The sequence below is a fragment of the Pseudomonas sp. LA5 genome (genome assembly GCF_028640825.1).
GTDB classification, from domain to species: Bacteria; Pseudomonadota; Gammaproteobacteria; order Pseudomonadales; family Pseudomonadaceae; genus Chryseomonas; species Chryseomonas aestiva.
In genome coordinates this window covers 223853-279026 of sequence record NZ_JAQYZY010000019.1, presented here as the reverse complement: position 1 = coordinate 279026, position 55174 = coordinate 223853, and the positions used below count along the sequence as shown (strand labels likewise).

Below are 55174 nucleotides of genomic sequence, written 5' to 3'. Positions count from 1 at the left end.
TGGTTTCGGACATGACCGACCCCGACTGGGAGCCGGTGATGAAGCGCGCCAGCGCCATCGTCACCAACCGGGGCGGTCGTACCTGCCACGCCGCCATCATCGCCCGCGAGCTGGGTATCCCGGCGGTGGTCGGCTGCGGCAATGCCACCAGCCTGCTCAAGGAAGGCCAGACCGTCACCGTCTCCTGCGCCGAGGGCGATACCGGCCTGATCTACGAAGGCGAGCTGGACTTCGACATCCGCAAGAGCTCGGTGGATGCCATGCCCGAGTTGCCGTTCAAGATCATGATGAACGTCGGCAACCCCGACCGTGCCTTCGATTTCGCCCAGCTGCCCAACGCCGGCGTGGGTCTGGCGCGCCTCGAATTCATCATCAATCGCATGATCGGCGTGCACCCCAAGGCGCTGCTGAACTACGACAGCCTGCCCTTCGAGGTGAAGGAAAGCGTCGACAAGCGTATCGCCGGCTATTCGGATCCGGTCGGCTTCTATGTCGAGAAGCTGGTGGAAGGGGTCGCCACCCTGGCAGCCGCCTTCTGGCCGAAAAAGGTCATCGTGCGCCTGTCGGACTTCAAGTCCAACGAGTACGCCAACCTGATCGGCGGCAAGCTCTACGAACCCGAGGAAGAGAACCCCATGCTGGGCTTCCGCGGTGCCTCCCGCTACATCAGCGAGAATTTCCGCGACTGCTTCGAGCTGGAATGTCGCGCCATGAAGAAGGTGCGCGAAGAGATGGGCCTGACCAACGTCGAGCTCATGGTGCCCTTCGTGCGCACCCTGGACGAGGCGGCACGGGTGGTCGAGTTGCTCGGCGAGAACGGCCTCAAGCGCGGCGAGAACGACCTGCGCGTGATCATGATGTGCGAGCTGCCCTCCAACGCCCTGCTGGCGGACGAGTTCCTCGAGCACTTCGACGGCTTCTCCATCGGCTCCAACGACCTGACCCAGCTCACCCTGGGCCTGGATCGCGACTCCGGCATCATCGCCCACCTGTTCGACGAGCGTAATCCGGCGGTCAAGAAGCTGCTGGCCAATGCCATCGCCGCCTGCAACCGGGCTGGTAAGTACATCGGCATCTGCGGTCAGGGTCCCTCGGATCACCCGGACCTGGCCAAGTGGCTGATGGAGCAGGGCATCGAGAGCGTCTCGCTCAACCCTGATTCCGTGCTCGACACCTGGTTCTTCCTGGCTGAAGGCAACGCCTGATCCCAGGACTCACCCCGCCTGGCAGGCGGGGTGAGCCTTTCCAGGATTAATTCCCTCATTCCCCACGAAGGTGGCGCCTGCGCCCTGTTCAGGGCCGCCTTTGCCGGAGCGCTTGACCGGAAGCGGTCGCGATCCCTGCAAGAGACGTCAGATGCAGCAGTACGACAGCGATGTGGAACAGGGTCTAATCTATGGCTATCTCCTCGATGGCCGTGGCGGCGGAAGACGCCTTAGCCGCCGGGAACTGGCCGAGGCCGAGCCGAGCCCCGGCGAGGTGCTCTGGCTGCACTGGGATCGCAGCGTTCCCGAAGCCCAGGCCTGGCTCCGGCAATCCAGCGGCCTGAGCGAATTCGCCTGTGACCTGCTGCTGGAGGAGGCGACCCGCCCGCGGCTGGTCAATCAGCCCGACGACAGCCTGCTGCTGTTCCTGCGCGGGGTGAACCTCAATCCTGGCGCCGTGCCCGAAGACATGGTGTCGCTGCGGGTATTCGTCGACAAACGCCGGGTGATCTCGCTGCGCATGAGACCCATGAAGGCTGCCGCCGAAGTCCAGGAAGACCTGGAAGCGGGCATCGGCGCCCAGAGCGCCGAGGAACTGGTGCTCTATCTCGCCAGCTACATGACCAGCCGGGTCGATGACCTGGTGCGCGGCCTGTCCGACCAGCTCGATGGTCTCGAAGAGCAGGTCGACCAGGACGAGAACAGCCTGCCCGACCATGCCCAGGTGCTCACCCTCAGGCGTCGCGCGACCGGGTTGCGCCGTTACCTGGCCCCGCAGCGCGACATCTATGGCGATCTGGCCCGCGGCAAGCCCGCCTGGTTCGTCGAGGCGGCCAGTCAGGGGTACTGGAGCGAATTGCACAACAGCCTGGTGCGCAACCTGGAAGAACTCGAGGTCATGCGCGAGCGGGTGGCGCTGCTGCAGGACGCCGAACAGCGGGCGACCACGGAAAAGACCAATCGCACCCTCTATCTGCTGGCCATCATCACCGGCTTCTTCCTGCCCATCAGCTTCATCACCGGTCTGCTGGGGATGAACATGGGCGGCCTGCCAGGTTCGTCGTCTCCCTTCGGCTTCGTGGCCGCCTGCCTGCTGATCGCGGCGGTGTCGATCTTCCAGGTCTGGCTGTTTCGCCGACTGCGCTGGCTGTGACCCGCCTCCACCTCGTTGCGTCAAGAGGAAACGACCAGCGAGGTGCCTATGCACGATCCTTTCGAAGCGTCCCTCAAGGCGCTCCTCAATACCCCGGCCAACGCTCAGGACGAGGAGGGCGATGACCAGGCGCGATTGCACCGCGTGCTCAAGACCGCCAACCGCCAGGTGGGCGCGGGTGCGCTGTTCGATCTGATCGGGCGGCACTGGGTATCGGTGCTGCTGCTGGCGCTGGGCAACGGTGCCCCTCATCTGAAGCCGCGCTCACGTCGCACCCGGCGTAGCGAATCTTCCCCGGAGATCCTGAAGTAGATGGAATTCGATATCTGGACCCAGAGTCTGCTGTCCGCCATGACCACCCTGTGGAGCAAGGTGGCCGGTTTCATCCCCAACGTCTTCGGCGCCCTGGTGGTGATCCTCGCCGGCTTCGCCGTCGCCAAGATTCTCGACACCGTGTTGTCGAAGGTCCTCGCCAAGCTCGGCCTGGATCGTATCCTTGCCGGTGCCGGTGTGACCAAGCAGCTGGCCAAGATCGGCATCCGCATCCCGGTCACCACCCTGATCGGCCGGATCGTCTACTGGTTTGTCCTGCTGGTGTTCCTGGTGTCGGCCGCCGAATCCCTGGGTCTGCAGCGCGTGTCCTCCACCCTGGACGTCATGGCGCTCTATGTACCCAAGATCTTTGGTGCCGCCCTGGTGCTCATCGTTGGCGTGCTGCTGGCGCAACTGGTCAGTGGCCTGGTCCACGGCGCCGCCGAGGGTGTCGGCCTGGATTACGCCGCGGGGCTGGGGCGCCTGGCCCAGGGCCTGGTCATCATCATTTCGATTTCGGTCGCGGTCGGTCAGCTGGAGATCAAGACCGAGCTGCTGAACCTGGTCATCGCCATCGTGCTGACCGCCTTCGCCCTGGCCGCCGCCCTGGCCCTGGGTCTGGGCAGTCGGGGGCTGGTGTCGCAGATTCTGGCCGGCATCTATGTGCGCGAACTCTACGAAGTCGGCCAGTGGGTGACCCTGGCGGACGTCGAAGGCGAGATCGAGGAAATCGGGACCGCCAAGACCCTCATCATGACCGAGGAGGGCGATATCGTTTCGGTTCCGAACCGTCTATTACTGGAGGCTCAGGTGCGCAGCCGCTGACAGGCGCCGCGGAGATGGCTATCATGCCCGCCACTTTTTGGTAGCCAACTCCGTCTTGAACAAGCCTGCCCCTCATGCCTACGACCCGACTACGCTCAGTGATGAAGAGCTGGTCCAGCGCGCGCATGGTGAACTCTTCCACGTGACGCGAGCCTACGAAGAACTGATGCGCCGTTATCAGCGCACCCTGTTCAACGTCTGCGCCCGCTACCTGGGGAACGACCGGGATGCAGACGATGTCTGCCAGGAGATCATGCTGAAGGTGCTTTACGGTTTGAAGAATTTCGAGGGGAAATCGAAATTCAAGACCTGGCTGTACAGCATCACCTACAACGAGTGCATCACTCAGTACCGCAAGGAACGTCGCAAGCGGCGGCTGGTAGAGGCATTAAGTCTGGATCCGATGGAGGAAGCCTCCGAGGAACGGGCGCCGAAGCTGGAAGAGAAGGGAGGGATGGATCGCTGGCTGGTCCATGTGGGTCAGGTCGATCGGGAGATTCTGGTGCTGCGCTTCGTCGCCGAGCTGGAGTTCCAGGAGATCGCCGACATCATGCACATGGGCCTCAGCGCCACCAAGATGCGGTACAAGCGGGCACTCGACAAACTGCGTGACAAGTTCGCAGCTGAAGTTGAGGGCTGACCGGATGTGTCGGTCGTAAGTTTTTGAACTTCACGAAAACTTGTTGTCGAAGCCTCCGGAGATTGCCGGAATTAGTACCACTAAAATGGGGATACAAAGGATGAAACTGAAGAGCACCTTGGGCGTCGTTATCGGCTCCCTGCTGGCAAGCGCCTCGCTGAGCGCCCTGGCACAAGGTCAAGGCGCCGTCGAGACCGAGCTGTTCGGCAGCCGTCTGTTCACCGACAGCCAGCGCAACATGACCAACGCTGACCTGTACGGCGGTTCCGTTGGCTACTTCCTGACCGATGACGTTGAGCTGGCGTTGTCCTACGGTGAGTACCACAACGCCCGTGGCGACCACGACCTGGGTCACAAGAACATCAAGGGCAGCCTGGCCGCTCTGGATGCCTACTACCACTTCGGTCAGCCCGGCGTCGGCCTGCGTCCGTACGTGTCCGGTGGCTTCGCTCACCAGTCCATCAGCAACCGTGACATCAACGAAGGTGGTCGTGATCGCTCCACCTACGCCAACCTGGGTGCCGGCCTGAAGTACTACTTCACCGAGAACCTGTATGCCCGTACCGGCGTGCAAGCTAACTACAACATCGACTACGGCGACACCGAGTGGAGCGCTGCTGTAGGTGTTGGTCTGAACTTCGGTGGTTCCACCAAGAAAGAAGTCGCTCCGGCTCCGGCTCCGGCCCCCGTTGCTGACGTCTGCACCGATTCCGACAACGACGGCGTCTGCGACAACGTCGACAAGTGCCCGAACACCCCGGCCAACGTCACCGTTGACGCTACCGGCTGCCCGGCTGCTGCCGAAACCGTTCGCGTCGAGCTGGACGTGAAATTCGATTTCGACAAGGCCGTGGTCAAGCCCAACAGCTATGCCGACATCAAGAACCTGGCTGATTTCATGCAGCAGTACCCGCAGACCTCGACCACCGTTGAAGGTCACACCGACTCCGTCGGCACCGACGCCTACAACCAGAAGCTGTCCGAGCGTCGTGCCAACGCCGTGCGTAACGTCCTGGTTAACCAGTACGGCGTGCAGGGCGGCCGCGTGAATGCTGTTGGTTACGGCGAATCCCGCCCGGTTGCTGACAACGCCACCGAAGCCGGTCGCGCTGTCAACCGTCGCGTAGAAGCCGAAGTCGAAGCTCAGGCCAAGTAAGCTGCCTGATCCAGACTCGAAAAAGCCCGCCTAGTGCGGGCTTTTTCATGCCTGACGTTTCTCGCGCCCGACTTCGATCAAGGTGCTACAGGCATAAAAAACCCCGCCGAAGCGGGGTTCTTACTGGCGGATCGATCAGCCGCGATCGTCCGAGATGTCGCGTTGGGCAACGCCGGTGTACAGCTGGCGCGGCCGGCCGATCTTGTAGGGACCGGACAGCATTTCCTGCCAGTGCGAGATCCAGCCGACGGTCCGCGCCATGGCGAAGATCACGGTGAACATGCTGGTCGGGATACCGATCGCCTTGAGGATGATGCCGGAGTAGAAGTCCACGTTCGGGTAGAGGTTGCGCTCGACGAAGTAGGGGTCCTTGCGAGCCAGTTCTTCGAGGCGCATGGCCAGTTCCAGCTGCGGATCGTTGATGCCGAGCTCGGCCAGGACCTCGTCGCAGGTCTGCTTCATCACCGTGGCGCGCGGATCGAAGTTCTTGTAGACGCGATGGCCGAAGCCCATCAGCTTGAACGGATCGTTCTTGTCCTTGGCCTTGGCCACGAACTTGTCGATGTTGGCCACATCGCCAATCTCGTCCAGCATCTTCAGTACCGCTTCGTTCGCGCCACCGTGCGCCGGGCCCCAAAGGGCGGCGATACCGGCAGCGATACAGGCGAAGGGGTTGGCGCCCGACGAACCGGCCAGGCGGACGGTAGAGGTGGAGGCGTTCTGCTCATGGTCGGCATGCAGGATGAAGATGCGATCCATGGCGCGGGCCAGCACCGGGCTGATCGGCTTTTCCTCGCACGGGGTGTTGAACATCATGTGCAGGAAGTTTTCCGCGTATCCCAGGTTGTTACGGGGATACATCATCGGCTGACCCATGGAGTACTTGTGCACCATGGCTGCCAGGGTCGGCATCTTGGCGATCAGGCGCATCGCCGAAATCTCGCGGTGCTGCGGATCGGTGATGTCCAGGGAGTCGTGGTAGAAGGCCGAGAGGGCGCCGACCACACCGCACATGATCGCCATGGGGTGCGCATCGCGGCGGAAGCCGTTGAAGAAGTTCTTCAGTTGCTCGTGAACCATGGTGTGGTTCTTGATGGTGTCAACGAACTGCGCCTTTTCTTGCGCGTTCGGCAATTCACCCTTGAGCAGCAGGTAACAGGTCTCGAGATAGTCGGATTTCTCCGCCAGTTGCTCGATCGGGTAGCCCCGGTGCAGCAGGATGCCCTTGTCACCATCGATATAGGTGATCTTGGACTCACACGAGGCAGTGGACATGAAGCCCGGGTCGAAGGTGAACACACCAGTGGAGGTGAGGTTGCGAACATCGATCACGTCCGGGCCAAGGGTGCCGGACATAACGGGCAGGTCAACCGGATCCGCTCCCGAGATGATCAACTGCGCTTTCTTGTCAGCCATTAGGCCTCCTTATTTTGCTTTGAAATCATCAATAAACCCTCCACTCAGGGCCTCGCCCACTATAGAGGGATAAATTTGAAAGTCAATTTACGAAAATATCACCCTAAAGGCTCTTTCTGGGCGGATTGTGCGGCGAAAAGACCTTAACACGCAGGCTTCTGAATATCAGCTGGCGACGTCGGAATCGGGCATCCGCGTTTGTCATGAGTAGGCTAACTGTCTATAATTCTCGCCCGACCGTACCGGGTCGGCGAGCTGATGCCGAGCGGTCGAGACGCTTCCAACAGGAAGCGTGTAGCAGATGTGGAATCTCCTATAACTAGCCCGACCGCAATTGGGCCCTCAGTGTGAAAGAAGCCGTGAATAGCAAACGACCTGTAAACCTAGATCTCAGGACCATCAAACTACCTATCACAGCTTATACCTCGATTCTTCACCGTATCTCCGGCGTCATCCTGTTCCTCGGCATTGCAGTCATGCTTTATGGCCTGCACCTGTCCCTGGGCAGTCCGGAAGGCTTCGGCCAAGTGAAAGCTTTTCTGGCCTATCCGCTGGTCAAGCTCGTGATCTGGGGTCTGCTGTCTGCATTGCTCTACCATCTGGTCGCCGGCATCCGGCACCTGATCATGGATGGTGGCGCCGGCGAAACCCTGCAGGGTGGCAAGCTGGGTGCGCAGCTTGTGCTGGTCATTTCCGCAGTTCTGATCATTCTGGCAGGGGTTTGGGTATGGTAACTAACGTCACCAATCTTTCGCGTTCCGGTCTCTACGACTGGATGGCTCAACGGGTCTCGGCAGTCGTCCTTGCGGTCTACTTCCTCTTTATCATCGGCTACCTGATCCTTCACCCAGGGCTCACCTTCGAGCAATGGCACGGCCTGTTCTCCCACACCCTGATGCGCATCTTCAGCCTGCTGGCGCTGGTGTCCGTCTGCGTTCATGCCTGGGTTGGTATGTGGACCATCTCCACCGACTACCTGACCACCATGGCTATCGGCAAGGGCGCTACCGCCGTGCGTTTCCTGTTCCAGGCGGTATGCGGGTTCGCGATGTTCGCGTTCTTCGTCTGGGGCGTGCAGATCTTCTGGGGTGTTTGATCTATGTCCACAATTCGTCATATCTCGTTTGATGCCATTATCGTAGGTGGCGGCGGCGCCGGTATGCGCGCAGCGCTGCAACTGGCCCAGTCCGGTCACAAGACCGCGGTGATCACCAAGGTCTTCCCGACCCGTTCCCATACCGTGTCCGCCCAGGGCGGCATCACCTGCGCCATCGCCTCGGCCGACCCGAACGATGACTGGCGCTGGCACATGTACGACACCGTCAAGGGGTCGGACTACATCGGTGACCAGGACGCCATCGAGTACATGTGCTCCGTAGGCCCGGAAGCGGTCTTCGAACTCGAGCACATGGGTCTGCCGTTCTCCCGCACCGAGCAGGGCCGCATCTATCAGCGTCCCTTCGGCGGCCAGTCCAAGGACTACGGCAAGGGCGGCCAGGCCGCGCGGACCTGCGCCGCGGCCGACCGTACCGGTCACGCCCTGCTGCACACCCTCTATCAGGGCAACCTGAAGAACAACACGGTATTCCTCAACGAGTGGTACGCCGTGGATCTGGTGAAGAACCAGGACGGCGTCATCGTCGGGGTCATCGCCATCTGCATCGAGACCGGCGAGACCGTCTACGTCAAGGCCAAGGCCACCGTGCTGGCCACCGGCGGTGCGGGCCGTATCTATGCCTCCACCACCAACGCCCTGATCAACACCGGTGACGGCGTCGGCATGGCGCTGCGCGCCGGTGTGCCGGTGCAGGACATCGAGATGTGGCAGTTCCACCCCACCGGCATCGCCGGCGCCGGGGTGCTGGTCACCGAGGGTTGCCGTGGTGAGGGTGGCTATCTGATCAACAAGCACGGCGAGCGCTTCATGGAGCGCTATGCGCCCAACGCCAAGGACCTGGCCGGTCGCGACGTGGTCGCCCGTTCCATGGTCAAGGAAGTGCTGGCCGGCAACGGTTGCGGTCCGGATGGCGACCACGTGCTGCTGAAGCTGGACCACCTGGGTGAAGACGTGCTGCACAGCCGTCTGCCCGGCATCTGCGAACTGTCCAAGACCTTCGCCCATGTCGACCCGGTCGTCGCGCCGGTGCCCGTGATCCCCACCTGCCACTATATGATGGGCGGCATCGCCACCAACATTCATGGTCAGGCCATCACTCAGGACGCCAACGGCAACGACAGAATCATCGAAGGCCTGTTCGCCGTGGGCGAAGTGGCTTGCGTGTCCGTGCACGGCGCCAACCGCCTGGGTGGCAACTCGCTGCTGGACCTGGTGGTCTTCGGTCGTGCGGCCGGTCTGCATCTGGAGAAGGCGCTCAAGGACGGCATCGAGCACCGCGGTGCTTCGGAAAGCGACCTGGAAGCCTCGCTGCAGCGTCTGTCCGGCGTCAATGAGCGGACCACTGGCGACGACGTCGCCACGCTGCGCAAGCAGCTGCAGACTTGCATGCAGAACTACTTCGGGGTGTTCCGCACCGGCGAGTACATGCAGAAGGGCATCGCCGAGCTGGCCGATCTGCGCGAGCGCATCGCCAAGGTCAAGATCAACGACAAGAGCCAGGGCTTCAACACCGCCCGTATCGAGGCGCTCGAGTTGCAGAACCTGCTGGAAGTGGCCGAAGCAACCGCCATCGCTGCCGAGAACCGCAAGGAGTCCCGTGGTGCTCACGCCCGTGAAGACTTCGAAGAGCGTGACGACGAGAACTGGCTGTGCCACACCCTCTATTTCCCCGGTGAAAAGCGGGTCAGTAAGCGTGGAGTCAACTTCGCGCCCAAGACCGTACCGATGTTCGAACCCAAGGTTCGGACTTACTAAAGGTGACCACCATGTTGAAAGTCAGCGTTTATCGTTACAACCCGGATCAGGACGGCCTGCCGTCCATGCAGGAGTTCCAGGTCGATACCGGTGGGAAGGACCTCATGGTGCTGGACGTCCTGGCTCTGATCAAAGAGCAGGATGAAGGCTTCTCCTACCGTCGTTCCTGCCGCGAAGGTGTGTGCGGCTCCGACGGCATGAACATCAACGGCAAGAACGGCCTGGCGTGCATCACGCCGCTGTCGGCCGTGGTCAAGAACGACAAGCTGGTCGTGCGCCCGCTGCCCGGCCTGCCGGTCATCCGTGACCTGGTCGTCGACATGAGCATCTTCTACAAGCAGTACGAGAAGGTGAAGCCGTTCCTGCAGAACGAGACTCCGGCCCCGGCCATCGAGCGCCTGCAGAGCCCGGAAGACCGCGAGAAGATCGATGGTCTGTACGAGTGCATCCTGTGTGCCTGCTGCTCGACGTCCTGCCCGTCCTTTTGGTGGAACCCCGACAAGTTCCTCGGCCCCGCCGCGCTGCTGCAGGCCTATCGCTTCCTGGCCGACAGTCGTGACACCAAGACCCAGGAACGTCTGGCGGCCATGGACGATCCGTTCAGCGTGTTCCGCTGCCGGTCGATCATGAACTGCGTGGCGGTCTGTCCCAAGGGGCTGAACCCGACCAAGGCCATTGGCCATGTGCGGGCGATGCTGCTGCAGAGCGGTACCTGATCCACGTCCCGCCCGGCCAGTTGTGCCGGGCGGGTTCGTTAGCGACCTCGATAGCTTGATTCAACCAATGTCCATTCAGGGATACCCGGAACAGCATCCGGGCATTGGCGCAGCCGTAGGGAGGCCAGGTCTCGCGTCGAGACTGGTTATCGGCTGATGCTATCTCTGCCGAAGGGGTGAACTAGATGCACGAAAGTCAGATGCAGCAACTGTGGGACAGCGCTCACCTGTCCGGCAGTAACGCTGCCTATGTGGAAGAGCTCTATGAGCTGTTTCTGCACGATGCCAACGCTGTGCCGGAAGAGTGGCGCACCTACTTCCAGAAGCTGCCTGCGGTCACTGGCAATTCGCCGGACGTCGCGCATTCCGCGATCCGTGACCATTTCGTGCTGTTGGGCAAGAACCAGCGGCGAGCTCAACCGGTTTCGGCCGGTACCGTCAGTTCCGAACACGAGAAGAAGCAGGTCGAAGTCCTGCGTCTGATCCAGGCGTATCGTCTGCAGGGCCATCAGGCTGCCCAGCTCGATCCCCTGGGTCTGTGGAAGCGTCAGCCGCCTGCCGATCTGCTGCTCAACCACTATGGGTTGACCGATGCCGATCTGGATACCACATTCCGCACCGGTGAATTGTTCATCGGCAAAGAGGAGGCAACTCTCCGTGAAATCAGGGATGCGCTGCAAGAGACATATTGCCGCACGGTCGGTGCGGAGTTCATGCACATCGTCGATTCCGAGGAGCGCCGCTGGTTCCTGCAGCGCCTGGAAAGCGTCCGTGGCCGCCCGCAGTATTCCCCTGAAGTCCGCACCCATCTGCTGGAGCGCCTGACCGCCGCCGAAGGCCTGGAAAAGTACCTGGGCACCAAGTACCCGGGCACCAAGCGTTTCGGCCTGGAAGGGGGCGAGAGCCTGATTCCGCTGATCGACGAGATCATCCAGCGTTCCGGTTCCTATGGCGTCAAGGAGCTGGTGATCGGCATGGCCCACCGTGGCCGCCTGAACGTGCTGGTCAACACCCTGGGCAAGAACCCGCGCGACCTGTTCGACGAATTCGAAGGCAAGAAGCTGGTCGAGCTGGGCTCCGGTGACGTCAAGTACCACCAGGGCTTCTCCTCCAACGTCATGACCCAGGGCGGCGAAGTCCACCTGGCGCTGGCGTTCAACCCTTCGCACCTGGAGATCGTCTCTCCGGTGGTGGAAGGTTCGGTACGTGCCCGCCAGGATCGCCGCGGCGATCGCTCCGGCGACAAGGTCGTACCCGTCGCCATCCACGGCGACGCGGCCTTCGCGGGCCAGGGCGTGGTCATGGAAACCTTCCAGATGTCGCAGACCCGCGCCTACAAGACCGGCGGCACCCTGCACCTCGTCATCAACAACCAGGTGGGCTTCACCACCAACCGCCAGGAAGACGCGCGCTCCACCGAGTACGCCACCGACGTCGCCAAGATGATCCAGGCGCCGATCTTCCACGTGAACGGCGACGATCCCGAAGCGGTGCTGTTCGTCACCCAGCTGGCGGTCGACTACCGCATGCAGTTCAAGCGTGACATCGTCATCGACCTGGTGTGCTACCGCCGTCGCGGCCACAACGAGGCCGACGAGCCGAGCGGCACCCAGCCGCTGATGTACCAGCAGATCGCCAAGCAGCGCACCACCCGCGATCTCTACGCCGATGCCCTGACCCAGGCCGGCGTGGTCACCGCCGAGCAGGTCCAGGCGCAGTTCGAAGCCTACCGCGGCGCCCTCGACGAGGGCCGTCACGTCGTGGCCAGCCTGGTCAAGGAACCCAATCGCGACCTGTTCGTCGACTGGAAACCCTACCTCGGCCACGCTTGGACCGCCCGGCACGACACCGGCTTCGACCTCAAGACCCTGCAGGACCTGGCCAACAAGCTGCTGCAGGTTCCGGAAGGCGTCGTGGTCCAGCGTCAGGTCGGCAAGATCCTCGAAGACCGCCAGAAGATGACTGCTGGCGGTCTGCCCCTGAACTGGGGCTTCGCCGAGACCATGGCCTACGCCACCCTGTTGCACGAAGGCCACCCGATCCGCATCACCGGTCAGGACGTCGGCCGTGGCACCTTCTCGCACCGTCACGCGGTGCTGCACAACCAGAAGGACGCCGTACCCTACGTGCCCCTGCAGCACCTGGCCGAAGACCAGCCGTCGTTCGAGATCTACGACTCCTTCCTCTCCGAGGAAGCGGTGCTGGGCTTCGAATACGGTTATGCCACCACCACGCCTAATGCGCTGGTGGTCTGGGAAGCCCAGTTCGGTGACTTCGCCAACGGTGCCCAGGTGGTCATCGACCAGTTCATCACCAGCGGCGAGATCAAGTGGGGTCGTCTCTGCGGCCTGACCATGCTGCTGCCCCATGGCTACGAAGGCCAGGGTCCGGAGCACTCGTCGGCTCGCTTGGAGCGTTACCTGCAACTGTGCGCCGAGCAGAACATCCAGGTCTGCGTACCGACTACGCCGGCGCAGATCTACCATCTGCTGCGTCGTCAGGTGATCCGCCCGCTGCGCAAGCCGCTGGTGGTGCTCACGCCCAAGTCGCTGCTGCGCCACAAGCTGGCCATCTCGACTCTGGAAGACCTGGCCCATGGTTCGTTCCAGACCGTGATCAACGAGCTGGATCAGATCGATGCCCAGCAGGTTAAGCGCCTGGTCCTGTGCAGCGGCAAGGTCTACTACGACCTGCTGGAAAAGCGCCGCAGCGAGAATCGCCAGGACATCGCCATCGTGCGTCTGGAGCAGCTCTATCCGTTCCCGGAAGACGATCTGGCCGAGGTACTGGCCGGTTATCCGAACCTTGAGCGCGTGGTCTGGTGCCAGGAAGAACCGATGAACCAGGGTGCCTGGTACTGCAGCCAGCATCACATGCGTCGCGCCGTGTCCGCCTACAAGCAGGGCCTGGGTCTGGAATACGCCGGTCGCGATGCGTCCGCCGCACCGGCCTGTGGCTATGCCTCCATGCACGCCGAGCAGCAGGAAAAACTGCTGAACGATGCTTTCTCCGTTTGATTCGCCACGCGACTACTAGAGATCACTAAGGAAATTCATAGAATGGCTATCGAGATCAAAGCCCCTACCTTCCCGGAATCGGTCGCTGACGGCACCGTCGCCACCTGGCACAAGAAGCCAGGCGAAGCGGTCAAGCGTGACGAATTGCTGGTTGACATCGAGACCGACAAGGTCGTGCTGGAAGTCGTGGCACCTGTCGATGGTGTCCTGGCCGAGGTCCTGAAGAACGAAGGCGACACCGTGCTGAGCGAAGAAGTCATCGCTCGCGTGGAAGAGGGTGCCACTGCCGCCGCCGCGCCGGCTGCCCAGCCGACCGCTGCCAGCGCTCCGGCTGCCGCGCCGGCCGCCGGTGGTGAAGAGGACCCGATCCTGGCTCCTGCCGCACGCAAGATCGCCGAAGAGAACGGCATCGATCCGGCTACCTTGGTCGGCACCGGCAAGGGCGGTCGCATCACCAAGGAAGACGCCGTCGCCGCCGTCGAGGCCAAGAAGTCCGGCGCCGCCGCTCCGGCTGCCAAGCCCGCTGCCGCCGCCGCTCCGGTGGTGACCGCCGCTGGCGACCGTACCGAGAAGCGCGTGCCCATGACCCGCCTGCGGGCCAAGGTCGCCGAGCGCCTGGTGGAAGCCCAGTCCAGCATGGCCATGCTGACGACCTTCAACGAGGTCAACATGAAGCCGATCATGGACCTGCGCTCCAAGTACAAGGACATGTTCGAGAAGAAGCACAATGGCGTGCGCCTGGGCTTCATGTCCTTCTTCGTCAAGGCCGCCACCGAGGCGCTCAAGCGTCAGCCGGGCGTCAACGCCTCCATCGACGGTAACGACATCGTCTATCACGGTTACCAGGACATCGGCGTGGCCGTGTCCAGCGACCGTGGCCTGGTGGTTCCGGTGCTGCGCAACGCCGAGTTCATGAGCCTGGCGGAAGTGGAAGGCACCATCGCCGACTTCGGCAAGAAGGCCAAGGCCGGCAAGCTGACCATGGACGACATGCAGGGCGGTACCTTCACCATCTCCAACGGTGGTGTCTTCGGTTCGCTGCTGTCCACGCCCATCGTCAACCCGCCGCAGACCGCGATCCTGGGCATGCACAAGATCCAGGAGCGCCCCATGGCGGTGAACGGCCAGGTCGTGATCCTGCCGATGATGTATCTTGCGCTGTCCTACGACCATCGCCTGATCGATGGCAAGGAAGCCGTGACCTTCCTGGTCACCATGAAGGACCTGCTGGAAGACCCGGCTCGTCTGCTGCTGGACATCTGATCCGGCTCTCGCGGTGCGGGGCAGGGGCCACGCACCGCTTCAAGTTTTCCTGCCTGAAGCTGCTCCAAGGGGATTAGTGTATGAGCGACAAATTCGACGTAGTGGTGATCGGCGCAGGCCCTGGTGGCTACGTGGCCGCCATCCGCGCCGCGCAGCTCGGTCTGAAGACGGCCTGTGTCGAGCGCTACAAGGGCAAGGAAGGCAAGGTCGCCCTGGGCGGCACCTGCCTGAACGTGGGTTGCATTCCCTCCAAGGCGCTGCTGGACAGCTCCTACAAGTACCACGAGGCCCACGAGGGCTTTAAGGTCCACGGCATCGACGCGCCGAACGTCACCATCGACGTGCCCACCATGATCGGTCGCAAGGACCAGATCGTGAAGAACCTCACCGGCGGCGTGGCCACCCTGTTCAAGGCGAACGGCGTGACCCTGCTGGAAGGCAACGGCAAGCTGCTGTCCGGCAAGAAGGTCGAAGTCACCGGTCTGGACGGCAACGTCCAGGTGGTCGAGGCCGAGAACGTCATCCTGGCGTCCGGCTCGCGTCCCATCGACATCCCGCCGGCTCCGGTGGACCAGAAGGTCATCGTCGATTCCACCGGCGCCCTGGAATTCCAGAGCGTGCCCAAGCGTCTGGGCGTGATCGGTGCCGGCGTCATCGGCCTGGAACTGGGTTCGGTCTGGGCCCGTCTGGGCGCCGAAGTCACCGTGCTGGAAGCCCTGGACAAGTTCCTGGTCGCCGCCGATGAGCAGGTGTCCAAGGAAGCCTACAAGATCCTCTCCAAGCAGGGTCTGAACATCCGCATGGGTGCTCGCGTGACCGGTTCCCAAGTGAACGGCGAAGAAGTCACCGTCAACTACACCGAAGCCGGTGAAGAAAAGCAGATCACCTTCGATCGTCTGATCGTCGCCGTGGGCCGTCGTCCGGTCACCACCGACCTGCTGGCATCCGACAGCGGCGTGGAAAGCGACGAGCGTGGCTACATCTACGTCGACGACCATTGCGCTACCAGCGTGCCGGGCGTGTTCGCCATCGGCGACTGCGTGCGCGGTCTGATGCTGGCCCACAAGGCCTCGGAAGAAGGCGTGATGGTCGCCGAGCGCATCGCCGGTCACAAGGCCCAGATGAACTATGATCTGGTCCCCTCGGTGATCTACACCCACCCGGAAATCGCATGGGTCGGCAAGACCGAGCAGGCCCTGAAGGCCGAAGGCGTCGAAGTCAACGTCGGCACCTTCCCCTTCGCGGTCAGCGGGCGTGCCCTGGCGGCCAACGACACCGCCGGCTTCGTCAAGGTCGTGGCGGATGCCAAGACCGATCGCGTCCTGGGCGTCCATGTGGTCGGCCCGAGCGCGGCGGAGCTGGTGCAGCAAGGCGCCATCGCCATGGAATTCGGCTCCAGCGCCGAAGACCTGGGCATGATGGTGTTCTCGCACCCGACGCTGTCCGAGGCGCTGCACGAAGCGGCCCTGGCGGTGAACGGTCATGCGATCCACGCGGTGAATCGCAAGAAGCGGTAAGAGATTTACAGAACCACGGGGTCGCCGACCGCCGTGGAGCCTCAGGGCTCCACCGCAGGAAGGCACCTCGGACTCTTGTTAGTGGGGTGTGAGACACCCCACTAGGGCAGGGGTCACAGGTGGCGCGGTGCCCGCGACCGTCCGGAGGACGGCTCGGATAACGCACAGCGTCGAATGCGCAATACCCAACGAAGACGGTAGACAAGCATGAATCTCCACGAGTATCAGGGTAAGCAGCTGTTCGCTGAATACGGCCTGCCCGTTTCCAAAGGCTACGCTGTCGACACCCCCCAGGAGGCCTACGAGGCTTGCGGCCGTATCGGCGGCGACGAGTGGGTCGTCAAGGCCCAGGTACATGCCGGTGGCCGTGGCAAGGCCGGTGGTGTGAAACTGGTCAAGAGCAAGGAAGAAGCCAAGGAATTCGCCGCCAAGTGGCTGGGCCAGCGTCTGGTGACCTACCAGACTGACGCCAACGGTCAGCCGGTCACCAAGATCCTGGTTGAATCCTGCACCGACATCGATCAGGAGCTCTATCTGGGCGCCGTGGTCGATCGTTCCAGCCGCCGTATCGTGTTCATGGCGTCCACCGAAGGTGGCGTGGACATCGAGAAAGTCGCTCACGACACTCCGGAAAAGATTCTCAAGGCCACCATCGATCCGCTGGTGGGCGCTCAGCCCTACCAGGGTCGCGACCTGGCTTTCCAGCTGGGCCTGAAAGGTGACCAGATCAAGCAGTTCACCCAGATCTTCGTCGGTCTGGCCAAGCTGTTCCAGGACTACGACCTGGCGCTGCTGGAAGTGAACCCGCTGGTGATCAAGAAGGACGGCAACCTGCACTGCCTGGATGCCAAGATCAACATCGACAGCAACGCCATCTACCGTCAGCCCAAGCTGCGCGCCTTCCACGACCCGTCGCAGGACGACGCCCGTGAAGCCCATGCGCAGAAGTGGGAACTGAACTACGTGGCCCTGGAAGGCAGCATCGGCTGCATGGTCAACGGTGCCGGTCTGGCCATGGGTACCATGGACATCGTCAACCTGCACGGCGGCAAGCCGGCCAACTTCCTCGACGTTGGCGGTGGTGCGACCAAAGAGCGCGTGACCGAGGCGTTCAAGATCATCCTGTCCGACAGCAACGTGAAGGCCGTTCTGGTCAACATCTTCGGCGGCATCGTGCGCTGCGACATGATCGCCGAAGGCATCATCGGCGCCGTGAAAGAAGTTGGCGTGAAGGTGCCGGTCGTGGTTCGCCTGGAAGGCAACAACGCCGAACTCGGTGCCAAGGTCCTGGCCGAAAGCGGCCTGAACATCATCGCGGCAACCAGCCTGACCGACGCTGCCCAGCAGGTCGTCAAGGCCGCGGAGGGTAAGTAATGAGCGTCCTGATCAACAAAGACACCAAGGTCATCTGCCAAGGCTTCACCGGTAGCCAGGGTACCTTCCACTCCGAACAGGCCATCGCCTATGGCACCCAGATGGTCGGCGGCGTGACCCCCGGCAAGGGCGGCTCCACCCACCTGGGTCTGCCGGTGTTCAACACCGTGCGTGAAGCCGTCGAAGCTACTGGCGCCGACGCTTCGGTGATCTACGTGCCGGCTCCCTTCTGCAAAGACTCCATCATGGAAGCGGCGCTGGGCGGCATCAAGCTGATCGTCTGCATCACCGAGGGTATCCCTACCCTCGACATGCTGGATGCCAAGGTGAAGTGTGACGAGCTGGGCGTACGCCTGATCGGCCCGAACTGCCCTGGCGTCATCACCCCCGGCGAGTGCAAGATCGGCATCATGCCCGGTCACATCCACCTGCCGGGCAAGGTCGGTATCGTGTCGCGTTCCGGCACCCTGACCTACGAAGCCGTGAAGCAGACCACCGATGCCGGCTTCGGCCAGTCCACCTGCGTGGGCATCGGCGGCGATCCCATTCCGGGTTCGAACTTCATCGATATCCTGAAGTTGTTCCAGGAAGATCCGCAGACCGAAGCCATCGTGATGATCGGCGAGATCGGCGGCAGCGCTGAAGAAGAAGCCGCGGCCTACATCAAGGCCAACGTGACCAAGCCGGTGGTGTCCTACATCGCCGGTGTCACCGCACCGCCCGGCAAGCGCATGGGCCACGCCGGCGCCATCATCTCCGGCGGCAAGGGTACTGCGGACGAGAAGTTCGCCGCCCTGCAGGACGCGGGTGTGAAGACCGTGCGTTCCCTGGCTGACATCGGCAAGGCCCTGGCCGAGCTGACCGGTTGGGAAGTCAAGAAGGCCTGAGCCTGATTGACGATAGAAAAGGCCGCCTTCGGGCGGCCTTTTTCATGGGCGCGACCATGACGCCTCATCAGCTGCCAGCTGCCTTTTCGCGGGTAATTCGTTAGGATGGCAACCTTCCGCTCCAACGGCCACCCCGTGGCCCCGCCAAGACCTGCTCCCATGAGGGCGGGCTGCCTCGTTTTCCTCATTGCTGGTACTGCCTTCCATGAAAGCTTTGCAAAGCCGGGATGTCCTGGCCCTTGGATTCATGACGTTCGCGTTGTTCGTCGGCGCGGGCAACATCATCTTTCCCCCGATCGTCGGTCTGCAGGCGGGCGAGCACGTCTGGAGCGCTGCCCTGGGCTTTCTGCTGACCGCTGTCGGCCTGCCGGTGCTGACGCTGATCGCCCTGGCACGGGTCGGAGGCGGCATGGACGCCCTGAGCAAGCCGCTCGGCCAGACCGCCGCCCGCACCCTGGCCATCGTCTGCTACCTGTCGGTGGGCCCGCTGTTCGCCACGCCGCGCACCGCCACGGTGTCCTTCGAGGTCGGCGTCGCGCCCCTGCTGGGCAACGGACCCATACCGCTGTTCCTCTACAGCCTGGCCTATTTCCTGGTGGTGCTGGTGGTCTCGCTCTATCCGGGACGCCTGCTCGATACCGTGGGGCGCTTTCTCGGTCCGCTGAAGATCCTGGCGCTGGCGGTACTGGGCGGCGCCGCGCTGTTCTGGCCGGCTGGCGGTCCTGCCACGGCGGCACCGGACTACGCCTCGCGGGCGCTGTCCCAGGGCTTCGTCAACGGCTACCTGACCATGGATACCCTGGGCGCCCTGGTATTCGGCATCGTCATCGTCAACGCCATTCGTGCCCGTGGCGTGACGGCGCCGCAGCTGCTGACGCGCTACACCATCATCGCCGGGCTGATTGCCGGGGCAGGGCTGGTGCTGGTCTACCTGAGTCTGTTCCAGCTCGGCGCCGGTAGCGGAGTGCTGGTGCCCCATGCCAGCAATGGCGCCGAGGTCCTGCATGCCTATGTGCAGCACACCTTCGGCAGTGTCGGCAGCGACTTCCTCGCGGTGCTGATCACCCTGGCCTGCCTGGTCACGGCGGTGGGCCTGACCTGCGCCTGCGCGGAGTTCTTCAGCGAATTCCTGCCGTTCAGCTATCGCAGTCTGGTGGTTCTGCTGGCGGCGTTCTCGCTGTTGGTGTCAAACCTAGGCCTGACCCAGCTGATCCAGATCTCGGTGCCGATCCTGACCGCCATCTATCCGCCCTGCATCGCCCTGGTGGTGATGAGCTTCTTCACCGCCCGCTGGGTGGCGCCTGGGCGCATCCTCGGGCCGGTGCTGCTGGTGGCCCTGGCCTTCGGCATCCTCGATGGCCTACAGGCGGCGCACCTGACGGTGCCCTATCTGAGCGGTGCCGTACAGTGGCTGCCGCTGGCCGACTCGGGGCTGGGCTGGCTGTTGCCGGCCGTGGTGGTGGGGCTGGTCGCCCTGACGCTGGAAAGCCTGCGGCCTGGCGAACGCGTCCAAGAGGACGAGGCCGAACCGGATCCCTCGCGTTCCTGAATCAGCCGCCCACAAAAAAGCCCGCATAAGCGGGCTTTTTTCATATCCAGACAGCTTACGGCTTGGGCTGGGTAGCCGGCGCGTTGCCGTTGGCGGTACCGGTGGCCGGGCTGACCGAGGTGGCTTCGCCTTTGGATTGCTCCTTGGCAGCCTCGTTGGCGGCTTCGTTGCGCTGCTCAGCAGCCTTGTTGCTCTGCTCAGCGGCTTTGTTCAGGTTTTCCTGGGCTTTCTGTTCGGTCTTGGCAGCATCCTGAGCCTTGTTTTCGGAAGGCTTGTCACAGGCGGCGAGGCCGAAGGCGGCAGTGAAGAGCAGGGCAATAGCGAAGGGCTTTTTCATGTGTTTTCTCCTTATGAACTACACGACAGCCGTTCGAGCGCCCCGTTAAAAGTTAAGTTCCGCGTCTAGCCCAGGCATCGCGCAAATTCCTACTTGCATCGCGAACCGAGCGCGCCAAGGTTGAAATGTCATCGGGCGCCCCCATCTCCGCGACATCGCCAGGCATCTGGTGCGTACCTATCGATAGCGGAGTTCGTAGCATGAGTGTGGAGACTCAAAAGGAAACCCTAGGCTTCCAGACCGAAGTGAAGCAGCTGCTTCACCTGATGATTCACTCGCTGTATTCCAACAAGGAAATCTTCCTGCGCGAATTGATTTCCAACGCCTCCGACGCGGCCGACAAGCTCAGATTCGAGGCCTTGTCCAAGCCCGAACTGCTCGAAGGCGGGGATACGCTGAAGATTCGCCTGAGCTTCGACAAGGAGGCCGGCACGGTCACCCTCGAAGACAACGGTATCGGCATGAGCCGCGAAGAGGTGATCGCTCACCTCGGCACCATCGCCAAGTCCGGTACCGCCGATTTCCTGAAGAATCTCAGCGGCGACCAGAAGAAGGATTCCAACCTCATCGGTCAGTTCGGCGTGGGCTTCTACTCGGCGTTCATCGTCGCCGATCAGGTCGACGTCTACACCCGCCGTGCCGGCCAGCCTGCCGCCGAAGGCGTGCACTGGTCGTCGAAGGGGGAAGGGGAGTTCGAGGTCGCGAACATCGACAAGCCCGAACGCGGTACCCGCATCGTGCTGCACCTCAAACCCGAGGAAACCGAGTTCGCCGATGGCTGGCGCCTGCGCAATGTGGTCAAGAAATACTCCGACCACATCGGCCTGCCCATCGAGCTGCCCAAGGAGCAGCAGGGTGGCGAGGACGAGCAGCCGACCGCCGCCGAGTGGGAAACCGTCAACCGTGCCAGCGCGCTCTGGACCCGTCCGCGTACCGAACTCAAGGACGAGGACTACCAGGAGTTCTACAAGCACGTCGGCCATGACTTCGAGAATCCGCTGACCTGGAGCCACAACAAGGTCGAGGGCAAGCTCGAATACACCTCGCTGCTGTACGTGCCGGCCCGTGCGCCCTTCGATCTCTACCAGCGTGAAGCGCCCAAGGGCCTGAAGCTCTATGTGCAGCGCGTCTTCATCATGGACCAGGCCGACCAGTTCCTGCCGCTGTACCTGAGATTCATCAAGGGTGTGGTGGATTCCAACGACCTGTCGCTGAACGTGTCCCGCGAGATCCTGCAGAAGGATCCGGTGATCGACTCCATGAAGTCGGCGCTGACCAAACGCGTGCTGGACATGCTCGAGAAGCTGGCCAAGAGCGAGCCGGAGAAGTACCAGTCGTTCTGGGGCCACTTCGGCCAGGTGCTCAAGGAAGGTCCGGCGGAAGACTTCGCCAACCGCGAGAAGATCGCCGGCCTGCTGCGTTTCGCCTCGACCCACAATGGCGACGATGCCCAGAACGTGTCCCTGGCCGACTACATCGGCCGGATGAAGGAAGGTCAGGACAAGATCTACTACCTGACCGGCGAGAGCCATGCCCAGATCAAGAACAGCCCGCACCTGGAAGTCTTCCGCAAGAAGGGTGTCGAGGTGCTGCTGCTGACCGATCGCATTGACGAGTGGCTGATGAGCTATCTCACCGAATTCGACGGCAAGCATTTCGTCGATGTCGCCCGTGGCGATCTGGATCTCGGCAAGCTCGACAGCGAAGAAGACAAGCAGGCCCAGGAAGAGGTCGCCAAGACCAAGGAAGGCCTGGTGGAGCGCCTCAAGCAGGCCCTGGATGCCCAGGTCAGCGAAGTTCGCGTGTCCCATCGCCTGACCGATTCGCCGGCGATCCTGGCCATCGGCGAGCAGGACCTCGGCTTGCAGATGCGCCGCATCCTGGAAGCCAGCGGTCAGAAGGCGCCGGATTCCAAGCCGATCTTCGAGATCAATCCGCAGCACCCGCTGATCGAGAAACTCGATGGCGAGCCCGACGAGGACCGCTTCGCCGACCTGTCGCACATCCTGTTCGATCAGGCTGCGCTGGCCGCCGGCGACAGCCTCAAGGATCCCGCCGCCTATGTCCGCCGGTTAAACAAACTGCTGGTGGAATTGTCCGCTTGAAGATGGAGAAGCCCGCCTCGGCGGGCTTTTTCTTATCTATCCTTTGGAGGACCCCATGGTCGAAGTCACTGTAAAACCCGTTGCCTACGAAATCGATGGTCAGCCGTTCGAGAGCCAGCTGGTGTACGCCACCAGCAGTCATCCGACCCGTCCGGGCGTGCTCTTCGCGCCCAACTGGATGGGGGTGTCCCATGGCGCCGTCGACCAGGCCAAGGCGCTGGCCGAGGCCGACGGCCTGGCTTACCTGGTCGTGGATTTCTACGGTCGCAATGTGCGCCCGCAGAATGCCGACGAGGCCCTGGCGGCCATGACGCCGATCCGCGGCGATCGCGCGCTGTTGCGCCAGCGCATGCAGGCGGCTCATGCGGCGCTGGTCGCCCAGGCCGAGACGGCGGCGGTGGATGTCCACCAGATCGCTGCCATCGGCTTCTGTTTTGGCGGCTGCGCGGCGCTGGAACTGGCGCGCGATGGGGCGCCGCTGAGCGCCGTGGTGACCTTCCACGCCAATCTGGATACGCCCAACCCGGCCGATGCGGCCCGTATCACCGGTCCGGTACTGGTGCTGCACGGCGCCGCCGATCCCATGGTGCCGGACGAGCAGCTCACCGGCTTCCGCCAGGAGATGGATGCCGCCCAGGTGGATTGGCAACTGCTGAGCTATGGCGGCGCGGTGCATTCCTTCACCGATCCCGAAGCCAACAATCCGGGCAAGCAGCAGTATCACCCGGTGGTGGCCAAGCGTGCCTTCCTGGCGATGCACAACCTGTTCGACGAAGTCTTCGCCCAGGGCTGATGATTTTCGTTGTCTGCCGGAGCCCGGGTCGGGCCCGGCAGGGTCAGCCGCGGATGACTTCCTGGGTGAAATCCAGGGGCCCGCGGCAGCGTCGGCACAGATAGCGCCGTCCCTTGCGCACCAGAGCGTGACGCTGGGCGGTGAATTCGAAGCGACCGTCCGGGCAGTTGCAGCGATACAGGTATAGGGTGCGGGCCCGTTGCGGCAATTCGTAGGTATGGCAGCGATCCGGCGGCAGGCCATAGACGCCACGCATGATCAGCTGCCACTCCTCGCCATGGGGCCTGATGCCGCCACCAAACAACTGGTGCGCCACCAGATGCGCCACCTCATGGGCCACGGTCTGTTCGAGGAAGTGAGCGCGATTTTGCTGATAGAGCTGCCCGTTGAATCTCAACCGGTTCTCGGTGAGATGGGCGACGCCGGCGCGCTGGCCACGCAGGGCCAGGCCGACGTCAGGGCGCGGGAAGCGACGTTTGAAGAAGGCCTCGGCCTGCCGATAGCAGTCTTCGACCCGGGCGTGGAGTTGTTCAGGCATGGGCAACCTCTGGCGAGGCGGGTGATTATGCCGAAGCTGGTGCCTGCGCCCTAGCGTCCGCGGTCGGCTGGTGGCCATAGTGCCGCCTCAGCGTATCCATGGCCGCGTTGATGGTCTGCAGTCGACCGGTGCTGCCGCCACGATCCGGATGGTGCCGACTGGCGAGCTGGCGATAGCGGCGGCGGATCTGGCCGTAGTCCGCCGAACGATCCAGGCCTAGCAGGCGCAGGGCTTCCAGTAGTTCGGACTCGCCATTGACCAGCGCCCAGAAGTGATTGAGCAGGTTGGCCACGTCTTCCGGCGTGGTGGTCTCCAGCTGGGTGAGATCCAGGTAATAGGCGCGCAGCGGATCGGCCACGATCAGCCCGGGCCGGGCGCGCAGATAGGGTCGCAGTTCGATGCGCAGGGCGCTGATGATCAGTTCGGCGCGCTGTTCGGCACGCAGCTGGTCGCGCAGCTGGTAGAGGGCATTGAAGACGCGAAAATGCAGGCGGAAGAGTTCGTAGTTGTCGGTCACCGGGCGCGGCGGGACCAGGTGCGAACCCGCCCGGCGCAAGGCCTGCAGCAACTCGTACTCCGACAGGCTGGTCTGGGCTCCGAGCAGTTCCTGATGGAGCGCCGTCATGAGCGCCTGGGTTTCGCTCATGGCTGCCGGTCGCCACGGACTGACGTTCGGGGTAGGGCGGCGGAAGCTTTGCGCGTAAAATGCCGGCCTTTCGTTTTTTCCTTTCGCGGATTCATCCATGGGCACCCTTTCGGTCAACCAGAACAAGCTGCAAAAACGCCTGCGCCGTCTTACCGGCGAAGCCATCGCCGACTACAACATGATCGAGGACGGCGACAAGGTCATGGTCTGCCTGTCCGGTGGCAAGGACAGCTACACCCTGCTCGACATGCTGCTCTATCTGCAGAAGGTCGCGCCGATTCGCTTCGAGATCGTGGCGGTCAACCTCGACCAGAAGCAGCCGGGCTTTCCTGAACACGTTTTACCCCAGTATCTGCAGGAACTGGGGGTCGAGTACCACGTTCTGGAACGTGATACCTATTCCGTGGTGAAGGAAAAGATCCCCGAGGGCAAGACCACCTGTTCGCTGTGCTCGCGCCTGCGCCGGGGCATCCTCTATACCTTCGCCGACGAGATCGGTGCGACGAAGATGGCGCTCGGCCATCATCGCGATGACATGGTAGAAACCTTCTTCCTCAATTTGTTCCATGGCGGCACCCTCAAGGCCATGCCGCCCAAGTTGCGCGCCGATGACGGCCGCAATGTGGTGATCCGCCCGCTCGCCTACTGCAACGAGAAGGACATCGAGGCCTACGCCGTCCTGCGCGAATTCCCCATCATTCCCTGCAACCTTTGCGGCTCCCAGGAAAACCTGCAGCGCAAGGTGGTCAAGGAGATGCTGCTGGAGTGGGAGCGCAAGACGCCGGGGCGCACCGAGATCATGTTCCGCGCCCTGCAGAACGTGGTGCCCTCGCAGCTGGCCGATCGCGAGCTGTTCGACTTCGCCGGTCTCAAGATCGATGACAGCGCGACCCCGCGCTTCGTCCAGGTGATGAATCTCTGATGCGGGACTACGCCTGGCTGCTCGAATACGCCCTCAACCGCTGTGGCTCGCGTGCGGCCCTGGAAGCGCGACTGCCGCAACCGGTGGACGCCGCGACCCTGAGGTCCGTGGGCGATGACCGCTATCTGTCGCTGCTGACCCGCCGCATCTTTCGCGCCGGCCTCAAGCACAGCCTGGTGGATGCCAAGTGGCCGGCCTTCGAGGAGGTCTTCTTCGGCTTCGATCCGGAGAAGGTGGTGCTCATGGGCGGCGAACGCCTGGAGCGGCTGATGCAGGATGCGCGGCTGATCCGCCACCTGGGCAAGTTGCGCAGCGTGCCGATCAACGCCCAGATGGTGCTCGATTTCCAGCGCAGCCGCGGCAGCTTCGGCCAGTTGCTGGCCGAATGGCCCACAGAGGACATCGTTGGCCTGTGGGAGCTGCTGACCAAGCGTGGCAACCAGCTGGGTGGCCTGTCGGCGCAGCGCTTCCTGCGCATGGCCGGCAAGGACACCTTCCTGGCGACCGACGATGTGGTGACGGCGCTCAAGGCGCAGAACATCCTCGACAAGGCGCCCACCGCCAAGCGCGATCGGCAGCAGATGCAGGAGGCCTTCAACCTCTGGCAGGAACAGAGCGGGCGTCCGCTCTGCCAGCTGTCGGTGATGCTGGCCCTGACGGTGAATCATTGACTGACGCCCGGGGTCTGCTCGCGCGGGCCGGGCGGGTGCTGTTCATCACCGGGGCAGGGCTCTCCGCCGACTCCGGACTGCCGACCTATCGCGGCCTCGGCGGACTGTACAACGGCCTCACCGAGGAAGGCATCTCCATCGAGGCGGCTCTTTCGGGCAGCATGCTCCGGCAGCGCCCGGAGCTCTGCTGGCGCTACCTGGCGCAACTCGGCCGCGCCTGCGCCGCGGCCGTGCCCAATGCGGCGCACCAGGCGATCACCGATTTCGGCATTCGGCGTCCCGGCAGCTGGGTACTGACACAGAACATCGACGGCTTTCATCGGCAGTCGGGTTTTCCATCGGAGCGGCTGATCGAGATCCACGGACAACTGGAGCCGCTCGCCTGCATGAGTTGCGCGCAGGCCGTCGAGGAGGCTCAGGATTACCTGGCCGGCCCGTTGCCGCCGCGGTGTCCCTCCTGTGGCGGCATGCTGCGGCCACCCGTGGTGCTGTTCGAGGAAGCCTTGCCGGTCACCGAGCTGCAGCGTCTGCAGGAGGCGGTGGAGGAGGGCTTCGACCTGGTGATCGCCGTCGGCACCACGGCTGCCTTCGGCTATATCCAGGCGCCGATCGGGCAGACCCTGGCGCAGGGGGGTGACCTCATCGAGATCAACCCGGACCGTTCGTCGCTGAGTGGCCTGGCGACCGTTCAGATCAAAAAAAGGGCCGTAGACGTCCTTCCTCGGCTTTTGAGTCACATCGAGGGCTAAAAAAACTTGCCATCTGTGATCCAGGTCGGCAAGGTGTCGAAACTTTGAAAAAACGACACGGTCGTGCCCATGCCAAGGAACCGCTTCGCACCCCTCGTGCCCCTGTCTTTTGTCTGTCTGCTCGCCGCCTGTGCGAGTGCGCCGCAAAGTCCCGATGCCGTCGTTAGCCAGGATTCTTCCAGTACTTCCCGGACGTTCCAGACCGCTTCGCTGCATGGGCTGGGTGGCGCTGGGAACGGCTCCGTGCCCATGGAGACCGAGGGTGCTCAGCAACGTCCGGTCTTCCCTCATACCCAGTCGCCGCATCAGTTCGACTGGGAGCGCGAGGTCGGCCCGCGCCAGGCGCTGCCGAATCTGGCGGACCAGATCCTCAATCGTGCCACCCAGCTGGTAGGGACGCCCTATCGCCGTGGCGGCAGCACCCTGGCCGGTTTCGACTGCAGCGGTTTCGTCAATTACGTCTTTCGCGAGCGCGCCGGCATGACCCTGCCGCGTTCCACCCGCGAGATCATCGATCTCGAAGTACCGGTAGTCAGCAAGAACGACCTGGAACCTGGCGACCTGTTGCTGTTCAATAGCAACGGCCGTGGCCGGGTCAGTCACACCGGTATCTACATGGGCGAAGGCAAGTTCATTCATTCCTCCAGTCGTCGTAGCGGCGGGGTGCGGGTGGACAGCCTGAACGACCAGTACTGGAAGGTGAGTTTCCTGGAAGGCAAGCGCGTATTGCGCTGAGGCGTATCGCCGCGATCTTCGCCGGTGCGCTTCGAGGACCCGTCGAGGCTGCGTGGCAGGCCGACGGTGATCGATGGATAACTAAGGATGTCTCCAATGCCGCATGCGGCTCGCCTCGGATTGTATTGCGCCTTCGTACTGCTGGCCGCCTGTGCCGGCAGGCCGCCCCAGGCCCCCGCACCGGTCGCCCCGGTCGTCTCCCGTCCCCTGCTGGAAAGCCAGGCCCAGGCGGCCAACGATGTACTCTTTCGGGCCATCGGCCTGGTCGGCACCCCCTATCGCTACGGCGGCAACACCCCGGCCGGTGGGTTCGACTGCAGCGGTCTGATCGGCTACGTCTATCGCGATGCGGCTGGCGTGACCCTGCCGCGCTCGACCCGCGAGATGATCACCCTCGGCTCGCCCAATGTGGCGCGCAACGCCCTGCAGCCCGGTGATCTGATCTTCTTCGCCACCGCCGGTGGCCGTCAGGTCAGCCATGCCGGTATCTATGTGGGGGAGGGGCGCTTCGTCCATGCGCCGCGGACCGGCGGTACCGTGCGCCTGGACAGCCTGGCCAAGCCCTACTGGCAGAACAGCTACCTGCAGGCCAAGCGGGTGCTGGTCACGCCGAGTCTCGCCGGCGGCTATTGAACCCCGTTTCGCCCGGGTCGCTCGAATGGGTATCCAGCCCGTGCGGAGCCCATCATGCCCCAGGCGATACGTCTGCCGCCCCAGCCGGCTCGCTGCGAGCTGTGCGGTCGGGCGGCGCCGCTCACCCGCCATCATCTGATCCCTCGCTCGCTGCACGACAAGGCCTACGTGCGCAAGAGATTCGACCGCATCAGCCGGATCACCGCCACCCTCTGGGTCTGCCGACCCTGCCACAACCATATCCACCAGACCTTCGACGAAAAGACCCTGGCGCTGGAATACAACAGCCGCGAATTGCTGCTCAGCGATCCGCGCATTCGCCAGTTCGTTGACTGGCTGGCGGCCAAGCCCGATGGCTTCGTGCCCAAGCGTTGAGTAATACCACCCCTATAGAATTTTACGTATGGGTGGTTTCCTTCCTGTTCGGAGTGCAGGTAATCAGGATCCGAGGCAGGCAGCGTTCCAGGGGCACGCATCAGGACGAAGCCGGACCAGGGTGGGAATGTAAAGGCCGTCGTCAAGGTGCGGGTCGAAACTGTCGTCTGCATCTCACCTCCGGGGGCGAACGTCACGGCGGCTTGCCGCTGCGATTAGGATGAAGGCAAAGCCACGGCGTAATCGGCCAGTCCGATTCGACCTCACGAGGAGAGCTGATGAGATCCCTGGCCCTGCCCCTGCTGGCGGGGATGCTGCTCCTGTCCAGGACCGCGCTGGTCCACGCCGACGAGACGCCCCTAGCGCGTGGCGAATATCTGACCCGCCTGGGCAACTGCCAGGGCTGCCATACCCGTCCCGATGGCGCGCCCTTCGCCGGTGGCGTCGCCTTCGAGACGCCTTTTGGCCGTCTCTATTCGAGCAACATCACCCCGGATCGCGAACACGGACTGGGGGACTGGACGGCAGACGAGTTTCGCCGGGCCTTGCACGAAGGCCTCGGGCGCGAGGGTGAGCAGCTCTATCCGGCCTTTCCCTATACGGCCTTTGCCCGCTTGAGCGACGAGGATGTCGCGGCCATCTTCGCCTACCTGCAGGTCCAGCGCCCCGTGCCCTATGCACCGCCGGCCAACGCGCTGCGCTTTCCCTTCGATCAGCGCGCGCTGATCCGTGGCTGGAAATGGCTGAACTTCCGTCAGGGCCCACTGCCCGCCGTGACGGACGCTCAGGTGGCGCGGGGCGCCTACCTGGCGGAGGCGGTGGGACACTGCCAGGAGTGCCATACGCCGCGCACCTGGAGCCAGGGTCTCGACAGCGGCCGGGCCTATGCCGGCGCGACCCAGCAGGGCTGGACCGCCTGGAATCTCACCGCGGATCCCCGCGGCCTTGGCGGCTGGAGCGATGCCAAGCTGGCCAGCTATCTGCGCGAAGGGCACCAGCGTGGCGAAGCCGTGGCGGCGGGACCCATGGCCGAGGTGGTGAGTGGCGGTACCCGTCATCTGAACGATGCGGACCTCGGCGCCCTGATCGCCTATCTGCGGACCCTGCCGGCGCAGCCCGGAGCGGTGCCGGCACGGGCCGAGGTGCAGCCGCCCGGGGAAACCGGGCCGCTCACCGCCGCCGAGGCGGAAAGCGCGGCCTTGCTGCAATCCGCCTGCGCCAGCTGTCATGCCCCGGACGACCGGGGGCCGGCTGGTCCCTATCCACGATCCTTCAGCAACTATTCGGCGGTGCGCGATCCCGCGGGGACCAACCTGGTGCGTGTCCTGCTCGACGGCCTCGATCGCCAGGGGCGGACCGAACATGCCTTCATGCCAGCCTATCGGGACTTGCTCAGCGATCAGCAACTGGCCGACCTGGCCACCTACATCGGCCGCCGCTTTGGCGGTCACGCCGCCGACATCCGTGCTGCGGACGTGGCGGCCGCGCGCAAAGGAGAGAAATAGCGGTGGCGGCCATCGAATTGAAGGTCAATGGCGAGCAGCGACAACTCGACGTCGATCCGCGCATGCCCTTGCTGGAGGCCTTGCGTGACGAACTGGGTCTCAAGGGGCCGAAGTTCGGCTGCGGCCTGGGCGAGTGTGGCGCCTGTACGGTGCTGGCGGATGGCAAGCCGGTGCGTGCCTGCCTGTTGCCGGCAGTCTCCTTTGCCGGTCGTGAGCTGCTGACCCTGGAAGGTCTGGGTACGCCTGAGGCGCCGCACGCGCTGCAGCAGGCCTTTATCGAGGAACAGGCGGCGCAGTGCGGCTATTGCATCCCCGGCATGGTGATGACCGCCCGGGCGCTGCTCGAACGCGTGCCCGATCCCAGCGATGCGCAGATCCGCCAGGCGCTGGCGGCCAACTTCTGTGGCTGCGGTACCCACTATCGCATCCTGCGGGCGGTCAAGCGGGCGGCGGTGCTCCTGCGCGACGGGCAGGCTCCGGCATGACGCTGTCGCGACGTGCCTTTCTCGGCGGCAGCGCAGTGCTGCTGCTGGGCTTCAGCCTGCAGCGACCGGTCGCCGCCCAGGTGCTGCCTGCGCCGGCTGACCCGGCGGACCTGGCCAAGACCCTCGATCAGCGCCAGCTGGACGCCTGGCTGGCGGTGGATGCCCAGGGCCAGGTCACCGTCTACAGCGGCAAGGTGGAACTGGGTACCGGGGTCAGCACGGCGTTGCGGCAGATCGTGGCCGAGGAGCTTTGCGTGGCCTTTGCCGCCACCCGGCTGATCCAAGGCGATACCCGGCTGACCCCGGACCAGGGCATCACCGCCGGCAGCAAAAGTCTGCAGGTGGGCGGCGCCCAGTTGCGCAAGGCCGCCGCCAGCGCGCGGCAATTCCTGTTTCTGGAGGGATCGCGGCGCCTGGGGCTGGATCTGGCGGTGGTGGATACGGTGGATGGCCGCGTGGTCTATCGCGGCGATCCCACCGGGCGCTTTGTCAGCTATGGCGAACTGGTGGGCGGACGACCCCTGGGGCGGCTGGTCAATCAGGCCGTGCGTACCCGCGCCGTCAAGGATTACCGCCTGGTCGGCACCTCGGTGCCGCGCGAGGACATCCCCGCCAAGCTGTTTGGCAGCTTCGATTACGTCCACGACCGGCGCCTGCCCGGCATGCTGCACGGCTGCGTGATACGGCCACCCTGCACCGGTTCGGCGCGGCTGGCGGGGGTGAGCCTGCGCGGTATCGATGCCAGCGCGCTGCCGGCTGGCGCTCAGCTGGTGTACGAAGGCGCCTTCGTCGCGGTGGTGGCCGAGCAGCCCTGGCTGGCGCGGCAGGGCGCGGCGGCGCTGCGGGTGGACTGGAGCCTGGTGCCGGATCTGCCGCTGCCGGGCGAACTCTACGCCCAGCTGGAAGCCAAGGCCGGACCGGCCGACATCCAGCAGGAGGCCGGCGATGTCGCGGGCGAATTGGCGAATGCCGCGCAGCGGCTGGACGCCGAGTATCGCTGGCCCTATCAGAACCATGACTCCATCGGTCCCTCCTGCGCGGTGGCGGACGTGCGTGCCGACGGCGCCACGGTCTGGAGCGGTACCCAGGGCGTCTACCAGCTCCGGGCGGCACTGGCGGATCTGCTGGCGCTGCCGGAAGACAGTATCCATGTCATCTATCAGCAGGCTTCGGGTTGCTATGGCCATAACGGCGCCGATGACGCGGCGGCCGATGCGGCGCTGCTGTCCAAGCTGTGCGGCCGTCCGGTGCGGGTGCAGTGGAGTCGGGCCGACGAGCACGGCTGGAATCCCAAGGGCCCGGCCATGCTGCTGCGTCTGGCGGGTGGCCTGAGCGCGGCTGGTGATCTGCTCGCCTGGCGCTTCGCCAACTGGACGCCTACCCACCTGACCCGACCCAATGGCCAGACCGGCAAGGCGGCGCTGCTCGCCGGGCAGCTGGCCTACAACCTGCCGCTCAAGGGTGGGCGGGGCGGTGGCAATCGCAATGCGCCGCTGGACTACGACCTGCTCAACGTCCAGGTGGCGACCCATTGGCTGGAAGCCGGGGATTCGCCGCTGCGACCCTCGGCCCTGCGCGCCCTGGGAGCGGTCGGCAATACCTTTGCCAACGAATCCTTCATGGACGAGCTGGCCCTGGCGGCCGGGGTCGATCCGCTGGAATTCCGCCTGCGCTATCTGCAGGACCCTCGCGCACGGGCGGTGCTGCAGGCCGCCACCGCCAAGGCCGGTTGGCAACCACCCATCCGGCAGGAAAAGGTCTGGGACGGCGCCCTGGCGAAAGGGCAGGGGCTGGCCTTCCTGCACTACGAAAACGAGAACGCCTATGTGGCCGCGGTGGTCGAGGTGGCGGTGAGCGAGGCGACGGGGATCCGGGTCACCCGCGTGGTGGTGGCCCATGACTGCGGTCTGATCGTCAATCCGGATGGCCTGCGCAATCAGCTGGAAGGCTGCGTGATCCAGGGCATCGCCCGGACCCTCAAGCAGGCGGTGCGTTTCGATCACCAGGGAGTGACCAGCCTGGAGTGGGGTACCTATCCGCCGCTGACCTTCAACGAATTGCCCGAGCTGGAACTGGAGTTGATCTATCGGCCGGAAGAACCGGCAGTGGGGGCCGGGGAGGCCACCACCGCGGCCATCCCCGCGGCCATCGCCAATGCCGTGGCGGCAGCGACCGGTCTGCGCCTGCGCGAGGTACCGCTGAATCGCCAGCGTCTGCGCGAGGCGCTAGCCGCTAGACGCGTTTCAGCCGCTGCTTGAAGAACAGTGCGGCGCCGGCGCCCAGCACGGCGATGATCGCCGCGCCGATCCACAGCGACTCGTTGCCGGCGAAGCTGAAGTGGTTGGCGCCCTTGGCCGCCAGATAACCCGGGCCCATCATCAGCGGCGCCCAGACGATGGCCGAAAGCACGTTGGCCGACTGGAAGCGCAGCTGGTTCATCGCCATCATCCCGGCCACCAGGGGCACGGTATTGCGGATCATGGTCAGGAAGCGCCCGCCGAATACCGCGAAGAAGCCATAGCGGCGAAAGAACAGCCGGGTCCTGGCCACCTGCTTGCGATAGCGGCGAAAGGGCGGGCGGTGGACGATACTGGGCCCGAGCCAGCGGCCGATGATGTAGGAGCAGATGTCGCCGAGGATGGCGCCGACGATGGCGGCCAGCACTAGCGGCACCGGCGAGAGCACTCCGGAGCCGGCCAGGCCGCCGACCACCAGCAGCAGCGCCGTGGCCGGAATGAAGACGCCCAGCAGCACCAGGGATTCGCCAAAGGCGAGCAGGCCGACGAGCAGCGGCGCCCAGGCCTGGTGGGTTTCGATAAAGCCAAGCAGCGATTGCGTCAGGGATTCCATGGAGGCCACTCTTGCCGAAAGTCCTAAGACTACGCGGCGCCCGTGGCCTGCCAGCCGTTTCAACAGCTTGAATCAATTTCCATTGCTGGAAGTGCGCGGGAGCGCGCATCGGCACCCCGGGTAGACGCCTCAGCTTTTCGCCAGGGCGTCCTGCGCGGCCTGCCAGCGCAGTGCATGACGCTCGCCGACGACGAAACGATTGCCCTGGAAGTCCCAGCGTTCCACGTCCACGGTCTTCTCCGCCCCTTCGCCGACCAGCAGGCGATTGAAGGAGTTGGGCGAGGTGCCGCGCACGCGAGAGGAGAGGGCGGTGCCGGCCTGGACGATCCAGACCTCGCGGGGCAGGGTGGGGTACTGGCGACTCAGCGGCAGCACATAGGGCAGGTGGATATGCCCACCCATCACCAGATCCAGTCCGGCGTCGGCCCAGGTGGCCAGGGCGTGATCGGCGTTGTGCTGCAGATTGCTCAGGTCACTGAGTTCGAGGGCGCCGAAGGGTTGGTGGGCGATGACGATGCGCAGCTTGCCCGGACCGGCGCGGCGCAGGCGCTCAGCCACCCGCTCGATCTGCTCGGTGCTTACCGCGCCATCCTTGTGGCGTTGCGGAGCGGTGGTGTTGAGCCCGACCAGCAACAGCTCGTCGTTTTCGAAACTGGGCTCCAGATCCTGACCGAAATGGCGGCGATAGTTGCCATAGGGCGTCAGGAAACGCGCGAAGACGTTGTACAGCGGCAGGTCGTGATTGCCCGGGATCACCAGGGTTTGCGGAATGCCGTGGCTTTCCAGGCGTTCGACGAAGGTCTTGGCTGCGGCGAATTGTTCGCGCCGGGCGCGCTGGGTGATGTCCCCGGAGAGAATGAGAACATCGGCGCCGTGTTCGCGGACATGGGCTTCCAGAGCCGCGACCACGGCGGGTTGCTCGGTGCCGAAGTGGGTATCGGAGATTTGCAGGAGGGTCGTCATGAGGACCTGGTTTCCAACGGATTCCCCTTTACGACCGCAACGGGCGCCAAGCGATCCGGCGAAGGCTAGTTAGACTTCGCCGTCGTGGTGCCAGGCGTCATGCAGCTCGGAAGCGTTGGCTTCGCCGACTTCGGTGCGGGCCTTGAGCCAGTCCAGCAGGGCGGTACGGTCTTCCGCGGTGGGCGAGGTGTAGCGCTTGTTGGCCATGATGGTGCCTTCGACCCAGGCGTTGTCGAAGCCGCCGATGTAGTCCAGCGTGCGCTCTTCGACGTAGTCGATGAAGTCGCCCAGGAAGGTGTCCAGATCGTCTTCGCTGAGTTCGTTCTTGAAGCTCACCTTGATTTCAAAGGCCAGTTCCTGGAATTCGCCCAGGTACTGCTTCTTGCGCAGGCGACGCTTCATGCGGCTCAAACGGGGATCTTGGTTGGTATCGGTCATGGCGAAGGCCTGGATATCGATTAAAGGGCGGGCATTATCCCTGGCGTCGACGGGTAATGCCAATGCCGACCGCTCCAGCGGTGGGTCGGCCGGACCTTTTTGTCTGCGACCGGAGGGCGCAGTAGCGGAAGGACCTGCTCAGGCCGCCATGGTCGCGCAGGCATCGGCGCAGGCTTCGCAGGCCCGGGCGCAGGCCTGGCAGTGATCGGCCTTGTGCTTGCCGCATTCGGCGGCGCAGGCGCGGCAGGTGGCCAGGCACAGGGCACAGACTTCGGCGATGCGGTCGCTATTGCGCTGCATGAAGGTGGCGGCCAGGCGGCAGGCATCGGCGCAGTCCCGGTCCAGGCGGACGCAGTCGCGCATCATGTCCAGATTGGCTTCGCCCAGGCAGGCGCTGGCACAGGTTTCACAGGCGGCGGCGCAGTCGAGACAGGCCTTGATACAGGCGGCGAGAGTGGCATCGTTCATCCGGTAGCTCCTGGTGTGGGGTGCCTAGGGTGGACCCGGTCGGCTGGCGCCGAGTTCGGCCGGTGCGATCGATTGACGCTCTCCCGGGTAGTCCGTACCCTGCGCCCTTGCACGTGGTGCCCCGCCTCGCCGGGGTGAAACAGGGAAGCCGGTCGAGCCGGCGCTGCCCCCGCAACGGTAGTTGAGCAGTAGCTGCGCGACACCCACTGGCCCTGGCCGGGAAGGGGCGCAGCGGATGCCCCCAGGGCATCGGCTCACCAGCCCGGAGACCGGCCACGCTTGCGTTCATCTCGGCGATGCGGAGGGCGTCGCGCGGCGTCGCCACCTGCCTTGCGCGGGCGGCGTCTCTGCCCGTTTCTCCGCCGCGCCCGCACCCGGAGAACCACCCATGACCGATAGCCCCGATTCGACCAGCCCCGAGCGCGATGAGCGCCACCGCGCGCGCATGGTGCGCAAGAAGGCGGTGATCGACGCCCGCATCGCCGAAGCCCAGGACGAGCGCGGCCTGCTGCTGGTCCACACCGGCATCGGCAAGGGCAAGAGCAGCTCGGCCTTCGGCATGGCGGCGCGTGCCCTCGGCCACGGCATGAAGGTGGGCGTGGTGCAATTCATCAAGGGCCGCCGCGACACCGGCGAGCAACTCTTCTTCAGGCGCTTCCCGGACGAGGTGCGCTACCACGTCATGGGCGAGGGCTTCACCTGGGATACCCAGGACCGGGCCCGCGATCTGCAGTCGGCTGCCGCGGCCTGGGCGGTGGCGGTCGAGCTGCTGCGCGATCCGGCCATCGGCCTGGTGCTGCTGGACGAACTCAACATCGCCTTCAAGCACGGCTATCTGGACGTCGACCAGGTGCTGGCCGATCTGGCCGGGCGCCCGGCGCACCAGCACGTGGTGGTGACCGGGCGCGGTGCGCCGCCGGCGCTGGTCGAGGCGGCCGATACCGTGACCGACATGAGTCTGGTCAAGCATGCCTTCCAGGCCGGCGTCCGCGCCCAGCAGGGTATCGAATGGTAGGCGAGACGCGGCATTGCCCGGCGCTGCTGATCGCCGCTCCGGCCTCCGGTCAGGGCAAGACCAGCGTCACCGCTGCCCTGGCCCGGTTGCACGCCCGCCAGGGGCGGCGGGTACGGGTGTTCAAGTGCGGTCCGGACTTTCTCGATCCGATGATTCTCGCCCGCGCCAGCGGCGCACCCGTCTACCAGCTCGATCTGTGGATGATCGGCGAGGCCGAGAGCCGGCGCCTGCTGTGGGAAGCGGCGGGGGAGGCCGATCTCATCCTCATCGAAGGCGTCATGGGCCTGTTCGACGGCCAGCCCTCGGCGGCCGACCTGGCCGAGCGCTTTGGCGTACCGGTGCTGGGAGTGATCGACGCCGCCGGCCTGGCGCAGACCTTTGGCGCCCTGGCCTATGGCCTGGCCCACTACCGGCCGGGCCTGCCCTTCGCCGGGGTGCTGGCCAATCGCAGTGGCAGTCCGCGGCAGACGCAACTGATCCGCGGCAGCCTGCCAGCGGGCATGACCTTCTTTGGCAGCCTGCCGCGCGATGCCGGCATCGAGTTGCCCAGTCGTCACCTGGGGCTGATCCAGGCCGACGAGGTCACCGACCTGGATCGTCGTCTCGACCTGGCGGCCGATGCCCTGGGCGCCAGTTCCACCCTTGAAGTGCCGCCGCCAGTGGCCTTTGCCGCACCGCCGCCGACCGTGGTCGAGCCGTTGCTGGCGGGGGTGCGGATCGGCGTGGCCCGGGATGCGGCGCTGGCCTTCATCTACCAGGCCAATCTCGATCTGCTGCGCGCCCTGGGCGCCGAGCTGCAGTTCTTTTCCGTGCTCACCGACACGGCGCTGCCAGCGGTGGACAGCCTCTATCTGCCCGGCGGCTATCCCGAGCTGCACCTGCAGACGCTGTCCAACAACCTGGGCATGCGCGCGGCCATTCGCGCCCACCATGCGGCCGGCAAACCGATCCTCGCCGAGTGCGGCGGCATGCTCTATCTGCTCGACGAACTGACCGACAAGGCCGGCGAATCCGCCAGCCTGCTCGGACTGCTGCCGGGCAGCGCGCGGATGCAGGCGCGCCTCACCGCCCTGGCCTTGCAGTCGGTGGAGTTCGAGCAGGGCACCCTGCGTGGCCACACCTATCATCACTCGGCCCTCGAGTCATCCGAGGTGCCCTGGGCGCGCGGGCTGTGCCCCAACGGCAAGGCGGTCGCCGAGGCGGTCTACCGCGACGGTCGCCTCACCGCCAGCTATATTCACTTCTACATGCCGTCGGCACCCGCCGCGGCCGCCGCGATGCTCAAGCCGTGACCACGACCCCCTATACCCCCGCCGAACAAGCCGCCGTCTACCGAGCCATCGCCGAGCGCCGCGACATGCGCCACTTCTGCGGTGGCGAGGTGCCCCCCGAGCAACTGGCCCGCCTGCTCGGTGCCGCCCACCAGGCGCCCAGCGTCGGGCTGATGCAGCCCTGGCGCTTCCTGCGCATCAGCGATCCGGCCCTGCGCCAGCGCCTGCACGAGCTGGTGGAAGAAGAGCGCTGCGCCACCGCCGACGCCCTCGGCGAGCGCAGCGACGACTTCATGAAACTCAAGGTGCAGGGCATCCTCGATTGCGCCGAGGTGCTGGTGGCCGCGCTCATGGACGGCCGCGAAGCCCACGTCTTCGGCCGCCGTACCCTGCCGGAGATGGACCTGGCCTCGCTGTCCTGCGCCATCCAGAATCTCTGGCTGGCGGCGCGCTGCGAAGGCCTGGGCATGGGCTGGGTGTCGCTGTTCGAGCCGGAAGCCGTGCGCAGCCTGCTGGAGATGCCGGAAGGCGCGCAGCCGGCGGCCATCCTCTGCCTGGGACCGGTGGAAGCCTTCTATCCGCGCCCGATGCTGGAAGAGGAGGGCTGGCGCCAGGGGCGGCCGCTGGAGGAGCTGGTCTTCGAGAATCGCTGGGGCCAGAAACCATGATGCTGGCCTTCGCGGTCGTCAGCGGCATGCTGCTCGACCTGCTGTTCGGCGAACCCCGCCGCGCCCACCCCCTGGTGCTGTTCGGGCGCCTGGCCGACAGCCTCGAAGCCCGCTTCAATCCCGGTGGCCGTGGCTGGCGCAGCCATGGCGTGGTGGCCTGGAGCCTGGCCGTGCTGCCCTGGGTGCTGCTCACCGCCTTGCTCTGCCAGCTCGACTGGCTGGCCTGGATCATCCAGCCCCTGGCGCTGTATCTGGCCGTGGGACTGCGCAGCCTCGGCGAGCACGCCGAGCCGGTGGCCCGCGCCCTGCAGCGCAACAATCTGCCCGAGGCACGGCGTCGGGTCGGCTACCTGGTCAGTCGTGAGACCAGCGAACTGGACGAGACCGCCGTGGCCCGCGCCGCCACCGAATCGGTGCTGGAGAATGGCAGCGATGCCGTCTTCGCCGCGCTGTTCTGGTTCGCCCTGCTGGGTGCCCCGGGCGTGGTGCTCTATCGCCTGGCCAATACCCTGGACGCCATGTGGGGCTATCGCACGCCGCGCCTGGAGCGTTTCGGCTGGGCCGCGGCGCGGCTGGACGATGTCCTCAATTACATCCCTGCGCGCCTGGTAGCCCTGACCTATGCCGGCCTTGGCCGCTTCTGGAGCGCCATCGAAAGCTGGCGCACCCAGGCACCGCTGTGGGACAGCCCCAACGCCGGTCCGGTGATGGCGGCCGGTGCCGGCACCCTGGGCGTGAGCCTGGGCGGCCCGGCTCGCTACCACGGCGAATGGCACGAGCGTCCGGTGCTGGGCCGTGGACCGGCGCCGACCTTCCTGGCCATCACCCGCGCCCTGAAACTGGTGCGCCGTGGCGCCTGGTTGTGGACCGCGCTGATCGCCCTGGGAGGACTGCTGCTTGCTTGAGCATGGCGGTCGACTGCGGCGTGCCGCCCGCAGCTACGACATTCCCCTGGGCGATTGGCTGGACCTGTCCACCGGCCTGGCCCCCTGGCCCTGGCCGCTGCCGGAGATTCCGGCCAGCGCCTGGGCCCGGCTGCCGGAGCCCGATGACGGCCTGGTGGAGGCTGCCGGTGCCTGTTACCGGGCCGGCGCGCTGCTGCCGGTGGCCGGTTCCCAGGCCGCCATCCAGGCACTGCCGACCCTGCGCGCACCCGCGCGGGTCGCGGTACTGGCGCCCTGTTACGCCGAACACGCCCTGGCCTGGCGTCGCGCCGGGCACGAGGTGCTGGAGTGGAGCGAAGCCCGGATCGCGGCCGACCTCGACCAGCTGGACGTGGTGGTGGTGGTCAATCCCAACAATCCCACGGGCGAACGCCTGTCGCCGGCCCGGCTGCTGGACTGGCACGCCCGCCTCGAACGCCGCGGTGGCTGGCTGGTGGTGGACGAGGCCTTCATGGATCCCACCCCTGCAGCGAGTCTTGCACCCTTCAGCGATCTGCCCGGGCTGATCGTGCTGCGCTCCTTTGGCAAGTTCTTCGGACTGGCCGGGATGCGCCTGGGCTTCGTGCTGGCGGCGCGAAGCCTGCTGGCGCAGCTGGACGAGCAACTGGGTCCCTGGACGGTGAACGGCCCCAGTCGTCATCTCGCCCGGCAACTGCTGGCCGATCAGCCGGGCCAGCAGCGTCAGCGCGAGGCGCTGCTCAAGGCCGGTGAGCGCCTGGCGGCGTTGCTGGCCCGGCACGCCCTCGCGCCCAGCGGTGGCTGCGCCCTCTTTCAATTGCTGCAGCGCGCGGACGTCGCGGAGCTGCACGAACACCTGGCCCGCCAGGCCATCCTCACCCGCCTGTTTCCCGCGCTTGGCGCCCTGAGATTCGGGCTGCCCGGCGACGAGTCCGGCTGGCAGCGCCTGGACCAGGGCCTCGCCAGCTACCGGAGTCCCCTATGAGTACGCTGATGGTGCAGGGCACCACCTCCGACGCCGGCAAGAGCACCCTGGTGGCCGCCCTGTGCCGCTGGCTCTATCGCCAGGGCGTAGCGGTGGTGCCCTTCAAGCCGCAGAACATGGCGCTCAACAGCGCCGTGACCGCCGATGGCGGCGAGATCGGCCGGGCCCAGGCGGTCCAGGCCCAGGCCTGCGGCCTGGCGCCCCATACCGACATGAATCCGGTGCTGCTCAAGCCCAACACCGATGTCGGCGCCCAGGTGATCATTCACGGTCGCGCCGTCACCAGCATGGATGCCAAGGCCTATCACGCCTACAAGCCGATAGCCCGGGAGGCGGTGCTGGCCTCCCATGCCCGCCTCTCGGCGGGCTATCAGGTGGTGCTGGTGGAGGGCGCCGGTTCGCCGGCCGAGATCAACCTGCGCCAGGGCGATATCGCCAACATGGGCTTCGCCGAGGCGGTGGACTGCCCGGTGCTGCTGGTGGCCGACATCGACCGGGGCGGCGTCTTCGCCCATCTGGTCGGCACCCTCGACCTGCTCGAACCCAGCGAGCAGGCGCGCGTCGCCGGCTTCATCATCAACCGCTTCCGCGGTGACCTGGCGCTGCTGCAACCCGGGCTGGACTGGCTCGAAGCCCGTACCGGCAAGCCGGTGCTCGGCGTGCTGCCCTATCTGCACGACCTGCACCTGGAAGCCGAGGATCGCCTGGCCACCGGCCAGGTCGCCAAGCAGGGACCGCGTCTGCGGGTGGCGGTGCCGGTGATGCCGCGATTGAGCAACCACACCGATTTCGATCCCCTGCGCCTGCATCCCCAGGTGGAGTTGCTGTTCGTCCGTCAGGGCGAGGCGCTGCCCGCCGCCGACCTGATCATCCTCGGCGGCTCCAAGAGCGTGCGCAGCGACCTGGCCTTCCTGCGCGCCCAGGGCTGGGACGCGGCCATCACCCGCCACCTGAGATACGGCGGGCGGGTGATGGGGATCTGTGGGGGCTTCCAGATGCTCGGCGAGCGGATCGCCGATCCTCTCGGGCTGGAAGGCGCGCCGGGTGACAGCGCCGGTCTGGGCCTCCTGGCCATGAGCACCGAATTAGCGGCGGAAAAGCAGCTGCGCAACGTGCACGGCTGGCTGAGCGACGGCGACGCCGAGGTGGCCGGCTACGAGATCCATGCCGGTGTCAGCCAGGGCCCGGCCCTGGAGCGGCCGGTGCTGCGCTTGGCCGATGGCCGCGTGGATGGCAGCCTCAGCGACGACGGCCAGGTGCTGGGCACCTACCTGCACGGCCTGTTCGAGTCGCCCGCTGCCAGTGTCGCGCTGTTGCGCTGGGCGGGTCTGGCCGAGCCGCAGCAGCTGGACTACCACGCCCTGCGCGAGCGCGATCTGGAGCGCCTGGCCGATCTGGTCGAACACCATTTGGACACCGGGCGCCTGCGCGCCCTCTGCGAGCTCTAGATGCGCGAATTCATCCTCGGTGGCGCTCGCTCCGGCAAGAGCGCCCTGGCCGAGCGCCTGGCCGCCGAGTCCGGCCTTGCCGTCACCTATATCGCCACCGCCGGCGGCAGCGACGCCGAACTGGCCCGGCGCATCGAACGCCATGCCGCCCGCCGACCGGCGCACTGGGCGCTGGTGGAAGAACCCCTGGCGCTGGCCGAACGTCTGGAGGCTTTGGCGGCGCCGGATGCCTGCCTGCTGGTGGACTGCCTGACCCTCTGGCTGACCAATCTGCTCTTGCTCGACGATCCCCGGCGCCTCGACAGTGCCTGCGCGGAGCTGCTCGAGGTCGTGCCGCAGTTGCCCGGCCACCTTATCTTCGTCAGCAACGAAACCGGTCTGGGCGTCGTCCCGCTGGGCGAGCTGACGCGCCGCTATGTCGATGCCGCCGGCGAATTGCACCAGGCCCTGGCCGCGCGCTGCGAGCGCGTGGTGCTGACCGTCGCCGGTCTCCCCCTGACCCTCAAAGGAACCCCGCTATGAGCATGCCCTGGTGGCAAGGACCCTGCCGCCAACCCGATACCGCCGCCGCCGAAGCCGCGCGCCAGCGGCAGGCGGTATTGACCAAGCCGAGCGGTTCGCTCGGCGATCTGGAAGTGCTGGCCATCCAGCTGGCGGCCCTGCAGGGCACGCCGCGGCCACTGCTGCAGCGGACCGCCATCGCCGTCTTCGCCGGTGATCATGGGGTGGTGGAAGAGGGCGTCTCGGCCTATCCGCAGTCCGTGACCGCCGAGATGGTGCGCAACTTCGTGCGTGGCGGGGCCGCCATCAGCGTGCTCGCCCGGCAACTGGACGCCGCCCTGGAAGTCATCAACCTGGGTACCGTCACGCCGCTGGAAGCCCTGCCCGGGATCATCGACCTGCCCCTGGGCCGCGGTACCGCCAACTTCACCCTGACCCCGGCCATGACCCATGACCAGTGCCAGGCCGCGCTGCAGGCCGGGCGCGACGCCGTCCTGCGCGCCTGCGCCGGGGGTGCCGATCTGTTCATCGGCGGCGAGATGGGCATCGGCAACACCACCGCCGCCAGCGCCATTGCCAGTGTGCTGCTGGATACCTCGCCGCTGGCCCTGGCCGGGCCCGGTACCGGCCTGGACGCCGATGGGGTGGCGCGCAAGGTGGCGGTCATCCAGCGCGCGCTGCTGCGCCATGGCGACGCCCTGGACGATCCCTACGAGCTGCTGCGCCGCCTGGGCGGCTTCGAGCTGGCGGCCCTGACCGGTGCCTATCTGGCCTGCGCCCAGCAGGGCCTGCCGACCCTGATCGACGGCTTCATCTGCTCGGTGGCAGCGCTCTGCGCCCAGCGCCTGCAACCCGCTACCCGCGACTGGCTGCTGTTCGCCCACTGCGGCGCCGAGCCCGGCCATGCCGCGGTGCTGCTGGCGCTGGGCGGCGAGCCGCTGCTGGACCTCGGCCTGCGTCTGGGCGAAGGCAGCGGTGCGGCGCTGGCCGTGCCGCTGCTGCAACTGTCCTGCCGCCTGCACAGCGAGATGGCGACCTTTGCCGAAGCCAGTGTCTCCAGCCGCGCCCATGACTGACTGCTGGCTGCTGCGCCATGGCGTCACCGAAGGCCCCGAAGGCTTTCGCGGACGCCTCGATCCGCCGCTGGCGGAGCAGGGCTGGGCGCAGTTGCATGCCGCCGTCGCCACGCAGCCGCCTTTCGAGCTGATCCTGACGTCGCCGCAACAGCGCTGCGCGCGCTTCGCCGAGTGGCTGGCGGCGGAGCAGGGCGCCGAGCTGGTGCTGGAAGCGGATCTGCGCGAACTGGATTTCGGCGCCTGGGAAGGCCGTAGCGCCGCGGAGCTCATGCAGGACCAGGCGGAGGCCCTGGGGCGGTTCTGGGCCGATCCCTATGCCTATACCCCGCCCGAGGGCGAGCCCGTGGCGGCCTTCGCCGAACGGGTCCTGGGGGCGGTGACGCGCTGGCGGCCCCGGCTGCAGGGCCACCGCAGCCTGATCGTCACCCATGGCGGCGTCATCCGCCTGCTGCTGGCCCGCCAGCGGGGTCTGGCACCCAGGGACCTGCTGCAGGTCGAGGCGCCCTACGCGACCCTGCAGCCACTGACGCTGGAGGAGGGCTGATGCCGCTACCCCTGCTGATCGCCGTGCAGTTTCTGACCCGTCTGCCGGTCCGGCTGCCCGGCCTGCCGCCCGCCGAGGCCGTCGGCCGCTCGGTGCTCTGGTATCCGGCGGTTGGCCTGCTGCTGGGTGCGCTCCTCAGTCTGATCGCCTGGCTGGGCGCCGCGGGCGGCGTCTTCCTGCAGGCGGCCCTGGTGCTGGCCGGCTGGGTGATCCTCACCGGCGGCCTGCATCTGGATGGCCTGGCTGACACCGTGGATGCCTGGATCGGCGGCTATGGCGATCGCGAGCGGACCCTCGCCATCATGAAGGATCCGGCCTGCGGACCCATGGGCGTGCTGGCGCTGCTGCTGACCCTGCTGCTCAAGTGGAGCGCTCTGGTGGTGCTCCTGCCGCACGCGCCGGGCTGTCTGTGGCTGGCGCCCCTGGCCGGTCGCCTGGCGCTGCCCTGGCTGTTGCTGACCACCCCCTATGTACGCCCTAGCGGTCTGGGCGATCTGCTCAGTCGCCACCTGCCGCGGACAACCTTGACTCGGGTGCTGCTGCTGGGCGCGCTAGCCATCCTCCTGCTGCCCCAGGGCTGGACCGCACTGCTGGTCACCGCCGGAGTCGCGCTGCTGGTGCGACGCGCCCTGCGCCAGCGTCTCGGCGGTACCACCGGGGATACCGCCGGAGCCCTGCTGGAATTCACCGAGACCGGGGTATTGGTCGCGCTGGCCCTGACGCTGGGCTGAAAAATCGGCCCAAGCGTGAGGCACCCGGGATTTTGCGACCGTGGTCCTTGAACGACGTCGGTTAAACCGTTAAGAAGGCGCCTGGTTGCGCGTCCAGCGAAACCGCCTCGGCACGAGCGGGTCCAGGGGGAGTCGTCGTCAGTTGGACAAGGAGCCCCAATGCTCGATGCGCCTCACAGCGTCGCCTCGCCCCGGGAAGTCGCCCCCGCGTCGCGGCTCCGCTTCAAGCCACGCAGCCTGTTCGCCAAGTTCTTTCTGGCGTTCATCCTGGTGGATGCCCTGGGCACCCTGCTGTTCACTCTGCACAGCTACCACCAGGCGCGCGAAGCCAGCAGCCAGAGCATCGACTATCGCTTGATGAGCGCGGCCCTGGCGCTGCCGGAAATTCTCGGCGAGGACTATCTCGCCCAATTGCAGGATCCGGCCCAGGCCGATCCCGAACGCTACCAGCGAACCCTGATCACCCTGGATCGCTATGCCCGCAAGGCCGGGCTGGCCTCGCTCTATGCCTTCGTCAAGGAAGGCTCGAGCTTTCGCTTCATCATGGATTCGGCCAACGAGGAGGAAATCCGCGTTGGCTATTTCGGCGACTATCGCCAGCTCTACGAGCAGGCACCCCCGGAACTCGCAGCGGTGTTTGCCGATCATCAACCGCGTTTCGCGGAATACCAGGATAACTTTGGCAGTTTCCGTTCCCTGTTCCTGGCCATTCCAGGGCAGAACGGGCAAACAGTCGTCATAGGGGCGGACATGTTCATGGAAGGAATAGCAGCGGCGGAGCAGTCGGCTCTGCTGGATTCGCTGCTCATAGGGGCGATCATCTTCGCGATGGGCGCTCTGGTCAGCCGGATCTTGGCAGGCGCACTCAATCGCTATCTGCTCCGTCTGGGTCAGGCCACCGAACGCATCGCCGATGGCGACTATCAGCTGGGCCTCAAGGAAGGCCGCGATCCGGTCGGCCGGCTCGGTCGCGCCATGAATCAGATGGGCGCCGCCCTGGCCGCGCGCGAGCGGCGCATCAGCCAGCTGGCGTTTCGCGACATGCTCACCCGGCTGCCCAACCAGGTGCGACTGGTCCTGGAGATTCGCCAGCGCATCGAGCATGCCGCGGCCGGGCGCTTCGCCGTGCTGCTGCTGGATGTGGCCAACTTCCGCAACATCAACGAACTGCTCGGCCAGGAAGGTGGCGACAAGATCCTGCGCCACCTGGCGCGTCGGCTGAGGGTCGCGGCGCCGGAAGAGAATGGCGTGGCGCGGATCGGCGCCGACACCTTTGTCCTGCTGCTACCCTGGTTCGACGACGCCTCGGCGGAGGCGGCGCTGCTGTCGCTGCGCAACCTGGTGGAAAAACCCTTCGTCAGCGGCAACCAGCGGGTGTCGCTGCGCATCACCTTCGGTATCGCCTGCTACCCCGAACATGGCGCCAGCGCCGAGGCCCTGCTGGCCAACGCCGAGACCGCGCTGCAGGATGCGCGCCGGCGCCAGCTGCCCTTCGCCTTCCACGATCCGGACCAGGAACGTCAGCGGCAGCTGGGCATCGCCATGCTCGACGCCCTCGACCTGGCCGTGGACCACGATCAGCTGCGCCTCTATCTGCAACCCAAGATCGCGCTACCCGACGGCCGCGTGGAAGGCGCCGAGGTCCTGATCCGCTGGCAGCATCCGGAACTGGGGCTGCTCAAGCCGGACGCCTTCGTCGGCATCGCCGAACAGAGTCGCAAGATCTGCGACATCACCCTCTGGGTGCTGGAGCGCTGCATGCGCCTGCAGCGCGAGCGGCAGCTGGGCGCCCTCAAGCTCAACGTCAATCTGTCACTGCTGGACCTAGAGCACCCGGCCTTCATCGCCCGCATTGGCCGGCTGCTGGACGAGACCGGCGCCGTCGCCGCCGGCTTCTGCCTGGAGATCACCGAGTCCCGGGCCATGAGCAATCCGGTACAGGTGCTCGACTGCCTGCGCCAGCTCAAGGCCATGGGCTTCGAGCTGTCGCTGGACGACTTCGGCGCCGGACATTCCTCGCTGGCCTGCCTGAGCAGCTTTCCCATCGACGAGCTGAAGATCGATCGGCAATTCATCGAGCACTGCCAGCTGCCCGGCGATCAGGAGGTGATCAGGCTGCTGGTCCAGCTCGGCCAGTTGCGCGGGCTACGGGTGGTGGCCGAAGGCGTGGAGACCCGCCAGGCCCTGCAGGTCCTCACCGAGCTGGGCTGCGACCAGATCCAGGGCCAGCTGGTGGCCGGCGCCCTGTCGCTGGACGACTTCCAGCGCTGGTACGCGGAGCAGGAGCAGGGCTACTGGGGGCTCAGGGCGTAGGCGAGCACCGCGGCTATTCGTCGACGCGGAGGGTGCTGCGCGATCCCGGTCCCGGAAAGCACGAAGCCGCCTGGCGGCGGCTTCGGTAGCGGACCCTGACGCTTAGAAACGGTAGGTCAGCTGGGCACCCAGACCGTGGGCGCTGTTGTCGTACTTGGCGCTGTAGCCGGCCTTGGTGGAGGTGGCGGGGCGATTGATCGACACATCGTCTTCCCAGAGGTAGGCATAGGCCACATCGATGGTCATGTCCTTGGTCGGCGACCAGCCTGCGCCCACCGAGAAGGTCTTGCGATCGCCCACCGGGATGCGCACGTTGCGGTTGCCGTTGTCGGCCGGCGAGGGGTCGATGGCCATGCCCGCGCGCAGCACCCACTGGGGATTCAGCTGATAGGCCGCGCCGATGGCGTAGGACCAGGTGTCCTTCCAGTTGAGTTCTTCCGTCACGGTCGCCAGGGGCGAACCCAGCACCGGCAGGGTGGGGGTGCCCTCGTTCTCCACGTCGATCGACTTCAGGCGACTCCAGCGGGTCCAGGTGGCACCGGCGTACATCGTCCAGTCGTTATTCAGACGGTAGGTGAAGGAGGCATCGCTGCTTTCCGGCAGGGTGATGTTGAGGCTGGCGTCATACTTGCCATTGAGCCGGCTGACCAGGGCGTTGGTGATCGGACTGGCCTGGCTGTTGGCACCCGTGACCTCGGTGTTGCCCTTGAGCTTGTAGGTGACCTTGGAGTGGTAGGTCAGGCCGAAGGTCAGGTCATCGGTCAGGTCCGCGAGCAGGCCGACGTTGAAACCATAGGCGGTGTCGTCGCCATCGATCTTGACCTGGCCATCCTGGGTGCTGCCGAAGTTGACGTTGCTGTTGAGCTTGCCTTCGATGCGGTTGATGGTCGGACCGAAGCCGATGGAAACCTTGTCGGTGATCTTGTAGCTGACGGTGGGCTGGATGGTGATGACTTCCACCTTGCTCGCCTGACCCTGGTAGCGACCCTGGAAGGCGTGCTCGTAGTTGCTGATCAGCGCATAGGGGACATATACACCCAGGCCGAAGTGCAAACGGTCATCCACCGGGGTCACGAAGTAGCCGAAGGGCACCACCGAGTTGGGCACCATGTCGCCGTCGTTGCTGCCCTGCACGGCCTGGCCGTTGGCGTAGCGACCACTGGCGTCCTTGATGTCGATCTTGGCGTGGATGTAGGCGCCACCCAGGGACACCTCGCGGCCCAGGCGCGACATGCCGGCCGGGTTGCCATAGATGGTGGAAGCGTCCTGCGCGGAGGAAGAGCGTCCGGCGAAGGAGGTACCCATCCCGCTGACACTCTGTTCGTTGATAGCCAGACCGTTCGCCAGGGCATAGCCGGAAGCGCTCGAAACGGCCAATGCAAGTAGGGTCAGTTTTATTGTTTTCATGCTCTTGCAGCTCCATTGAAAGGCGAGAAGCGCTTACCTCCGCGGATTCCCAAGTCCGAGTGAGTACCTGCGCACACTCAGCTTTTAGCAGGCCCTGCTTGCGAATACAAAAAAAACTATTCGGTCACGTTTGGTTCGGGGCGGTCATCAGGCGTTCATCCGACGAACCCGCCTGGAAAGCCGCTGAATGCCACGCTTCCCGGTGTGTGACAGGGGCGTCAAGCGGCACCGAAGAACCGGCCCGGGTGGCTTATACTGTCGGCTCATCTGTTCGGAGTGCGCCCTTGACTTCTGCCCCTCACTGGATCCGCGACGACGCGGCGCTGGCCGCCCTCTGCGCGCGGTGCCAGACCCTGCCCTTCATCGCCCTCGACACCGAATTCATGCGGGTCGACACCTTCTATCCCAAGGCCGGCCTGATCCAGATCGGCGACGGCGAACAGGCCTACCTGGTCGATCCCCTGTGCATCGGCGACTGGACACCCTTCGCCGCGCTGCTGGAGGACCCGGCGGTGGTCAAGGTGCTGCACGCCTGCAGCGAAGACCTGGAAGTGTTGTTGCGCCTGACCGGCAGCCTGCCGCAGCCGCTGTACGACACCCAGCTGGCGGCGGCCTATCTGGGGCTGGCCCATTCCATGGGTTATTCGCGGCTGGTCGCCGAAGTGCTCAAGATCGACATCCCCAAGGACGAGACCCGTTCCGACTGGCTGCAACGGCCGCTGACGCCGTTGCAGGAACGTTACGCGGCGGCCGACGTGACCTATCTGGTCGACGTCTATCTCTATCTCGACGCGCGCCTGGATGACCAGCGGCGTGCCTGGCTGCTGGAGGATGGCGCCGAGCTGGTGGCCAATCTGCGCCGTATCAGCGATCCCTGGGAAGCCTATCGCGACGTCAAGCTGGCCTGGCGCCTGTCGCGCCAGCAACTGGCGGTGCTGCGGGTGCTCTGCCACTGGCGCGAGGTCAAGGCCCGCGAGCGCGATCAGCCACGCAACCATGTCCTGCGCGAGCGCTCGCTGTGGCCGCTGGCGCGTTTCCAGCCGACCGACAAGCAGGCCCTGGCGCGCATCGACGACATGCACCCGCGCACCGTGCGCCAGGATGGCGATACCCTGCTGGAACTGATCGCCGAAGGCGCGGCCACCCCGGCTGAGCAATGGCCGGCGCTGCAGGCCGAACCCTTGCCCCACGAGGCGTCGCCGCTGCTCAAGGCCTTGCGCGCCATCGGCGAACGGGATGCCAAGGCCCTGGGCATGGCGCCGGAACTGATGCTGCGCAAGAAGGTGCTCGAAGCCCTGCTGCTCACCGGCTGGCCTGATGGCGACTACCAGCTGCCGGCTAATCTGCGCGGCTGGCGCCGCGAGCGCTTCGGCCAGGCCCTTCTCGATCATCTGCAGGCGCAACGCACCCCGCCGGCGCCCCTGGAAGACACGCCATGAAACTGCTCTGCTCCATCTACCGCAGTCCGCGCAAGCCGGAAATGTACCTTTATGTCGACAAGCTCAAGGGCCTGAAACCCGTGCCCGAGGGCCTGCTCGCGGCCTTCGGTCCGCCGGCGCTGGCCTTCGAATTCGTGCTGACCCCGGAACGCAAGCTGGCACGGGAAGACGTCGCCAAGGTCCTCGAGAACATCGCCAAGCAGGGCTATCACCTGCAGATGCCGCCGCCGGAGCTGGAGCGCGATGATTACCTCGAGCACCTGCCTGAAGAACTGCTGCGGCTCAACGATCCGCTATGACCGCCGTCCTGCTGCTGGAAGACGCGCCGACCGGCTATGCCGCTGCCTGGCGCCAGTGGGCGCCGGAGCTGGACCTGCAGGTACCGGCGGACCCGGCCGAGGCCGTGCGTCTGGCGCAGCAGCCCTGCTACTGGCTCGGCCAACCCGATCGCGCTGCGGCCCTGTTGCGCCAGGGCGTCAAGCCGCTCTGGCTGCAATCGACCTGGGCCGGCTACGCACCGCTGCTGGCGGCGGATCTGCCCTGCGACTATCGTTTCAGCAGGGCGGTGGGCTTGTTCGGCCAGAGCATCGGCGAATACGTCCTGACCTATCTGCTGCAGTTTGAGCGCCAGGTGGCTGCGCGGCAGGTCAGTCAGCAGGAAGGACGCTGGGATACCCGGTCGCCGGGCACCCTGGCCGGGCGGCGGCTGTTGCTGGTCGGGGCAGGGGACATCGGCCAGGACATCGCCCGCCTGTTCGCGCCGTTCGGCATGATCCTCACCGGCGTCGCCCGCAGTGCACGAACCTTGCCTGGCTTTGCCCGGGTGGTGCCGCTCGCGGAACTGCGCCAGGCGGCGCGGGATGCGGACTTCGTGGTCAATCTGTTGCCGGACAGCGGCAGCACCCGGGATCTCTACGATGCGGACTTCTTCGCCGCCTTGCCTGCAGGTGCCTTGTTCATCAATGCCGGACGCGGCACCAGCGTGGTGGACGCCGAGCTGATCGCCGCGTTGGAGAGCGGACAGCTGGCCGGGGCGGTGCTGGACGTGTTTCGTCAGGAGCCGCTGCCGGCCGAGCATCCCTTCTGGCGGACGCCCAACCTGCACCTCACCGCCCATGTCGCCGGACCCACGCCGCCGGCGGCGGCGGTCCGGCTGTTCGTCGACAATCTCCAGCGCCTGCAACAGGGGCAGCCCCTGCGCGGCGCCGTCGACCTGGCCGCTCAGTCGAAGGTATAGGGGCCGGCCACCGCCAGCTCTTCGACGGTCAGGCGCGGACTGGGCAACTCGCGCCCCTGCAGGGACTCCGGCAGGCTGGCCTTGTCGCCCAGCTTGCCGATGGCCACCGCCAGCTCGACCTTGAACGCCGCCGGTACCTTCAACTCACGCTGGATGCCTTCGCGATCGATCCCGGCCATGCCGTGGGCGTGCCAGCCGGCGTTGGTCGCCTGCAGCGCCAGGTAGGCCCAGGCCGCACCGGCATCGAAGCTGTGACTGGGGAAGGGGACTTCCTCGCCACTGCTGGCGCGCAGCAGGGTGGTCTTCGACAGGATGATCACCAGCGCCGAGGCGTGCTGCGCCCAGCCGCGGTTGAATTCACTGATCAGCGACAGGAAAAGCGCCCAGTGGGCGTCGTCGCGGCGGGCATAGAGGAAGCGCCAGGGCTGGGCGTTGAAGGCTGACGGCGCCCAGCGCGCGGCCTCGATGAAGCCGAGTAGTGTCTCCTCCTCGATGGCGACCGGGTCGAAGGCGCGGGGCGACCAGCGCTGGACGAACTGGGAATCGACGGGATACTGGGGCGTACGGCTGCTGCTGGTCATGGCTTCACCACGGGAGGAAAGGGGAGTCCGGCACGGTAATCCGGTCGGGCGGAGTCGACAAGGGCGCGAACGGTGCTTGGCGCTCGCGGCGTGCGGCACTAGACTGCGCGCCCCCTTTCCTTGCCACGATCTCTGCCATGGCCGCCATCACCCAGCCGTTCTGGAAGCGCAAGACCCTCGATCAGCTCGATGCCCAGGAATGGGAGTCGCTGTGCGACGGCTGTGGCCTGTGCTGCCTGCAGAAACTCGAAGACGAGGACGATGGCGCCGTCTACTACACGCGCATCGCCTGCAAGCTGCTGGATCTCAAGACCTGCCAGTGCAGCCGCTACGCCGAGCGTACCCGCTTCGTTCCCGACTGCATCCAGCTCACGCCGGCCCAGGCCGACCAGTTCGCCTGGCTGCCGCCCACCTGCGGCTATCGCCTGGTGGCCGAAGGCAAGGATCTGCCGGAGTGGCACCCGCTGATCTGCGACGACCGCGAGGCGGTGCACAAGGCCGGCATCTCCCAGTCCGGCCGCATGCTCAGCGAGACCCAGGTCGCCGAAGACGACTGGGAAGACTATCTGATCTTCCGCGCGGGCTGATAACGGCTTCAGACCACCGCGGGGCTGGCCCGCCGCGGTACGGCCAGGTCCGCCGCTCGATGGCAGCGTACCTCCGCCAAGGTGCCTGGCAGCAGTGCCTGAGGTCGCTCGCAACCGGCGCCCGCCTGCGGACAGCGATCCCGAAAGAAACAGCCCGTCGGCAGCACCCGGTTGCCCGGCAACTCGGTGCGCTGCGCCGCGGCATTGCCGGTGAGCGGCTGGTCCAGCCGCGGCACCGCCTCCAGCAACAGCCGGGTATAGGGGTGGCTGGGCTGCTCCAGCACCTCTGCCGCCGCCCCCAGCTCGACGATCTGTCCCAGGTACATCACCGCCACCCGGTCGGCCAGGTGGCGCACCACCGAGACGTTGTGGGAGATCAGCACGAAGGTCAGGCCGCGATCGCGTTGCAGCTGGGCCAGCAGGTTGAGGATCTGGGCCTGTACCGAGATGTCCAGGGCCGAGGTGGGTTCGTCGAGAATGATGACGTCCGGGTCCGACGACAGCGCCCGGGCGATGGCGATGCGCTGGCGCTGGCCACCGGAGAACTGGTGCGGGTAGCGATCCAGGTATTCGGGACGGATACCGACCTGCACCGCCAGGCGCTCGGCCAGGGCGCGCAATTCGACAGAGGAGCTGCGACCCCGCACCACCAGCGGCTCGGTGATCAGCTTCCACACCGGCAGGCGCGGATCCAGTGAGGATTGGGGGTCTTGGAAGACGATCTGGATGTTGCGCTCGCCACGGGCCGTGCCTCGAAGGGAGCCGCTCACCGGCGCCACCAGCCCCATCAGGACCTGAGCCAGGGTGCTCTTGCCGCAGCCGGATTCACCGAGCACGCCCAGGGTCTCACCGGGAAAGAGCCGCAGGTCGATGCCGTTGAGGGCATGGGCCTGGCCCTTGGTGCGCCCGAGCCAGTCGCGGCCCACCGGATAACGCACCTCGACGCCGCTGAGTTCCAGCAGCGGTACGGCAGGCGGAGCAAGGGTGTTCATGCCGGGGCGTCCTCCGCCTGCAGCCAGCAGGCGCTCAGATGATCGGGGGTGTCCGTCGGCAGCAGCGCGGGGCGCGTCTCGCAGCGTTCATGGCGCCGACTGCAACGATCCTTGAAGCTGCAGCCGCCAGGCAGCTGGGCCAGGTTGGGCACCTGCCCGGGGATGCTGGCCAGGTCGCTGCCCGGCACCGCCTTTTCCGGCAGGCAGGCCATCAGGCCCTGGGTATAGGGATGCCGAGGTGCCTGCATGACCGCCGCGGTAGCCCCCTGTTCGACGATGCCGCCGGCGTACATCACATAGACGCGATCGCAGAATTGCGCGACCAGGGCCATGTCGTGGGTGATCAGCAGGATGGCGGTGCCCCGGGCCCGTGCCTTCTCGCGCAGCAGCAGCAGCACCTGGCGCTGCACCGTGACGTCCAGCGCGGTGGTCGGCTCATCGGCGATCAGCAGCTGCGGCTCGCAGGAGAAAGCCAGGGCGATCATGATGCGCTGGCGCATGCCGCCGGACAGCTCGAAGGGATAGCGTTCGAGGATCTGCTCGGGATCGGCGATATGCATGTCCTTGAGCAACTCGATTGCCTTGGCGCGGGCCTGGGCGGTATCCAGCGCGGTATGGCGGCGAATCACGTCCAGCAGCTGGCGACCGATGCGCCGCGTCGGATTGAGCGCGGTCATCGGCTCCTGGAAGATCATCGCCGCCTCGCGGCCGCGGACCTCCATCAGCTGGCGCTCGCTCAAGGCGAGCATGTCGTGGCCCACCAGGTTGACGCTGCCGCCGGTGACCCGGTAGCTGCCGGGGGGCAACAGGCCGAGGGTGAGCATCGCGGTGACCGACTTGCCCGAGCCGGACTCGCCCACCACGCCGACGATCTCGCCGGGGGCCACACTCAGGCTGACGCCGTTGAGCGCCTTGGCGCTGCTGCGAAAGCCGGGGAATTCCAGATTCAGCTGGTCGATGTGCAGAACGGGCTGGCCCATGTCATTTGCCCTTTTGGCGAGGATCGAGCAGATCGCGGATGCCATCGCCCAGCAGGTTGAAACCGATGGCGGTGACCAGGATCGCCAGGCCCGGAAAGGTCGAGTACCACCACTGATCGAGGATGAAATTGCGGCCGCTGGCGACCATCACGCCCCATTCCGCGGTGGGCGGCTGGGCGCCCAGGCCGATGAAGCCCAGCGCCGAGGCCATGAGGATGGCGTTGCCGATGTCCAGGCTGAATTGCACCAGCAGCGGCGGCATGGCGTTGCGGGCCACGTGCCAGTGCACCAGGTGCCATTTGCCGGCGCCGAAGGTGCGTGCCGCCTGGACATAGGCCAGCTGGCGGATGCTCAGGGTCTGACCGCGCGCCAGGCGCACATAGAAGGGGATGCGCACCAGGGTGATGGCCAGCATGGCATTGAACAGACTCGGCCCGAGGGCGGCGGCCAGGGCCATGATCAGCACCAGCGAAGGCACCGAGAGGATGATGTCCATCAGGCGCATCATCAGCCGGTCGAAGGCGCCGCCGACGATGCCCGACAGGCAGCCGAGCAGGCCGCCGCTGGCGCAGGCGGCAAAGGCCACGAACAGGCCGACGCCCACCGACTGGCGGCTGCCGTAGATCACCCGGCTGAGCAGGTCGCGACCCACCTCGTCGGTGCCGAACCAGTGCAGGGCGCTGGGTGCCTGCAGGCGGGCGGTGAGTTTCAGCGCGTTGGGCTGGTAGGGCGCGAGCCAGGGTGCGGCGACCATGCACAGCAGCACCAGCAGGGTGATCACCAGCCCCGTGAGCATCAGCGGATTGCGGCGGATGCGCCAGGCCAGCCAGGCGGTCTGCTCGCGCCAGCCGGGGCGCGCAGCGGTCAGGGTCGTCATGCTAGTTCACCTTGCCGATGCGGGGATCGACCAGCCGGTAGAGCAGGTCGATGAAGCGGTTGAGCAGGACGTAGATGAAGGACACCACGATGGCGAAGCCCATGACCGCCGGGAAATCCAGCGCCTGGATCGACTTGACCACATAGGCGCCCATGCCCGGCCAGGCGAACACGGTCTCGGTGAGCACCGCGCCATAGAGCAGGTCGCCCAGCGCCAGGCCGATCACCGTGATGGAAGGAATCAGCGCATTGGGCAGCGCATGGCGCAGCACCACGGTGGTCTGCGACAGGCCATAGGCGCGGGCGGTGCGGATATAGTCCTCGCCCAGCTGTTCGAGCATGGCGCCGCGGATCTGCCGGGTGATGACGCCCAGGTTGACGAAGGCCAGGGTCACCGCCGGCAGCAACAGGTGCCTGGCCGCGCTGACGAAGCCGGTGAGATCTCCCGCCAGCAGGGTATCGATCAGATAGAAGCCGGTCACCGCTGGCGGTGGCGTCAGCCCCTG

Annotated in this window: 56 protein-coding genes and 1 riboswitch (2 of these 57 cut by a window edge); of the genes, 42 read left to right on the top strand and 14 right to left on the bottom strand. The window is 65.7% G+C overall.

The window, feature by feature from the left end; genetic code table 11:
* The 6 genes from ppsA to PVZ72_RS03455 form a co-directional block, all read left to right on the top strand.
* Positions 1-1205: the 3' portion of a phosphoenolpyruvate synthase gene (gene ppsA, locus PVZ72_RS03480; protein WP_273861219.1), read on the top strand. The gene continues 1165 nt to the left of window position 1, outside the view; only the last 1205 of its 2370 coding nucleotides appear in the window; its start codon lies off the left edge, out of view; the stop codon is at positions 1203-1205.
* Positions 1206-1356: 151 nt separating this feature from the next.
* Positions 1357-2358, top strand: a complete 1002-nt coding sequence (locus tag PVZ72_RS03475) for a zinc transporter ZntB (RefSeq protein WP_273861218.1) — start codon at positions 1357-1359, stop codon at positions 2356-2358.
* 48 nt (positions 2359-2406) lie between these two features.
* Positions 2407-2670, top strand: coding sequence for a CrfX protein (locus tag PVZ72_RS03470; RefSeq protein WP_133859679.1), 264 nt, complete (start codon positions 2407-2409; stop codon positions 2668-2670).
* The gene (locus PVZ72_RS03465) at positions 2671-3495 is read left to right on the top strand and encodes a mechanosensitive ion channel family protein (protein ID WP_158895487.1); all 825 of its coding nucleotides are present in this window, start codon (positions 2671-2673) and stop codon (positions 3493-3495) included.
* A 55-nt stretch (positions 3496-3550) separates the two neighbouring features.
* The gene (gene sigX / locus PVZ72_RS03460) at positions 3551-4135 is read left to right on the top strand and encodes an RNA polymerase sigma factor SigX (protein ID WP_007159259.1); all 585 of its coding nucleotides are present in this window, start codon (positions 3551-3553) and stop codon (positions 4133-4135) included.
* Positions 4136-4235: 100 nt separating this feature from the next.
* Entirely contained in the window at positions 4236-5291 is a 1056-nt protein-coding gene (locus tag PVZ72_RS03455) for an OmpA family protein (protein WP_187978798.1), read from the top strand.
* 135 nt (positions 5292-5426) lie between these two features.
* Here the strand turns inward: PVZ72_RS03455 and gltA are convergent, their stop codons facing one another.
* Positions 5427-6707: a citrate synthase gene (gene gltA, locus PVZ72_RS03450; protein WP_017638893.1), complete on the bottom strand. Its 1281-nt coding sequence runs from the start codon at positions 6705-6707 to the stop codon at positions 5427-5429.
* Between the two features lie 347 nt (positions 6708-7054).
* Here gltA and sdhC point away from each other — a divergent pair, with 347 nt between their 5' ends.
* The 10 genes from sdhC to brnQ all read left to right on the top strand — a co-directional run bounded on the left by sdhC (position 7055) and on the right by brnQ (position 19902).
* Positions 7055-7441, top strand: coding sequence for a succinate dehydrogenase, cytochrome b556 subunit (gene sdhC, locus PVZ72_RS03445; protein ID WP_026083585.1), 387 nt, complete (start codon positions 7055-7057; stop codon positions 7439-7441).
* Positions 7435-7803 carry a succinate dehydrogenase, hydrophobic membrane anchor protein gene (sdhD, locus tag PVZ72_RS03440; RefSeq protein ID WP_133859676.1) on the top strand — a complete coding sequence of 123 codons (369 nt, stop codon included), beginning with the start codon at positions 7435-7437 and terminating at the stop codon, positions 7801-7803. The genes sdhC and sdhD overlap by 7 nt, the downstream gene beginning before the upstream one ends.
* Before the next feature lie 3 nt (positions 7804-7806).
* Positions 7807-9579: a succinate dehydrogenase flavoprotein subunit gene (gene sdhA / locus PVZ72_RS03435; RefSeq protein ID WP_133859675.1), complete on the top strand. Its 1773-nt coding sequence runs from the start codon at positions 7807-7809 to the stop codon at positions 9577-9579.
* An 11-nt stretch (positions 9580-9590) separates the two neighbouring features.
* Complete coding sequence (locus PVZ72_RS03430) at positions 9591-10295, top strand: succinate dehydrogenase iron-sulfur subunit (RefSeq protein ID WP_007159253.1); 705 nt, start codon at positions 9591-9593, stop codon at positions 10293-10295.
* 185 nt (positions 10296-10480) lie between these two features.
* Complete coding sequence (locus PVZ72_RS03425; RefSeq protein WP_133859674.1) at positions 10481-13312, top strand: 2-oxoglutarate dehydrogenase E1 component; 2832 nt, start codon at positions 10481-10483, stop codon at positions 13310-13312.
* 42 nt (positions 13313-13354) lie between these two features.
* Entirely contained in the window at positions 13355-14575 is a 1221-nt protein-coding gene (gene odhB / locus PVZ72_RS03420) for a 2-oxoglutarate dehydrogenase complex dihydrolipoyllysine-residue succinyltransferase (RefSeq protein ID WP_133859673.1), read from the top strand.
* An 80-nt stretch (positions 14576-14655) separates the two neighbouring features.
* Positions 14656-16092, top strand: coding sequence for a dihydrolipoyl dehydrogenase (gene lpdA / locus PVZ72_RS03415; RefSeq protein WP_133859672.1), 1437 nt, complete (start codon positions 14656-14658; stop codon positions 16090-16092).
* Between the two features lie 207 nt (positions 16093-16299).
* Positions 16300-17466, top strand: a complete 1167-nt coding sequence (sucC, locus tag PVZ72_RS03410) for an ADP-forming succinate--CoA ligase subunit beta (protein ID WP_064306646.1) — start codon at positions 16300-16302, stop codon at positions 17464-17466.
* Positions 17466-18353 (top strand): succinate--CoA ligase subunit alpha, encoded by an 888-nt coding sequence (sucD, locus tag PVZ72_RS03405; RefSeq protein WP_133859671.1) that lies wholly within the window; start codon positions 17466-17468, stop codon positions 18351-18353. The genes sucC and sucD overlap by 1 nt, the downstream gene beginning before the upstream one ends.
* A 205-nt stretch (positions 18354-18558) precedes the next feature.
* On the top strand, positions 18559-19902 hold the full coding sequence (brnQ, locus tag PVZ72_RS03400) for a branched-chain amino acid transport system II carrier protein (RefSeq protein ID WP_187978800.1): 1344 nt from the start codon (positions 18559-18561) through the stop codon (positions 19900-19902).
* A gap of 55 nt (positions 19903-19957) precedes the next feature.
* Here the strand turns inward: brnQ and PVZ72_RS03395 are convergent, their stop codons facing one another.
* Positions 19958-20239 (bottom strand): hypothetical protein, encoded by a 282-nt coding sequence (locus tag PVZ72_RS03395; RefSeq protein WP_007159246.1) that lies wholly within the window; start codon positions 20237-20239, stop codon positions 19958-19960.
* Between the two features lie 200 nt (positions 20240-20439).
* Between PVZ72_RS03395 and htpG the strand changes: the two genes are divergently transcribed.
* Positions 20440-22344, top strand: a complete 1905-nt coding sequence (gene htpG, locus PVZ72_RS03390) for a molecular chaperone HtpG (protein WP_064306644.1) — start codon at positions 20440-20442, stop codon at positions 22342-22344.
* Positions 22345-22399: 55 nt separating this feature from the next.
* Entirely contained in the window at positions 22400-23137 is a 738-nt protein-coding gene (locus PVZ72_RS03385; protein ID WP_273861217.1) for a dienelactone hydrolase family protein, read from the top strand.
* Positions 23138-23180: 43 nt separating this feature from the next.
* On the opposite strand, the gene PVZ72_RS03380 is transcribed toward PVZ72_RS03385, so the two are convergent.
* A complete protein-coding gene (locus tag PVZ72_RS03380) occupies positions 23181-23753 on the bottom strand; it encodes a SprT family zinc-dependent metalloprotease (RefSeq protein ID WP_273861216.1) in 573 nt (190 codons plus the stop codon).
* Positions 23701-24321, bottom strand: a complete 621-nt coding sequence (locus tag PVZ72_RS03375; RefSeq protein ID WP_187978804.1) for a DNA-J related domain-containing protein — start codon at positions 24319-24321, stop codon at positions 23701-23703. The genes PVZ72_RS03380 and PVZ72_RS03375 overlap by 53 nt, the downstream gene beginning before the upstream one ends.
* 97 nt (positions 24322-24418) lie before the next feature.
* On the opposite strand from PVZ72_RS03375, the gene ttcA reads away from it, so the two are divergent.
* The 9 genes from ttcA (at position 24419) to PVZ72_RS03330 (ending at position 32654) form a co-directional block, all read left to right on the top strand.
* On the top strand, positions 24419-25243 hold the full coding sequence (ttcA, locus tag PVZ72_RS03370; RefSeq protein WP_187978805.1) for a tRNA 2-thiocytidine(32) synthetase TtcA: 825 nt from the start codon (positions 24419-24421) through the stop codon (positions 25241-25243).
* Positions 25243-25914, top strand: coding sequence for a DNA-3-methyladenine glycosylase I (locus PVZ72_RS03365; protein ID WP_273861215.1), 672 nt, complete (start codon positions 25243-25245; stop codon positions 25912-25914). The genes ttcA and PVZ72_RS03365 overlap by 1 nt, the downstream gene beginning before the upstream one ends.
* A complete protein-coding gene (locus PVZ72_RS03360) occupies positions 25911-26663 on the top strand; it encodes an NAD-dependent protein deacylase (protein ID WP_273861214.1) in 753 nt (250 codons plus the stop codon). The genes PVZ72_RS03365 and PVZ72_RS03360 overlap by 4 nt, the downstream gene beginning before the upstream one ends.
* 69 nt (positions 26664-26732) lie before the next feature.
* Positions 26733-27398, top strand: coding sequence for a C40 family peptidase (locus tag PVZ72_RS03355; protein WP_273861213.1), 666 nt, complete (start codon positions 26733-26735; stop codon positions 27396-27398).
* Between the two features lie 96 nt (positions 27399-27494).
* The gene (locus PVZ72_RS03350) at positions 27495-28031 is read left to right on the top strand and encodes a C40 family peptidase (protein ID WP_017638877.1); all 537 of its coding nucleotides are present in this window, start codon (positions 27495-27497) and stop codon (positions 28029-28031) included.
* 54 nt (positions 28032-28085) lie between these two features.
* Complete coding sequence (locus PVZ72_RS03345) at positions 28086-28406, top strand: hypothetical protein (protein WP_133859661.1); 321 nt, start codon at positions 28086-28088, stop codon at positions 28404-28406.
* 278 nt (positions 28407-28684) lie between these two features.
* Entirely contained in the window at positions 28685-29911 is a 1227-nt protein-coding gene (locus tag PVZ72_RS03340; protein WP_273861212.1) for a c-type cytochrome, read from the top strand.
* 2 nt (positions 29912-29913) lie between these two features.
* A complete protein-coding gene (locus PVZ72_RS03335; protein ID WP_133859659.1) occupies positions 29914-30396 on the top strand; it encodes a (2Fe-2S)-binding protein in 483 nt (160 codons plus the stop codon).
* The gene (locus PVZ72_RS03330; protein WP_273861211.1) at positions 30393-32654 is read left to right on the top strand and encodes a molybdopterin cofactor-binding domain-containing protein; all 2262 of its coding nucleotides are present in this window, start codon (positions 30393-30395) and stop codon (positions 32652-32654) included. Before PVZ72_RS03335 ends, PVZ72_RS03330 begins: the two co-directional genes overlap by 4 nt.
* Here the strand turns inward: PVZ72_RS03330 and PVZ72_RS03325 are convergent.
* The 4 genes from PVZ72_RS03325 to PVZ72_RS03310 form a co-directional block, all read right to left on the bottom strand.
* Complete coding sequence (locus PVZ72_RS03325) at positions 32629-33246, bottom strand: DedA family protein (protein ID WP_133859657.1); 618 nt, start codon at positions 33244-33246, stop codon at positions 32629-32631. The two genes, PVZ72_RS03330 and PVZ72_RS03325, sit on opposite strands and share 26 nt — an antisense overlap.
* Before the next feature lie 129 nt (positions 33247-33375).
* A complete protein-coding gene (locus PVZ72_RS03320) occupies positions 33376-34209 on the bottom strand; it encodes a metallophosphoesterase family protein (protein WP_273861210.1) in 834 nt (277 codons plus the stop codon).
* A 69-nt stretch (positions 34210-34278) separates the two neighbouring features.
* Positions 34279-34647 carry a YggL family protein gene (locus PVZ72_RS03315; RefSeq protein WP_133859655.1) on the bottom strand — a complete coding sequence of 123 codons (369 nt, stop codon included), beginning with the start codon at positions 34645-34647 and terminating at the stop codon, positions 34279-34281.
* A gap of 138 nt (positions 34648-34785) precedes the next feature.
* Entirely contained in the window at positions 34786-35115 is a 330-nt protein-coding gene (locus PVZ72_RS03310; RefSeq protein WP_187978809.1) for a four-helix bundle copper-binding protein, read from the bottom strand.
* Between the two features lie 97 nt (positions 35116-35212).
* Positions 35213-35407: riboswitch (cobalamin riboswitch) on the top strand.
* A 96-nt stretch (positions 35408-35503) separates the two neighbouring features.
* Here PVZ72_RS03310 and cobO point away from each other — a divergent pair.
* From cobO to PVZ72_RS03255, 11 genes are all read left to right on the top strand, one after another.
* Entirely contained in the window at positions 35504-36130 is a 627-nt protein-coding gene (cobO, locus tag PVZ72_RS03305) for a cob(I)yrinic acid a,c-diamide adenosyltransferase (RefSeq protein WP_158895445.1), read from the top strand.
* A complete protein-coding gene (locus PVZ72_RS03300; RefSeq protein ID WP_133859652.1) occupies positions 36124-37422 on the top strand; it encodes a cobyrinate a,c-diamide synthase in 1299 nt (432 codons plus the stop codon). The genes cobO and PVZ72_RS03300 overlap by 7 nt, the downstream gene beginning before the upstream one ends.
* Positions 37419-38069, top strand: coding sequence for a 5,6-dimethylbenzimidazole synthase (gene bluB / locus PVZ72_RS03295; RefSeq protein WP_133859651.1), 651 nt, complete (start codon positions 37419-37421; stop codon positions 38067-38069). Before PVZ72_RS03300 ends, bluB begins: the two co-directional genes overlap by 4 nt.
* Complete coding sequence (gene cbiB / locus PVZ72_RS03290) at positions 38066-38974, top strand: adenosylcobinamide-phosphate synthase CbiB (RefSeq protein ID WP_273861209.1); 909 nt, start codon at positions 38066-38068, stop codon at positions 38972-38974. Before bluB ends, cbiB begins: the two co-directional genes overlap by 4 nt.
* On the top strand, positions 38967-39956 hold the full coding sequence (gene cobD, locus PVZ72_RS03285; RefSeq protein ID WP_273861208.1) for a threonine-phosphate decarboxylase CobD: 990 nt from the start codon (positions 38967-38969) through the stop codon (positions 39954-39956). The genes cbiB and cobD overlap by 8 nt, the downstream gene beginning before the upstream one ends.
* Positions 39953-41404, top strand: coding sequence for a cobyric acid synthase (locus PVZ72_RS03280; RefSeq protein WP_187978813.1), 1452 nt, complete (start codon positions 39953-39955; stop codon positions 41402-41404). Before cobD ends, PVZ72_RS03280 begins: the two co-directional genes overlap by 4 nt.
* A complete protein-coding gene (gene cobU, locus PVZ72_RS03275; protein ID WP_187978814.1) occupies positions 41405-41926 on the top strand; it encodes a bifunctional adenosylcobinamide kinase/adenosylcobinamide-phosphate guanylyltransferase in 522 nt (173 codons plus the stop codon). It begins immediately after the preceding gene.
* On the top strand, positions 41923-42981 hold the full coding sequence (gene cobT / locus PVZ72_RS03270; RefSeq protein WP_187978815.1) for a nicotinate-nucleotide--dimethylbenzimidazole phosphoribosyltransferase: 1059 nt from the start codon (positions 41923-41925) through the stop codon (positions 42979-42981). The genes cobU and cobT overlap by 4 nt, the downstream gene beginning before the upstream one ends.
* Positions 42974-43525 (top strand): histidine phosphatase family protein, encoded by a 552-nt coding sequence (locus PVZ72_RS03265; protein ID WP_187978816.1) that lies wholly within the window; start codon positions 42974-42976, stop codon positions 43523-43525. The genes cobT and PVZ72_RS03265 overlap by 8 nt, the downstream gene beginning before the upstream one ends.
* The gene (locus tag PVZ72_RS03260; RefSeq protein ID WP_187978817.1) at positions 43525-44256 is read left to right on the top strand and encodes an adenosylcobinamide-GDP ribazoletransferase; all 732 of its coding nucleotides are present in this window, start codon (positions 43525-43527) and stop codon (positions 44254-44256) included. The genes PVZ72_RS03265 and PVZ72_RS03260 overlap by 1 nt, the downstream gene beginning before the upstream one ends.
* A 159-nt stretch (positions 44257-44415) precedes the next feature.
* Positions 44416-46569, top strand: a complete 2154-nt coding sequence (locus PVZ72_RS03255) for a putative bifunctional diguanylate cyclase/phosphodiesterase (RefSeq protein WP_273861207.1) — start codon at positions 44416-44418, stop codon at positions 46567-46569.
* 102 nt (positions 46570-46671) lie between these two features.
* Here the strand turns inward: PVZ72_RS03255 and PVZ72_RS03250 are convergent, their stop codons facing one another.
* Positions 46672-47976: an OmpP1/FadL family transporter gene (locus PVZ72_RS03250; protein WP_026083577.1), complete on the bottom strand. Its 1305-nt coding sequence runs from the start codon at positions 47974-47976 to the stop codon at positions 46672-46674.
* A gap of 284 nt (positions 47977-48260) precedes the next feature.
* On the opposite strand from PVZ72_RS03250, the gene rnd reads away from it, so the two are divergent.
* Genes rnd through PVZ72_RS03235 form a run of 3 tightly spaced genes read left to right on the top strand, consistent with a single transcriptional unit; the run spans position 48261 to position 50652 of the window.
* Positions 48261-49415 (top strand): ribonuclease D, encoded by a 1155-nt coding sequence (rnd, locus tag PVZ72_RS03245; protein WP_187978820.1) that lies wholly within the window; start codon positions 48261-48263, stop codon positions 49413-49415.
* Positions 49412-49714 (top strand): YcgL domain-containing protein, encoded by a 303-nt coding sequence (locus PVZ72_RS03240; protein ID WP_187978821.1) that lies wholly within the window; start codon positions 49412-49414, stop codon positions 49712-49714. The genes rnd and PVZ72_RS03240 overlap by 4 nt, the downstream gene beginning before the upstream one ends.
* Positions 49711-50652 carry a D-2-hydroxyacid dehydrogenase gene (locus PVZ72_RS03235; protein WP_273861206.1) on the top strand — a complete coding sequence of 314 codons (942 nt, stop codon included), beginning with the start codon at positions 49711-49713 and terminating at the stop codon, positions 50650-50652. The genes PVZ72_RS03240 and PVZ72_RS03235 overlap by 4 nt, the downstream gene beginning before the upstream one ends.
* Here the strand turns inward: PVZ72_RS03235 and PVZ72_RS03230 are convergent.
* Positions 50637-51233: a nitroreductase family protein gene (locus tag PVZ72_RS03230; protein WP_133859638.1), complete on the bottom strand. Its 597-nt coding sequence runs from the start codon at positions 51231-51233 to the stop codon at positions 50637-50639. The genes PVZ72_RS03235 and PVZ72_RS03230 overlap by 16 nt on opposite strands.
* Before the next feature lie 137 nt (positions 51234-51370).
* Here PVZ72_RS03230 and PVZ72_RS03225 point away from each other — a divergent pair, with 137 nt between their 5' ends.
* A complete protein-coding gene (locus tag PVZ72_RS03225) occupies positions 51371-51820 on the top strand; it encodes a YcgN family cysteine cluster protein (protein ID WP_058762427.1) in 450 nt (149 codons plus the stop codon).
* Positions 51821-51828: 8 nt separating this feature from the next.
* On the opposite strand, the gene PVZ72_RS03220 is transcribed toward PVZ72_RS03225, so the two are convergent.
* The 4 genes in view from PVZ72_RS03220 to PVZ72_RS03205 are tightly spaced (at most 1 nt apart) and all read right to left on the bottom strand, a layout consistent with a single transcriptional unit that may run on beyond the window.
* Positions 51829-52812, bottom strand: coding sequence for an oligopeptide/dipeptide ABC transporter ATP-binding protein (locus tag PVZ72_RS03220; RefSeq protein WP_187978823.1), 984 nt, complete (start codon positions 52810-52812; stop codon positions 51829-51831).
* Positions 52809-53792: an ABC transporter ATP-binding protein gene (locus tag PVZ72_RS03215; protein WP_187978824.1), complete on the bottom strand. Its 984-nt coding sequence runs from the start codon at positions 53790-53792 to the stop codon at positions 52809-52811. Before PVZ72_RS03215 ends, PVZ72_RS03220 begins: the two co-directional genes overlap by 4 nt.
* Position 53793: 1 nt before the next feature.
* Positions 53794-54669, bottom strand: coding sequence for a D,D-dipeptide ABC transporter permease (gene ddpC, locus PVZ72_RS03210; RefSeq protein ID WP_273861205.1), 876 nt, complete (start codon positions 54667-54669; stop codon positions 53794-53796).
* 1 nt (position 54670) lies between these two features.
* Positions 54671-55174: the 3' portion of an ABC transporter permease gene (locus tag PVZ72_RS03205; protein ID WP_133859634.1), read on the bottom strand. It continues 513 nt past the right edge of the window; 504 of the gene's 1017 nt are visible here — the last part of the coding sequence; the start codon falls outside the window, past its right edge; the stop codon is at positions 54671-54673.

What these genes read in the sequence shown, in the direction of transcription:
- PVZ72_RS03475 (WP_273861218.1), top strand. Translation starts at nt 1,357, where the DNA reads ATGCAGCAGTACGACAGCGATGTGGAACAGGGTCTAATCTATGGCTAT.
- PVZ72_RS03470 (WP_133859679.1), top strand. Translation starts at nt 2,407, where the DNA reads ATGCACGATCCTTTCGAAGCGTCCCTCAAGGCGCTCCTCAATACCCCG.
- PVZ72_RS03465 (WP_158895487.1), top strand. Translation starts at nt 2,671, where the DNA reads ATGGAATTCGATATCTGGACCCAGAGTCTGCTGTCCGCCATGACCACC.
- PVZ72_RS03455 (WP_187978798.1), top strand. Translation starts at nt 4,236, where the DNA reads ATGAAACTGAAGAGCACCTTGGGCGTCGTTATCGGCTCCCTGCTGGCA.
- gltA (WP_017638893.1), bottom strand. Translation starts at nt 6,707, where the DNA reads ATGGCTGACAAGAAAGCGCAGTTGATCATCTCGGGAGCGGATCCGGTT.
- sdhD (WP_133859676.1), top strand. Translation starts at nt 7,435, where the DNA reads ATGGTAACTAACGTCACCAATCTTTCGCGTTCCGGTCTCTACGACTGG.
- sdhA (WP_133859675.1), top strand. Translation starts at nt 7,807, where the DNA reads ATGTCCACAATTCGTCATATCTCGTTTGATGCCATTATCGTAGGTGGC.
- PVZ72_RS03430 (WP_007159253.1), top strand. Translation starts at nt 9,591, where the DNA reads ATGTTGAAAGTCAGCGTTTATCGTTACAACCCGGATCAGGACGGCCTG.
- PVZ72_RS03425 (WP_133859674.1), top strand. Translation starts at nt 10,481, where the DNA reads ATGCACGAAAGTCAGATGCAGCAACTGTGGGACAGCGCTCACCTGTCC.
- odhB (WP_133859673.1), top strand. Translation starts at nt 13,355, where the DNA reads ATGGCTATCGAGATCAAAGCCCCTACCTTCCCGGAATCGGTCGCTGAC.
- lpdA (WP_133859672.1), top strand. Translation starts at nt 14,656, where the DNA reads ATGAGCGACAAATTCGACGTAGTGGTGATCGGCGCAGGCCCTGGTGGC.
- sucC (WP_064306646.1), top strand. Translation starts at nt 16,300, where the DNA reads ATGAATCTCCACGAGTATCAGGGTAAGCAGCTGTTCGCTGAATACGGC.
- sucD (WP_133859671.1), top strand. Translation starts at nt 17,466, where the DNA reads ATGAGCGTCCTGATCAACAAAGACACCAAGGTCATCTGCCAAGGCTTC.
- brnQ (WP_187978800.1), top strand. Translation starts at nt 18,559, where the DNA reads ATGAAAGCTTTGCAAAGCCGGGATGTCCTGGCCCTTGGATTCATGACG.
- PVZ72_RS03395 (WP_007159246.1), bottom strand. Translation starts at nt 20,239, where the DNA reads ATGAAAAAGCCCTTCGCTATTGCCCTGCTCTTCACTGCCGCCTTCGGC.
- htpG (WP_064306644.1), top strand. Translation starts at nt 20,440, where the DNA reads ATGAGTGTGGAGACTCAAAAGGAAACCCTAGGCTTCCAGACCGAAGTG.
- PVZ72_RS03385 (WP_273861217.1), top strand. Translation starts at nt 22,400, where the DNA reads ATGGTCGAAGTCACTGTAAAACCCGTTGCCTACGAAATCGATGGTCAG.
- PVZ72_RS03380 (WP_273861216.1), bottom strand. Translation starts at nt 23,753, where the DNA reads ATGGCCACCAGCCGACCGCGGACGCTAGGGCGCAGGCACCAGCTTCGG.
- PVZ72_RS03375 (WP_187978804.1), bottom strand. Translation starts at nt 24,321, where the DNA reads ATGAGCGAAACCCAGGCGCTCATGACGGCGCTCCATCAGGAACTGCTC.
- ttcA (WP_187978805.1), top strand. Translation starts at nt 24,419, where the DNA reads ATGGGCACCCTTTCGGTCAACCAGAACAAGCTGCAAAAACGCCTGCGC.
- PVZ72_RS03365 (WP_273861215.1), top strand. Translation starts at nt 25,243, where the DNA reads ATGCGGGACTACGCCTGGCTGCTCGAATACGCCCTCAACCGCTGTGGC.
- PVZ72_RS03355 (WP_273861213.1), top strand. Translation starts at nt 26,733, where the DNA reads ATGCCAAGGAACCGCTTCGCACCCCTCGTGCCCCTGTCTTTTGTCTGT.
- PVZ72_RS03350 (WP_017638877.1), top strand. Translation starts at nt 27,495, where the DNA reads ATGCCGCATGCGGCTCGCCTCGGATTGTATTGCGCCTTCGTACTGCTG.
- PVZ72_RS03345 (WP_133859661.1), top strand. Translation starts at nt 28,086, where the DNA reads ATGCCCCAGGCGATACGTCTGCCGCCCCAGCCGGCTCGCTGCGAGCTG.
- PVZ72_RS03340 (WP_273861212.1), top strand. Translation starts at nt 28,685, where the DNA reads ATGAGATCCCTGGCCCTGCCCCTGCTGGCGGGGATGCTGCTCCTGTCC.
- PVZ72_RS03330 (WP_273861211.1), top strand. Translation starts at nt 30,393, where the DNA reads ATGACGCTGTCGCGACGTGCCTTTCTCGGCGGCAGCGCAGTGCTGCTG.
- PVZ72_RS03325 (WP_133859657.1), bottom strand. Translation starts at nt 33,246, where the DNA reads ATGGAATCCCTGACGCAATCGCTGCTTGGCTTTATCGAAACCCACCAG.
- PVZ72_RS03320 (WP_273861210.1), bottom strand. Translation starts at nt 34,209, where the DNA reads ATGACGACCCTCCTGCAAATCTCCGATACCCACTTCGGCACCGAGCAA.
- PVZ72_RS03315 (WP_133859655.1), bottom strand. Translation starts at nt 34,647, where the DNA reads ATGACCGATACCAACCAAGATCCCCGTTTGAGCCGCATGAAGCGTCGC.
- PVZ72_RS03310 (WP_187978809.1), bottom strand. Translation starts at nt 35,115, where the DNA reads ATGAACGATGCCACTCTCGCCGCCTGTATCAAGGCCTGTCTCGACTGC.
- cobO (WP_158895445.1), top strand. Translation starts at nt 35,504, where the DNA reads ATGACCGATAGCCCCGATTCGACCAGCCCCGAGCGCGATGAGCGCCAC.
- PVZ72_RS03300 (WP_133859652.1), top strand. Translation starts at nt 36,124, where the DNA reads ATGGTAGGCGAGACGCGGCATTGCCCGGCGCTGCTGATCGCCGCTCCG.
- cbiB (WP_273861209.1), top strand. Translation starts at nt 38,066, where the DNA reads ATGATGCTGGCCTTCGCGGTCGTCAGCGGCATGCTGCTCGACCTGCTG.
- PVZ72_RS03280 (WP_187978813.1), top strand. Translation starts at nt 39,953, where the DNA reads ATGAGTACGCTGATGGTGCAGGGCACCACCTCCGACGCCGGCAAGAGC.
- cobU (WP_187978814.1), top strand. Translation starts at nt 41,405, where the DNA reads ATGCGCGAATTCATCCTCGGTGGCGCTCGCTCCGGCAAGAGCGCCCTG.
- cobT (WP_187978815.1), top strand. Translation starts at nt 41,923, where the DNA reads ATGAGCATGCCCTGGTGGCAAGGACCCTGCCGCCAACCCGATACCGCC.
- PVZ72_RS03265 (WP_187978816.1), top strand. Translation starts at nt 42,974, where the DNA reads ATGACTGACTGCTGGCTGCTGCGCCATGGCGTCACCGAAGGCCCCGAA.
- PVZ72_RS03260 (WP_187978817.1), top strand. Translation starts at nt 43,525, where the DNA reads ATGCCGCTACCCCTGCTGATCGCCGTGCAGTTTCTGACCCGTCTGCCG.
- PVZ72_RS03255 (WP_273861207.1), top strand. Translation starts at nt 44,416, where the DNA reads ATGCTCGATGCGCCTCACAGCGTCGCCTCGCCCCGGGAAGTCGCCCCC.
- PVZ72_RS03250 (WP_026083577.1), bottom strand. Translation starts at nt 47,976, where the DNA reads ATGAAAACAATAAAACTGACCCTACTTGCATTGGCCGTTTCGAGCGCT.
- PVZ72_RS03240 (WP_187978821.1), top strand. Translation starts at nt 49,412, where the DNA reads ATGAAACTGCTCTGCTCCATCTACCGCAGTCCGCGCAAGCCGGAAATG.
- PVZ72_RS03235 (WP_273861206.1), top strand. Translation starts at nt 49,711, where the DNA reads ATGACCGCCGTCCTGCTGCTGGAAGACGCGCCGACCGGCTATGCCGCT.
- PVZ72_RS03230 (WP_133859638.1), bottom strand. Translation starts at nt 51,233, where the DNA reads ATGACCAGCAGCAGCCGTACGCCCCAGTATCCCGTCGATTCCCAGTTC.
- PVZ72_RS03225 (WP_058762427.1), top strand. Translation starts at nt 51,371, where the DNA reads ATGGCCGCCATCACCCAGCCGTTCTGGAAGCGCAAGACCCTCGATCAG.
- PVZ72_RS03220 (WP_187978823.1), bottom strand. Translation starts at nt 52,812, where the DNA reads ATGAACACCCTTGCTCCGCCTGCCGTACCGCTGCTGGAACTCAGCGGC.
- PVZ72_RS03215 (WP_187978824.1), bottom strand. Translation starts at nt 53,792, where the DNA reads ATGGGCCAGCCCGTTCTGCACATCGACCAGCTGAATCTGGAATTCCCC.
- ddpC (WP_273861205.1), bottom strand. Translation starts at nt 54,669, where the DNA reads ATGACGACCCTGACCGCTGCGCGCCCCGGCTGGCGCGAGCAGACCGCC.